We start from the raw sequence: 56,688 nt of genomic DNA, 5'->3' as shown, positions 1-56,688 counted from the left end.
ACCAAATGCGGTTGCTCGAGGGCGAGCGACGGCTGCATCCAGCAGTCCGTAGTCCCCGACCTCGACGATGTGCCCGACTGCTGCCGCACCTGCGGTGAGCACGTCCTCGCGGTCGAGGAACTCGGTCACGCAAGCCGCCGATTCAGCTCCGTCGATCGCTGCGCAGTGATCTTCGCTGCTTCGAGGACGCGCTGTTTTCGGTCGTTGGTCGCATCGATGATCGCTGTATGCGCAAAGGCTTTCAGAGACAGATCCGCCGACGCCGCGGCCACGCGCAGCGCGGCCATTTCCTCGTCGGTGAAGGTGAGATTCAATGCGGGCATACACAAGGGTACCGCAATCGGTACCCGAAACGGTACCTGGGAGCACCCCTGCAATGCGATGCAACCCTGTCGGCGCCGGATGTATCGGAGTGTGCTGAGTAGCACCACGTGTGGTGACAGCCACCACCCAACGCGACTCGAGGAACACACCATGAAGGCAGCCAGGTTCTACGGTCGAAACGACATCAGGATCGACGACATCCCTGAACCGGCCACCCGACCGGGGACTGTCAAAGTCGAGGTGGAGTGGTGTGGCATCTGCGGCACCGACCTCCACGAATATCTCGACGGACCGATCTTCGCTCCACCGGCAGACGCTCCGCATCCGCTGACGGGTGAGACGGTTCCGATCACACTCGGCCACGAATTCGCAGGTGTTGTTGCCGAGGTCGGCGACGGTGTCGACGACGTACGAATCGGAGACCGAGTCGTGGTCGAGCCGTACATCATCTGCGGACGCTGCGATGCCTGTAGGAACGGTCGCTACAACGTCTGCCAGTCGCTCGGCTTCGTGGGGCTGTCCGGCTACGGTGGCGGCTTCTCTCAGTTCGTCGTCGCTGAACGACGCTGGATTCACCCGCTCGGCGAATTGGCGACCGACGTCGGCGCGCTCATCGAACCGCTCGCTGTCGCGTACCACGCGGTGCGACTGTCGGGCGCGAAGCCGTCGCACAGTGCCGTCGTATTCGGTGCGGGCCCTATCGGTTTGGTGACCACCGCGTCGCTGCGAGCGGCCGGCGTGGAGCAGGTGATCGTCGTCGAGCCTGCCACTGTGCGGAAGGCCAAGGCCGAAATCGCGGGCGCCGCAAACGTTATCGACCCAACTGTCGGTGACGTGGTCGAGCAGATCCTCGATCTCACGGACGGCAGGGGAGCGGACGTCTCGTTCGAGTGCGCAGGGATCGACGCCGTACTCTCGTCCGCGATTCGTTCCACCAGGGCGGGCGGCACCTGCGTGAACGTTGCGATCTGGGGTCACGAAGCGCGAGTTGCGATGAACGACTTGGTGTTCCGTGAGATAGACGTGCTCGGCAGCCTTGCCTACGCGAACGATCCCCCGGCGACGATCGAGATGGTCGCGAGCGGTCGGGTCGATCCGTACCAATTCATCACCGGCAGAATCGCTCTCGACGACATCGTTAAGAGTGGTTTCGAGGAGCTGATCTCGAACAAGGAGGAGAACGTCAAAATCCTTGTGAAGCCGTGATCTCGGCTTCTACACGACAGCGATCACGACCTTGGCCCGCGCGTGTTCGCTCTCCAGGTATTCGATCGCCGCAGGCGTGTCGGCAAGCGGATACGTCCGGTCGATGATCGGTGTGACCTGGCCGGACTCGATGAGTTTGCGCAGTTCGATCAAAGTTTCGCTGCTCGGTTTGGCGGTAGGTGCCCGAATGGACTGCTTGGAGAACAGGCCGCGGATCTGGCCGCCGACGATAAGTGAGACCGGACCGAGGAAGCTGCCACCTTCGTAAGTTCCACCGCCGGACAGTATGAGGGTTCCCGTCGGTTCGAGCAGGCCCCGCAGGTCTTTCAGGCGCCGGTTTCCGACGAGGTCGAGCACGGTATCGAAGCGGCCGACCACGTCGTCGCGGGTGTAGTCGACGACGTGCTTTGCGCCGATCGAGCGAACAAGTTCCACATTTCTCGTGCTGCACACCGCGGTTACCTCGGCACCCATTGCGGCTGCGATCTGCACGGCAAATGTGCCTACGCCGCCCGAAGCGCCGTTGATCAGCACCCGGTCGCCTGCGGTTACGTGACGCAAGAGCGTTATCGCCGTGACTGCGGCGAGCGGTACGGCCGCCGCTTGCTCGAAAGTCAGATTCTCGGGCTTTCGGTCGAGGTTGGCCCGTGGCGCGCACACGTAGTCCGCGAAGGCGCCTGCGGCCGCTTCGCCGTAGACAGCCTCACCTGGCAGCAGATCGCGGACACCCGAACCGACCGCCTCGACCGTTCCGGCGAAGTCGACGCCGTGGATCGGTTGCTTGGGACCTCGCCGCCCGAAGATCTTTGTATCCATCCAGCGTGCGATGCGCGGGTCTCCGCGCATTACGTGCCAGTCGCGCGCATTGATCGACGCTGCATGCACTCGCACCAACACCTCGTTCGCGCCGGCCACCGGTCGATCGACCTCCTGCATCGTCAGCGAATCCGTTGAGCCGTAATGCGTTTGAACGATCGCTCTCATAACTGAGGACAGTAGGCGGCCGCGCCGCTCGATCACATCAGGGACAACCCTGAAATTTCGGACAAATCGTCAGCCGACGGACTCGACCGCACGAACGTTGGATTCGAAGGATGCCGTGCGTTCGGTGACCAGCGCTGGGCGTTCGACAAGGGAGACCTCGACACGTGCGCCCGGCGCCAGGACAGCGGCGTCGTGGCCTGGAACGTCCGCCTGAAGTTCCACACCATTCAAATCGACGTGCAGTCTCGCTGTCGCGCCGCGGAACGACGACCTTGTCACCAGCCCGGCACCGCCGTCAGTTGCTCGAAGTCGTATCGCTTCGGGTCGAACGAGGACGTCGACGTCGGAATGCGCGGGAATGTCCCCGTCGATGGGTAGGTACTGGCCGAGGACGGCGACGCGGTTGCCGTCGATCACACCCGGAATATGGTTCATCGAGCCGATGAACTCTGCGACGAACGCCGTCGCAGGGTGTTCGTAGATTCGGTCCGGGGTGCCGACCTGTTCGAGCCTGCCGCCGCGTAGGACGGCGACGCGGTCTGCCATCGACAGAGCCTCTTCCTGATCGTGCGTGACGAACAGGGTTGTGACGCCGAGGTCGATCTGGAGTCGGCGGATCTCTTCGCGAAGGCTGACACGTACTTTCGCGTCGAGCGCTGACAGCGGTTCGTCGAGCAGGAGCACACTTGGTTCCATTGCGAGCGCGCGTGCAAGTGCGACACGTTGTTGCTGTCCACCGGAAAGTTGGTGTGGGTAGCGGTCGCCGACGCTGGGGAGTCCGACCAGCTCGAGTAGTTCTTCCGCGCGCGAATGTCGCTTGGCCGCAGCGACTTTCCGGATCCGCATGCCGAAGCCGACGTTGTCGCGAGCCGTCAGGTGGGGGAACAGGCTGTAGGACTGAAAGACCATCGCGGCGTCGCGCCGGTTGGCCGGCACTTTGGTGATGTCCTTGTCGTTGACAAGGATCGCGCCGCTGTCCGGTCGTTCGAAACCGGCGACGCAGCTCAGCGCGGTGGTCTTGCCGCATCCGGACGGGCCGAGCAGGGCGACCAGCTCGCCTGATTCGATCGTGAGATCGAGATCGTCGAGCGCGACAGTCGAGCCGAAGGTGCGACGGAGGTTTCGTAGCTCCACCCGTGAGGTCATTTTCGTTTCCTTCCAACGCCGGATACGACGAGTAGCAGCGCCCAGGTGACGATCAGGCTGAGCAACGAGACAGCGACGGAGAGTTGGGCATTCGCGCCGGAGATCGTCACGATCCACACCGCGAAGGGTTGGAATCCGAGCAGGACCGCGATCGTGTATTCGCCGAGAACCAGTGCAAGCGTGAGGAATGCAGCGCTCGCGATCGAGGTGCGCAGGTTGGGCAGAATGGTCCGGAACATAACCGTGAGCCAACCCGCGCCGAGATTGCGCGAGGCTTCGACAAGGGTGCGAACGTCGATGGCGCGCAGACCCGCGTCGAGTGAGCGGTAGACATAGGGCGTTGCCAGCACGACGTAGGCGAGCACGAGCACGATGGGGAAGTTGGGCTTCTGGATTGCGATCAGCGTTTGCCAGAACGGGGTATTCGCCAGATGTTCCGGGCCCCAACGTAATACGGTGCTGATCCCAGCCACGAACGTGATCGGTGGCACCACGAGCGGTAGCGTGCAGACCACTTCGAGCACCTGGCCGAGCTTGGGTGCTCCGAGTCGAACGGCGAGCATCGCGGGCAACATCAGGGCGAGCACGACGACGATGGTTGCGACGCCCAATCCCAATGACGTAAATAGAGATTTGGTGAAGCCTTCGGCCGAGAGAATGTTGCCGTAGGTGGCGAACGAGAATCCACCGGCCTCGCTGTGGATGGTGAACCAGAACGACGCAGCAAGGGGGAGTATGAAATACAACCCGGCAATCGCGAGCACTGCAGCCCGGCCGAGGCGTGGCCGCTCGATCGTGGTCAGTCCAGCCATCGCGAGCTCCTTTTCCGCAGCGGCAGATAGACCGCCATGACCAGGGCGGCGACGATGACCATGTCGAGACTCAACGCGAGTGCCAGATTCTCTTTTCCGACAAGCACATTTCCTGACAGCGCGTCGGCGATCTGCAGGGTGACGAGGGGAACGGTCGCACCGACCATCGCCGCGGCAGTTGCGTACGCGGCGAAGGCGCCACCGAACAGCAGCACCATGCCGCCGATCAGCGACGGTAGAAGCACCGGCACGCCGACATGTCGCCAGTACTGCCACGTCGTCGCACCGTTGTTGAGAGCGGCTTCGCGCCAGTGCGGACGGAGTCCGTCGAGGGCGGGGGTGATCACCAGCACCATCAGTGGGATCGAGAAGTACAGGTAGACGATCGCAAGGCCGGAGAACGTGTACAGAGACCAGCCCTTGTCACCCAGACCGAACATGGTGGTGAGAAGTCCGGCGTTGCCGAGGGTCGCGATCCAGGCGAAGGCGAGCGGGACACCACCGAAGTTGGCCAAGACGCCGGACGCGGTGAGGACGGCCTCGCGCAGGAAGGTTCCGCGCGAGGTCACGACAGCCTGGGCAAGGATGGTGCCGAGTATTGCGCCGACGACCGCAACCAACGCGGCCAGTTTCACACTGGACCAGAGCGCGGTGCGGTACGCGCCCTGCAGGCTTTCGGTCATGTTGTCGAGGCCGAGGTGTGACGTACCCGATGTGGGGTCCTCGACGGTGAACGCCGAAACCAGCACCGCTATCGCGGGGATGCCGAATGCCAACGCAAGAAAGGTCAGCAGTGGCAATGCGGCAAGCCACGAGCGGGATGTCTGTGCCGATTTCTTGCGCGCCGGTCCGGAGGTGGATACCGGACCGGGCGCAAGCGTTGGTATAGCGGTCGTCATGGGTTGAATCAGCCGGCCATGGCGGTGGCCCAGCCGTTGGCAAGGGCCTCCTTGGCTTTGGCGGCCTGCGCCTCGTCGGGGAACGTCGGAGTGCCGTCGACCTTGGGCAGCTTGGCGACGGCGGCACCGTCGACGCTGCCACTCTCGGCAATTGCGGTCAGCGTCACCGGTCGCGCGTAGCCCTTCAGCCACAGGTTCTGGCCCTCGGCGCTGAAGAGGAACTCCTGCCACAGTCGCGCCGCGGCCGGGTGCGGGGCGTCCTTGTTGATGGCCTGGGAGTAGAACTGCGCGAAGATTCCGTCGGTCGGGACAGCGACCTTCCAGTCGACGCCCTTGCCTGCGTACTTGTCGGCGTAACCGACATTGAGGTAGTCCCAGTCGATGCTGATCGGGGTCTCACCCTTTTCGATCGTCGCGGGAGTCGATTCGACCGGGTTGAAATTGCCTGCGGCCTTGAGCTTTCCGAAGAATTCGATGCCCGGTGCAATGTCGTCGAACGACCCGCCGTTGGCGAGTGCTGCCGCGAACACTCCGGCATAGGCAGAACCGGACTTGGTCGGGTTGCCGTTCAGCGCGACCTTGCCCTTGTATTCGGGCTTGAGCAGATCAGCGAAGGTCTGGGGGCACACCGCAATCTTCGCGGCGTCACAACCGATCGAGACGTAGCCGCCGTAGTCGTTGACCCACTTGCCTTCCGGGTCTTTCTGTCCTGCGGGAATGCTGTCCCAGGTCGCAACCTTGTACGGCGCGAACAGACCCTCTTGGGCGCCGCTGTTGGCGAAGGACTGCCCGAGGTCGAGAACATCCGGTGCGCGATCCTGCCCCTTGCGGGTCTTCACAGCGTTGATCTCGTCGGAACTGGAGCCGTCGGGGTTCTCGTTCTCGATCTTGATCCCGTACTTCGTTTCGAACGTCTTCATGATCTCGCCGTAGTTCGCCCAGTCCGGCGGCAGCGTGATCGTGTGGAGCGTGCCTTCCTTCTTGGCGGCCTCCACAAGCTTGTCCATCCCACCGAAGTCGGCGACCGAGGTTGCAGTGCGAGCGTCGGTGCCGTCTGCAGAAGAACTGGAGGTGTCGGGCGCGGATCCGCACGCGGTGAGAACGGCGCACGCGACCGCGACCGTTGTTGTGAGTGTTGCGAAGCGAGTTCGAGATACGAACACGACGTCTCCTCGTCGTTCGGTGGCGTCCAACTTGGCTGGACAAGTCGCCAGCTAGTAAGCCCCTCGTAGGTGTACGGGAGGCTAACTGCAGGTAATCATTGTGCGCGAAAAGTCGAAACAGTGGCGACCTTTTCGCTCTTGTTCGTTCACGCTGGGCGATGTTCACGAAAAGTTAACTTGGCTAGCCAAGTTGACTTATGGTGCTGTTCTTGGCATGCGGCCCCGCGTTGATAGCCTTGTCCGGTGAGCCAGCCAACCGATGCGTCTGCACGATATCGGCAGATCGCTGCAGATCTGTTGAAACAGATTGCCGCACAGGAGTACAAGGACGGAGCGTCGCTACCGTCGGAGAGCGAGTTGGCCAGCCGGTACGACGTTTCGAGAGGCACGATCCGTCAGGCCTTCGCCAAGTTGCGCGGGGACGGTGTCATCGCGTCGCGACAGGGCGCTCGCCGCGTGGTCGTCGCGTCTCCACGCGTGCAGAGTTTCGACGAGTTGTACAGCTTCTCTCGCTGGGCGCGTGCGACCGGTGATCTTCCCGCCAGCCGCACCGTCGCGTTGGAGTTGCGTACGGCAACGACTGAGGAGTGCAAGCAGCTCGACCTCGAGGAGGGCAGCAGGGTCTACCACCTCACCCGGGTCCGGTTGCTCGGGGGAGAGCCGGTGATGATCGAGCGGACCGCCTATGTCGAGAAGGTCGGCGCGGTGCTGCCCGGAATCGCCCTGGATTCGGAATCCATCACGGATCGGTTGGACGAACTCGGTGTCGTCTTGCACTCGGCTGATCACACCATCGACGCGTTGGCGGCGACCGCGGCCGACGCCCGACTGCTGGGCGTGCGGCCGCGGACCCCGTTGTTGCGCGAGCGACGGCGCACTGCGGATCCTGCCGGTATGCCGATCGAATGGTCGGACGACCGCTGGCGGTCGGACGCCATCGCGTTCAGTGTTCGGAACACGCGCGACGTGAGCAGCCTTCTCAAACGCGGATCGCCACAGCCCTGATCGCAGGCATGAACTCGTCGAACGTCAGCGTCGGCGCATCCGCGTTCTTGCCGGCATCTTCCCAGCGGCGCAACGTTATTGCATCGCGGTGGTACGGGTTGTTTTCGAACTCCGCTACTTCTGCTGCACTCATCGGACCGCCTTGGAGGCCGAGTGTGTAGACCGAAGCGTCGGACAATGCGTCGAAGTAGGACGGTTCTACGGCACACAGATACCGTTTCGCGGCAACGTGCAGGCGCACGGGTTCGGTGATCTCGGGACCGAACCACGTTGCAAGCCAGTCGGCTCCAGCGTCGTCGTGGTGATTCTCTTTGCCCGACATCAGATCTCGCCCGGATACCACTCCGGTGAAGTGCCCGATATCGTGGACGAGTGCCGCGACGACCAGATAGTCCGGGGCGCCTGCCGTCCGTGCGTGTACGGCCGCCTGCAGCATGTGTTGCGCCATGCTGACATCCTCGCCGAGGTAGTCGCGCAGGCCTTCGCCTTCGAACATTTCTCTTAGTCGGTCGACTATGTCGCGCATGGCTATCCTCGGCCTCTCCGCAGTATCGCCAACGTGCTTTCGAGTCCGTCCAGATCGGCGTAGCAGCCTTGCAGATGACGCTCGCCGGCTTCACCTTCGAAACCGGTTCGCGCGTGCAGAAGCCGGACGTTGTCGAAGATGACGCAGTCGCCGGGTTGCATACGCAGAACGATCTGCAGCTCGGGCCGATTTACTACCTCGGCGAATGCTCGGTACGCGTCGTAGAAGCGCACGGCGTCCGTGGACCGAAGGCGGACAGGCTGCATCGAGCGGTTGTTGAAACGAACCTCCCGAATCCGACCGTAGGGATCGAGTCCGATCATCGGCCGGGTCGCGCTGAGTTCCGCGTCGTCGGACGCGAACGTGAAGGTCACCTCGGTACGACTCAACATGTCGAACGCCGCGGGATTCTCCGCACGCAACACCGCAGCTGCCTTGAACGCATCGACGAACCCCGAATCGCCGCCCGCGGTTGCATTGCGTAGGCAGTGCAAGATCTGCAGGGTCGGCACCGGATCGCGATATGGGTTGTCTGTATGCGGTGTGATCGGGAGGCCGGTGAACGCCAGGTTCACCGGATTTGCCTCGATCCTGACGTCGAACAACTCGCCGTAGTTCGTGTCTCGAACGAAACCGAAGCTGGTGGCAACGTCCAGCACACGGCGCTCGGTGGTTTCGACGCCACGAAGCACCACGAAGCCCTTACGGACCACCGCATCGAGCGCTGCGGCTTTCGCCCCGGCGTCACGTTGGTAGGAAGCCCAGTCGGCCTCGGGTATCGGACCGAGATCGTTTGCGTCCCAGAGGATTTTGGCGTCTTCGGAGCGTACGTCGGCAGGGGGTTCGTTCGCGTCCGGCAGCTAGGAGTTGAGCCAGTCGCTGTCGAACACCGACGCGTGCCCATCGGGCCCGAACCGGATGTGTACAACCCCGTCGTCCTCGTGGACGTGGTCGACGCTGACGTCCTCGGCGAGGTCGCCGATGTTGAAGAGTTTCTGCCCGTTGCCCGGGTGTCTGCACTCGGGGCACGAGCAATTGTCACGTAACCAGATCGCGGGCGCGTCCAGCGTCATCGCTACCTCCACTTGTATAGCCAAGATGTAACTTAGCTGTACATGTTAACGGTGAGGTGACCTGTAGGTGAAATCCCGAAGCTGCTGCGGACGGTGCAACGGCCCCGAATTTATCGCTCGTTCGGGCCCTGACCTGGCGTAATCTGAACCTGGCTCAGCATTCTGCGATGGAGACGCTATGTCGGCGAAGACGCGCGACGGGGTGATTTCCGTGCGCGTGTTCGGCGATCTTGCGCTCCAGGTCGGCGATGTCCCCGTTGCGCTTCCGGACAGCTTGCGATCACGTGCCCTACTCGGTTGGCTGGCAATCAACCCCGGTCCGCATCCGCGTCGAGAGGTGGCGGCTGCGCTGTGGCCCGAGGTTCCCGATGCCAGTGCCCGGCAGAGTGTTCGGAGTGCGCTCTGGTCGTTGCGACGTGCACTCGGCGTGCACGCCGACACTGTTCTGGACACCTCACGTGATCGAATCGAGCTACGCAACGTCGACGTCGATCTGTGGCGGTTCGACGAGTTCGTCGATCGAGACCGACCGGACGAGGCTCTCGCCGTCGGTGCCGGCGAAGTACTGGTCGGACTGGACGAAGAGTGGACTCTCGTTGCGCGAGATACGTACAGGGACAGAGTTATTCAGCTGTTGACCGCGCGCTCGGAGCAGGCCGCGGCGGACGGCGACACGGTCACCGCACTCGAGCGAGCAAGACAGGCGGCTGCGCTGAACCCGTTGTCGGAATCGTGCGCGCGTGTACTTATGTGCCGCTACGAGGAATCGGGCGACCGGCCCGTGGCCCTCGCGGTCTACTCGAAACTCGTCGATCGGCTCAGGCGTGAATTGCGGATCGCGCCGTCGGAGGAGACCTGGCGGCTCGCGGAGAGAATCAGAAACATTCGTCCGGCACCGCAGGAACCCTCGGCACCGAAACGGCAGCTTCGTCCGATGTCGCAGGGCCCGATGGTCGGCCGTGCGGGCGAGCGGCAACAACTGCTCGCGGCATGGCATTCGGCGAAGGCAGGTCGAGGCGGACTTGCTGTAGTGCACGGCGAGGCAGGCATCGGAAAGACTCGACTGATAACCGATCTAGCCGAGACCGCCGCCAGCGAGGGTGCACTGACGGCAGTCGGTACAGCAACGAATCTCGGTGCGCCGTTCTCGCCGTGGGCCGATCTTGCCCGAGCGATAGTGCACGGCATCGGTGGTGTGCCGAAAGGGGAGCTGTTCACGACGGCGCTTGCTCCGCTGCTGCCGACGATGATCGCGCCGACCGCTCCGGGACCGCCGGACCTGGAGTCGGCGCGACTGACCGAGGGACTGCTGGCTCTCGTCGAGTACGCCGCGTCACGCGGACCCCTGCTTGCTGTCCTGGAGGACATGCACGACTGTGACGATTCGAGCGCTGCCGTCCTCGCCCGTGCCGGTCGTAGGTTGTGCGGAATGCCGGTGCTGATCGTCTGGACGCGACGTGATCGACCCATCAGGCCTGCACTTGCCGATGCGGAGCACCAGAACCGTCACCTGCAGATTCCGATGACCGAGGTGCCCCTCGGCCGGCTCGATCCGCGATCGATTGCCGAACTTGCCGCCGCGATCGGGGGACTGTCCGACGACGATCTCGACTGTGTCGTGTCGGCGAGCGACGGTAACGCGCTGCTCGCGGTGGAGTCGACGCGGACGGTTCTGATCGGCGGCCGATCCCTGCCGGAGGGACTGCGCGGCACGATTCGGGCCCGGACCGCGAATCTGCCTGGGAATGCCCGAGATCTGTGCGCGACGCTCGCGGTGGCGGGAAGATTTCTGACTGTCGAAGAAGTGCGGCGCAGGTTGCCCGAGTTGGCGCCCGATGCCCGATTGGACGATGCAGTCCGGCTTGCCGAAGACGCGGGTCTGGTCAGCGTGACCGGCGGGCGTCTCGACTTCTGCCACGCACTGCTTCGCGATGCGTTCTACGCCGAACTGCCCGAACTGGAGCGAGCCCGGATTCATGCGACGGCTGCGCTCGATCTCGCCGAGACCGGTGGTCTCGAGCGCGCAGGCGAGGCGGCGCTACACAGCAAGCGTGCGGGTGATCGCTCCGGCGCCGGCCGCTTGCTGATCCAGGCCGCTGGACACGCGCGATCACTCGGCGCCTTCGAACGCGCTCACGAATTGCTCGTCGAAGCAGCGGACCTAATCCCGAACGACGCCGACATACCGATGGCGTTGGCCGAGGTGTCCGCTTACCGCGGGCGACGCCACGAGTTCGACCGGCATTTCGAGCTGGCGGTGCGAATGACCGAATCCGGCGGTGACCGGGTTGCGGTGGCCAGCGCGCATATCCGGTGCGCAGAATGGAACACCGGTCCGCTGTGTCGGCCCCGCTTGGCCTTGCGATCGTTGCGGACAGCGCTCGAGGTACTCGATCGAGCAGCGGAGCCACCGCGCGACATGCGTGTTCATCTGTTGGCGTCACTCGCGTGGTGCGAAGCCGTGGCCGGCGATGCCGATGCTTGCGACGAACTGATCGCCGAGGCTGCAGCGGGACAGGTTGGCATACCGGAAGATCCATTATTGGCTGTCAGGATCGGCAACGCCCGATCGTTGGTTCTGTTGCGGCGCGGACGATTTACCGAAGCAGCCGAACCAGCCCGGTACGGCGCAGCGATTGCCCGCTCGATCGGGCGAACCGATCTGGTGTACCTCGCGCTTCTCAACGCTGCCGCTGGACTCGCGGCAGGGGGCTATCACGATGCCGCGCTCGACGTGCTCGACGAGGCGCTCGAGGCAGAAGAACAGCAATCCTCGACAGCTCTGGCCGCCGAGATGCTGATGTCGCGTGCATGGGTGCTGTCCAGGCTGGCGCGACACGACGATGCGCTTCGCGACACCTTGGCGGCGCGGGGCCTGGCCGACAACCTGGGCACCATCGAATTGTGCGCGAGAGCCGATGCGGAGATAGGACGAGCCTTGCTGCGCGCCGGCTCCTACGAGGACGCGGAGGCGCGGCTGCTGCGGGCCCTGGACGTCAGTTCTGCCTCGATCTGTCGACCACTGGCGCGCTTGCAACGCGCAGAAGCCCTTGCACGGTTGGGGCGCCACGACGAGTCGGAAGCCGAGTTGCGAGCGACCGTGCTCGAACCGGTGCATGCGGGGGACTGGCCGGACATGTTGGTTGCCCGCATGTCGTCGGTACGCGGGTTGATCGCGGCCGCACGCGGCGAGGTCGACAGAGCGCGAACCGAATACGGACGTGCTGAAAATGGTTGGCGTAGAAGGACAGCTGCGATCGACCTAGGCGACCGTCTGGTCGCCACGATCGCCGATTTCGGCCGACCGGTGATCGGATTGGTCTCTCCCGCAGAGGAACTGCGATCGGTCCGCGCCGATCTCGCTGCTCTCGATCACGACCCCCAGCAAGGAGCGAACAATGCCGACCTTCGATGACTCGACAGAATGTGCGGCCTCTCCGGAGGACGTCTGGCTGACCCTCTACGACCCGCTGCGATTTCCCGAATGGTGGACCGGAATCGAGTCCGCAGTATCGGGCGACGAACTGGGAGGGGACGCGGACATCACCATCTACCCCGATGGCTATCCGGACTTCCCGATGCCGCAACTCGTACAGTCGCGCACCGACGACCTCCGCGTCACGGTGACCTGCACGGTGTCGGAACTTGCCTTCGACTGGCGACTCGAGCCAGTGGACACAGGGACCCGCATCTCGGTCCACGTCGAAATACCCGAGTCGGAAGCACACCGTTTGGCGACTCAGCAGAGTGTGATCTCGTCCTCGCTACGGCGCCTCGCTGAGGTCGCCTCGCACGGATAGTGTTGTCCGAACTACGGTTTGGCTTCGAGAACCATGTTGAACGGTGTCTCGGCTGCGCGTCGAAATTGAGTGAAACCGGCTTGCCTCGCGACCTCTTCGAGCCGCTGCTCTCCTGCTTGCGCGCCAAGACATGCGCCGACGTCCTGCGCGCGTGAGGCGGGCGTGCAGATGAACGTCGACGCCGAATAGAACACTCGTCCAACAGGATTCAGGTTCTCTGCCAACGAATTTCCTGCCATCGGTTCGACCAACAACAGTGTGCCGTCGGAATTCAGCGACTCCCGGACGTGGCGAGCAGCGCCGACCGGATCGCCCATATCGTGCAGGCAGTCGAACATCGTGACAAGGTCGAAATCGGTTCCAGGGTAGTCCGCGGCTCCTGCGACCTCGAAGCGCACCCTGTCGGATACGCCGGCAACGTCAGCGGCAATTCGTGCTTGGACGACGGACGCCTCGTGGTAGTCGAAGCCGACGAACGTCGACCGCGGAAAACCCTGCGCCATGATGATCGTCGATGCACCGTGCCCGCATCCCACATCGGCAACGTTCGCGCCGCTGAGCAGTTTTGCCTCCACACCGCGCAGCGCCGGAATCCAATTGTCGACGAGGTTGGCGGCGTAACCCGGACGGAAGAATCGTTCCGTACCGGCGAACAGTTCGTGATGGTGCTCGTGCCAGCCGACGCCACGACCGGTTCGAAAGGCCTCGATGATCGTGTCGGCGTCCTTGTATACCGACGCCGCAATTTCGAACGCGCCCGGTAGAAAAGTTGGGCTGTGCGAGTCTGCGAGACACACGATCTGAGCGGGTGTCAGCGAGAAGTTGCTTTCGCCGTCGAAGTCTACGTAGCCGCCGGCTGCCTGGCCCGACAACCATTCCCGAACGTAGCGGGGGTCGGTGTCGGTTCGCTCCGCGAGTTCCTCGGCAGTGGCGGACCCGAGCTCGGCGAGAGCCCGATAGAGCCCGAGGCGGTCGCCGAGAATGACCCCGGCGGACGCCAGCGCTGCGCCGAAGTCGACGACGAATCGGCCGAGGAATGCCTCGACGTCAGCTTGGGAAGCCTGTGGTGCGGTGGTAGTCATGGGACGCTCCTGTCCGGATACTTCGGGATCTGTATCGGACCAGAGTGCGACGTCGGGCGTGCCGCCACCGTCAAGCGAGCGTCAATGTTGATCGCCGGAAAGTGCGCGATTGCTCTCGGTATCCGAGAGCATCGCCACACTGTTCCGCTAACCGACTGCTACCCCGACAATGCGGCGTTGAACGTTTCGCTCGGCCGCATCACCTTGACGGTCTTGTCGTCGTCGGGAAGGTAGTACCCGCCGATGTCGACCGGGTTGCCCTGCACCTCGGCGAGTTCGTCGATGATCTTCTGCTCGTTTTCGCTCAGAGTCTTGGCGAGCGTCGCGAACTTCTCGGCCAACTCAGGGTCGTCGGTCTGCGCGGCGAGTTCTTCGGCCCAATACAGCGCGAGATAGAACTGGCTTCCGCGGTTGTCGATCTCGCCTGTCTTGCGCGACGGGTTCTTGTTGTTTTCCAGCAGCTTGCCGGTCGCAGCGTCCAGCGTCGTCGCCAAGATGGTCGCGCGCTTGTTGTCGGTCTTGCGGCCGAGGTCTTCGAGACTTACCGCGAGAGCGAGGAATTCGCCGAGTGAATCCCAGCGCAGATGGTCTTCTTCGACCAACTGCGTGACGTGTTTCGGCGCCGAACCGCCTGCTCCCGTTTCGTACAATCCGCCACCGGCCATCAACGGCACGACCGAGAGCATCTTGGCGCTCGTGCCGAGCTCCAGGATCGGGAACAGGTCGGTCAGGTAGTCGCGGAGGATATTGCCGGTCGCGGCGATGGTGTCGAGACCTCGCATAGCCCGCTCCAGCGTGTATCGCATGGACCGCACCTGCGACATGATCTGGATGTCGAGGCCCTCGGTGTCGTGATCTTTCAGGTAGAGGCGCACCTTCTTGATCAGCTCGTTCTCGTGCGGACGATACGGGTCCAACCAGAACAGCACGGGAGTGCCGGAGTCGCGAGCGCGCGTGACGGCCAGTTTGACCCAGTCGCGGATCGGCGCGTCCTTGACGGTGCACATACGCCAGATGTCGCCTGCTTCGACGTGTTGGGTCAGCAGTACTTCACCGGTGTCGAGGTCGACGATGTTGGCGTCGCCGTCTGCGGGAATTTCGAAGGTCTTGTCGTGGCTGCCGTACTCCTCGGCTTTCTGTGCCATGAGGCCGACGTTCGGCACCGTGCCCATCGTCGCCGGGTCGAAGGCGCCGTTGGTCTTACAGAAGTTGATGATCTCCTGGTAGATACGTGCGAACGTGGACTCCGGCATCACTGCCTTCGTGTCCTTGGTACGTCCGTCGGCGCCGTACATCTTTCCGCCGGAACGGATCATCGCGGGCATCGAGGCGTCGACGATCACATCGCTCGGCGAATGGAAGTTCGTGATGCCGCGTGCCGAATCGACCATCGCCAACTCGGGGCGGTGCTCGTGGCAGTCGTGCAGATCTTTGCTGATCTCGTCTCGTTGCGAGCTGGGCAGGGACTCGATCTTGTCGTACAGATCGCCGAGCCCGTTGTTGACGTTGATGCCCAACTCGTCGAACAGAGCCTGATGCTTTGCAAACGCGTCCTTGTAGAAGACGCGGACAGCGTGGCCGAAGACGATGGGGTGCGAGACCTTCATCATCGTCGCCTTCACGTGGAGCGAGAACATCACGCCGCTCTTGCGTGCGTCCTCCATCTGCTCCTCGTAGAACTCGAGAAGAGCTTTGCGGCTCATGAACATGCTGTCGATGACGTCGCCCTCGCCCATCGGAACTTCGGGCTTGAGCACGATCGTTTCGCCGGCGTCGGTGTTCAGTTCCATCTTCAGATTGCGCGCGCGGTCCAGTGTCATCGACTTCTCGCCGTGGTAGAAGTCGCCGTGCTTCATGTGCGCGACATGGGTGCGCGAGGCCATCGACCATTCGCCCATGCTGTGCGGGTGCTTACGGACGTACTCCTTGACCGCCTTCGGTGCGCGCCGGTCGGAGTTGCCTTCGCGGAGAACCGGATTGACGGCACTACCGAGGAGCTTCCCGTAGCGAGTGCGAAGTTCTCTTTCTTCGTCGGTCTTCGGATTCTGCGGGTAGTCGGGCAGCGCGTAGCCCTTGTCCTGCAACTCTTTGATCGCGTTCACCAGCTGGGGCACCGAGGCGCTGATGTTCGGCAGCTTGATGATGTTGGTCTCGGGGAACTGCGTCAATTCGCCGAGCGCCGCGAGGTTGTCCGGAACCCGCTGCTCCTCGGTCAGGAAATCAGGGAACTCGGCAAGGATGCGGGCAGCGACAGAGATGTCGCTGGTCTCGATCTCGATGCCTGCCGGGTCGGTGAATGCGCGAATGATCGGCAGGAAGGCGTAGGTCGCGAGTCGCGGCGCCTCGTCGGTAAGCGTGTAGATGATGGTCGGCTGCTTGGCAGTCATTTTTTTCGTTCTCCCGACGTCAGAAGTTTCATTGGGTCTAGAGCGGTTCGAATGCCGCCGGGGCTCGTAGCCCTCGCCATCCGCGAACATATCCGATCAGCGCCCGGTGGCGCATCGGGATCACCTATCCGGCGGTGCTCGAGCGCGTGGACGTCGCCTGTGTGGCAGTTCACGACGGCACGACCGGAATCGCCACACCGCGGCCTCGGCCAGGCGTCGTACCCGTCCAGCGGCGATACGCGCGTGTGAATCCCGCAGCGTCGTGATAGCCGAGGCGGCTCGCGACGTCTCCAACCGTGAGTCCGGCGGTGCCGAGCAATTCGTCTGCGATCGTCTCGCGGACTTCGTCGATCAGCTCCCGAAACGATGTCCCGTCGGCGTGCAGTTGCCTCCGCAAGGTTCGCGGGTCGACGTGCAATTCACCTGCAATCTGTTCCATGCTCGGCGACTGGTCGAGGCGGGCGAGTATCAACGAACGGACGTGGCTCGCGACTCCACGGCGGTTGCGTCGTGCCTGCAGTAGGTCGGCGCATTGTCGCTCCAAGATTTGCGCGGTGATCGGATCAGCCTGGGGGAGCGGGGCATCGAGCAGTGCGCGATCGAAGGCCAGGATGTGCCGTTCGCGGCCGGTGAGCAACGTGATGTGAGGCAGGCGGTCACGCATCGCTGCGGCCTCCGCTCCGTCGAGACTCGTCTCGTATCGCACAGCACCGTGGCGTGCGCCTAGGGCGATCGGCATCATGTTCGCGAGTTTGGTCATTTCGCGTTCGACGAAGAATGTCCGCACATCGTCGGGAATCTCGTTGTCGGCGAGGACGACTCGACCCTCGTTGCGGTCCTCCTCGAAGACCGGTCTAATGAAGGCGAAGGAAAGTCCGGTGTATCGGACACCGATCCGGACGAGCTCGCGCAGCGTCGGGCTCGACAGCATCGCGTATGCCCAGGTGCCGAAATGGCCTATCGTGTAACGCATTCCAGCGTCGATCCCGAGGCCGGATGGTTGTCCGAGTGCGCGCGACAAGTTGCGAGCGATAGCGAGTTCCTGGCCCGCTTCGACCTCGAACGTCGGATCCGCGAGCTCGGCAGGCGCCAGCCCGGTACCTGCGAGCAGGTCCGATCGACCGACGCCACGATCGACGCCGAGTTCGAGGAGGATTCGGGCAGCCGCCGTCCCGCGAGGGTGGTCCCACGCGGGTGCGTCGATGCTTGTTGCCGTCGTCATCATGTCCGAAAATGACAATACTCTGCCCGGCGCGGACATGGGCAGGTAAGCGGGCCGGCCGTACCTTACGAACCATGCCTGACAAGACACCCTCTGTGGCCATCATCGGTTGCGGGTTCGGCGGCCTCGGCGCCGCGATCGAACTCGAGCGCAACGGAATCGACAACTACACCGTTTTCGACCGGGGTAGCGGTGTCGGCGGCGTCTGGCGTGACAACACCTACCCAGGCGCGGCATGCGACGTGCCGTCGCCGACGTACTCCTACTCCTACGAGCTGGAAACCGAATGGTCCGCGAGGTTCGGGTCGCAGTCGGAGATCAAGGCGTACCTCGAGCGCTGTGCCGAGAAGTACGGCGTCCTCCAGAAAGCTCGGTTCGATACCGAGATCGTCGCTGCTCGCTTCGATGAGTCGTCCGGACGGTGGGAGCTCGAAATCGAAGGTGGCGAGACGCAGTGGTTCGATGCGTTGATCTGCGCGACCGGTCAGCTGTCGCGGCCGAAGATTCCTGACCTGGACGGCTTGGCTGCATTTGCAGGTGACCATTTTCATTCTGCGCGTTGGGATCACAGTGTCGACCTGACCGGCAAGAAGGTCGCCGTCGTCGGGAGCGGTGCCAGCGCCGTCCAATTGGTGCCGGCGATCGTCGACCAGGTGTCGGAGTTGCACGTGATCCAGCGGTCGCCGAACTGGGTCGGCAACAAGTGGAATCACCGCTCGAACCGTCAGGTCAAGTGGTTGATGCGCAACGTTCCCGGTTTGTCCCGGCTGCAGCACAACGTGGAATGGGCCTGGTACGAAGCGCGGGTGCCGATCATCTTCGATCAGTTCGACCCGCTGCGCGGCGGACTGCACGAGTGGCTGAAGTACAAGATTCGTCGCGAGATCAAGGATCCTGAACTGCGCAAGGCAGTGACCCCGGACTACAAGGTCGGCTGCAACAGGGTGCTGTTGTCGAACGAGTGGTATCCGGCGCTCGATCGCGACCAAACCACCTTGCATGCCAACGCCGTAACTCGGGTGACGCCTGCTGGGCTAGTTCTCGACGACGGCACCGAAGTCGATGCGGACGTGATCATCTGGTGCACCGGATTCACCGCCACCGAGTACCTCGCGCCGATCGACATCACCGGCCGCGACGGCCGAAAACTGCACACCGAGTGGAAGAACGGTCCGGAGGCCTACCTCGGGATCACGGTCTCCGGCTACCCGAATCTGTTTATGATCTACGGCCCGAACACGGGTTCGCTGACGAACACGATCATCTTCCTGTTGGAGAAGCAGGCGCGCTACGCCCGTGAGGCGATTCAGCGGATCGCCAAGGACGGCGGCTGGATCGACGTACGTCAGGACGTCCAGGACGCGTTCAACGAAGAGATCCAACGCAAGTTGTCCGGCACGGTCTTCACGAGCGGATGCCCTGGCTGGTATCACACCGAGGACGGCAAAGTCGTCGCAGTGTGGCCTGGTTCGCACGTTGCGTACGCACGTGCGACAGGCAAGGTCGATTTCGACGCCTACGAGATCGGGACGGTCTCCGCAAATGCGTAAAACATTGGCAGGCAAACGGATTGCGATCACCGGCGGTGCGCGTGGGATCGGCCGCTCGACCGCCGAAGCGTTCGCGGCTGCAGGTGCGTCCGTTGTGATCGGCGATATCGATGCAGCACAGGTCGAGAAGACGGCAGCGGCGATCGCCGAGACATCGGGCGCGCAGGTACTCGGCTTGGCACTCGACGTCACCGACGTCTCCTCGTTCGAGGCCTTCTTGGACACGGCCCTGAAGGAGTTCGGCGAACTCGATGCACTCGTCAACAACGCGGGCATCATGCCGACGGGGAACTTTCTCGACGAGTCGATCGAGCTGGCAGACAGGCAGTTCGCCATCAACACCCGTGGCGTGATCATCGGGTCCAAGCTCGCCGGACGACGTTTCGCCGAACGCGGTAGCGGACACATTGTCAACGTCGCGTCGATCCTCGGGCTGCTCAGTCCACCGGGAGCAGCGACGTATTGCGCGACCAAGCACGCCGTCGTCGGGCTCGGCGAGGCACTGCATCAGGAACTCGAACCGCTAGGCGTCGCGGTGTCGACGATCTGCCCGTCCTTCGTCAATACCGAACTGATCGACGGACTTTCACCGAACTGGCTTGCTCGACGCATCGGCTTCATCGAGCCAGGCGATGTTGCCGACTCGATCCTCGACGCTGTCGCCAGCGGCCGAGGTGGGCAGCGCATAGTGCCGGCCACCACAGGACTCGCAGCCAAATTGCTGTTTCCCCTTCCGGAGGATCTACGAAACAAGATCTCGCGACTTCTGGGTGGGCACGACACCGTCGCCAACGCTGACATCGCGAAGCGGCGTGCATACATCGAAAGCGTGGAGTTGCAGCGTCGTTGAGGGCACGCCTGCCGAGCAGGCCGATGCTGGGGTATCGGCCGAGTGGCCCGGGCAATAACCGCCTGCTCGACGGCGCAATCGCGCAAGAGGTGGAGTAGGACTCCGCGATTCATCGCACCATGACACGGAATGTCGCGAGGGGCACGCGTGCGGATCTGCTTAGGCTCAGTCCGTGGTGGTGAACCGGACTCGCAAGGCACGCATCGCTCGCAGGCGTAAACGTCGTATGGGCTTGGTCGAGCATGATTTGAGCGACGCGCAATGGGCGGCGCTCAAAGAAGCGTGGGGTGGCTGCGCCTACTGCGGAGCGGTCGACAAGCCGCTGCAGCGTGATTGCGTGCAAGCGATTTCGCGCGGCGGTCGGTACACGCTCGACAACATCGCACCCGCGTGTGGTTCCTGCAACGCGAGCAAATGCAACGACGAAGTGACGGCATGGCTACGTCGCAAGCGGCTCGATGAGCGCGCTTTTCTGTTGCGCCACATCGAGATCAAGGCCGCACTGGCCGAGAAGTTCGCGCCGATGTTGGGGGAGGGTCACTCCACTTTTGGTGGAGCGGATGTGCATTCGTCCCGCATAGAGGTACGACTGTGACATTGGCTCCGGGGTTTTGGCGGGCACGTCGCGGCGTGTGGGTCACATTGACGTCGCTGGATGGAGTGAGGGGCACATTCACTCCACATAGAGCACGCGAAACGGGACCGGCCCGCACAAAGCGTGCAGGTCGATCCCGTTGATAGCGCCGAGAACTAGACGAGTGCAGGAGCGAAGGTCGACCTCGCGAACCTGCCTGCCGGTGCGAAGCGAGCCAGCAGTTCCGCCGGATCCTCGCCGGTGACCTGCTGGATGTAAGCACCTGCTGCCTCGGGCGAATCGATGCCGAGGAACGGCTGCGGACGATGCAGCAGAGCGACCAACGCGGACGCGAACCGCGGATCGACCGCTGCGGTGGCGAAGAACTGACCGCCGATGTCAGCGAATTCCGGATCGCTGAGGAACAGGCGCGTGACCTTGTTCGCAGCGTCGGAACGCGCTGCCAGGAAGTCCGCATACTGACCTGCCAGCCACGCTTCGTCGAATGCCCCGTCGTGAATGGTCGCGGCGGCAACGAGGCGCTGCGCCTGGATCAGTCCACCCTGCGCACCCTGTCCGGCGATGGGGTCGTACGCGACGGCGGTGTCACCGAGCGCGGCAACGACATGGCCACTGGCGGTGCGTCCGACGCCCTCGCGGACGACCGGCGTAACCGCACCCTTCAACCAGGAATGCGGATCCTCGATGATGTTCTCGGTCGCGAGCACCTCCGGCAGATCCCAGTCGATGTAGTCGCGGTAGAGGTTCTTGACGATTGCCAACGCAGACTTCGCGGAATCGGCAGCGGCGAAACGGTTGTCCCAGTCGCTGCCGGGGCGTGCCCAGCCGAGGAAGGCCCAGCTCGGGCCGGCGTCCTTGTGCAGGTACGGACCCCACCAGCCCTCGCCCTGTTCGGCGAAGATCGAGAAGCCGCTGTGCCCGCCGCCCGCCGGGCTGCGATGCGCGAAGACGCCCTCGTCGAAGCCGAGCCCAGTGACTGTGACGGTGAGCAAGTGGCGTTGCGGCGCATCGTAAACGGAGCGAACCGGATCGACGGCGAAAAGATTGGACAGGCCGGCGCCGCCGGTTGCTACGAGCGTGAGGTCGTTCGCGCCTGCGATTCCGTCGAGCGTCTCGGGTGTGACCGGCTCGACTACGAAGCGGCCGCCACGCTCCTGGAACGTGGTGAGGCGCTCGTCGGCTTTGAGTCGGGTGTCGACAGCGACGCCGACGTAGCCGTCGAAGTTGCCGTCGAATGCGATCAGTTCGGCGTTCTGTTCGCCGGCGATACGCACACTCAAGCCGGAATGCCTTGGGGCACGGGATGTGTACGGGTCGAGTCCGAGCGCGATCTCGGCCTGCTGGGTCTCACCGAACTCGAGCGCGGTGCCTGCGGCAGGTACGTCGTTGCGCAACGAGCGTTGGTCGCGGTCGCTGTAGAGGGTGACGGCGAAGCCGGCGTCGAGCAAACCGAGTGCGGCGGTAACTCCTGTCTGGCCTGCGCCGATCACGGCGGCCTTACGGGCGGAGGAGGAATTGGGGTTTTGGTTGGTCATGCTCGAATTGTTCCGTCGCGGAGCGTACTTCGGCACAGTTGCGATCACGGCGAATGGATAGAGTGCACAGCATGTGCGACTGACTATCATTACGCAATGTCTTTCACCGTTGCCGAACTTGTCGGAGACAGCGCCGAACAATACGTGCAGTTGACCGCGCAGGCAGAGGCGCTGACAGCGGGGGAGAGCGACCGAATAGCCAACGCGGCGAATGTGTCCGCCTTGCTGTTTTACGCCTTGCCGGACGTGAACTGGGTGGGCTTCTACCTGTTCGACGGCTGCGAGTTGGTGGTCGGCCCGTTTCAGGGCAAGCCCGCGTGCATCCGAATCCCGTTGGGTACCGGGGTGTGTGGGACGGCAGCGGCGACCCGGCAGACCCAGGTGGTCCCGGATGTGCACGCCTTCGCCGGGCACATCGCCTGTGACGCAGACACTCGGTCCGAAATCGTGGTTCCGTTGGTGCGGGCAGGCGAACTCATCGGTGTGCTTGACCTGGACAGCCCGCTGCCCAACCGTTTCGGCGATGCCGATCGGGTCGGGCTCGAAGCGATCGCCGAGGTTTTCTTGGAATCCCTCGGCGATCGCACGACCTAAACGGTCAACGCAGTCGCGCGAACCTCCGAGTCCGGCAGTGCGGTCGAACCGGGCGCCCCGATGCGGTAGTTCGCGCCGCGGTGATTGTCGGGCACTCGGTCACCAGCGCCGAGCAACTTGTTGCGCAGCGTGCCCGCCTCGTACTCGGATGCATAGACACCACGTTCGGTCAGGACCGGAACGACATGGGTGACAATGTCTTCGAACGATCCCGGCGTGATCGCGTACGCCAGGTTGAAACCGTCGAGATCGGTTTCGTCGACCCATTCCTGCAACTCGTCCGCAACGGTCTCACCGGATCCGACGAACACCGGACCCATGCCGCCGATACCAGCCCAGCGTCCGATGTCGCGCACCGTCCACTCGCGACCGTCGTCGTCGAATTCCTGGAACGCAGCGACCGCCGACTGGATCGCGTTGCTCTCGACCTGTCCGATCGGATCGTCGAGATCGTAGGTGGACAAGTCGATTCCCATCCAACCCGACATGAACACGAGCCCGCCTTCGACGCTCGCGTAGGACAGGTACTCCTCGTGTTTGCGTTGTGCCGCGTCGTCGGTGGCGTCGGTGACGATGGTTGCCAGCGCGTAGATTCTGGCCGCGTAACGGTCGCGGCCCGCCGCTTCGAGTGCATCCCGGATTCGCGAGACGGTCTGCGCCAGCACACGCTTGGACGGCCCAGCGACGAAGATCGCCTCCGCATTCTCTGCGGCGAATCGCACGCCACGAGGTGATGCGCCGGCTTGATAGATCACCGGCGTGCGTTGTGGTGAGGGCTCCGACAGATGGACGCCGGGAACCGTGAAATGCGTTCCCTTGTGGCCGATGTGGTGGACCTTGGCGGGATCGACGAAGACGCCGCTCACCGGATCGCGAACAACCGCGTCGTCTTCCCACGAACCTTCCCACAGCTTGTAGAGCACCTCGAGGTACTCGTCCGCGTGGTCGTAGCGCGCATCGTGATCGAGTTGATCGTCGGCGCCGAAATTTCTTGCAGCCGAAGGCAAGTAGCCGGTGACCACGTTCCAGCCGAGCCGGCCCTTGGTGAGGTGGTCCAACGTCGAGAGCCGGCGCGCGAACGGATATGGATGCTCGAATCCGGTCCCGGTCGTGATTCCGAAACCGAGATTGCGGGTTGCCGCGGCCATCGCCGAAACGAGCAGCAACGGATCGGAGACGGGAATCTGCGCACCCTGTCGGATCGCTTCGGTGTCGTCACCCCCGTAGACGTCGTAGGTGCCGAGTACGTCGGCGATGAAGATACCGTCGAATCGGCCCTGCTCCAACAGCTTTGCCAAATCGATCCAGTAATCGAGATCCTTGTAACGATGCGACTGATCATCGGGGTGACGCCAGAGGCCCGGTGACTGGTGGGCAACGCAGTTCATGTCGAACGCGTTGAACCTGATTCTGCGGCTCATCGGGTGGCTTCCTGTGGTGTCTTACGCTCGCCCGCACTCCACGCAAAAGGCAGGTCGGTACCGTTGAGCAGGTGGTCGCCGATCGATCGCGCCTTGAAGATCGCAGGGTTGTGCACCGAGATGGTGCGAGCGTTACGCCAATGCCGGTCGAACCGCAGGCGTTCCGAGACGATCGACGCACCACCAAGTTCGAATATTTGGCTGGTGGCGGTGAGGACCGTGTCGATCACGCCGAGCTGAGCTTGGCCTGCCGCGAGTTCTGCTGCGACAAGACTCTTTTCGTCGGTCGCGCCACTGTCGAGGACGCCGTCCAACACGTCGGCGACCGCGAGGACGCTGGCACGCGCGGCGAACGATGCCGCGGACAACCGACCGATGACCTGCTGCACGAGGGGATCTTCGCGTGGCAGATCAGCGGAAGCGTGGGTGAACGTACGGGTCCGAGCCGAAACCCACTCGCGCACATCGCGTTCGGCTCGCTGCGCAATGCCGGCGAGCACGGCGAGCTGGAACAGTTGCAGGTACGACGTCGCATAGGTCGGTCCGGCGCCGCCGTAGCCGGGTCCGAGGATCCGGTCATCGGCGACTGCGACATCGGTGAATTCGGTTGTGCCGCTCGCCGTAAGTCGTTGACCGAAGCCGTCCCAGTCGTCGTGCTGACGGACACCCTCGGCGTTTGCATCGACCAGCACGCCGAGACGTTCACCGTCGCGGTCGGCGGCGACCAGAATGTGGTCGGCGTACAACGAGCCGGTGCTGTACGACTTCACGCCGTTGAGCACCCACGCGTCGCCCACGGGGGTAAGGGTGGTCCGGTAGCGGTCGACCGCGCCGACGCCGGGTTCGGTAATCGCATTGCCCACGAGTGTGCCGGTGCTGACGGCGCGCAACCAGCCATCACGCGCGGATCCCTGCTCGGCGAGCAACTGATCCTCGACGAAGACGAAATGGACGCGCAGCGCCTGCGGCAGATTGGATTCGGCTGCAGCAAGGTCTATGAGAAGGCGGAACAACTGCCGAACAGTGACGCCGTAGCCGCCGTGCTCGACCGGCACGCGCAATGCACCGAACTTGGCTTCTTTCAGCCAGCCGACCTCGTCGTAGGGCAGCTGGCGGTCGACCTCGCGCGCCACTGCGCCGACGGCGATCCGGTCGAAAATCGGTGCGAAGATCGCGTCCAACTCGGAATCGGCAGTTCTGCTCGCGGCAGTCTTCGGAGCAATAGATGTCATAGACGAGATCGTCGTCCAGAAGTCGGTTTCGCCAACGAGTTGCGCGCAGCGGGAATGAAAAGGTTGCCCCTCGACGGGTCGGGGTGGCGGCGGCGTTCGACGTATCTGTTACGGATGTAAACGGCAATGCATAGACTCACCGACATTCGTCGCCGACCGAACCCGGTCGGTGAGGACGCGCATCGTGGCGCGCACCCAACTGTCAGGAGTCGAAGTTGACCGAGCATTTCGATCACATCATCGTCGGAGCGGGACTCTCTGGGATCGGCGCGGCAGTCCATCTCGGTAGGCGGCTTCCCGAGCGGTCGTATGTTGTGCTCGAATCTCGTCACACGCTCGGGGGGACCTGGGACCTGTTCCGCTACCCGGGGGTCCGATCCGATTCGGACATGTACACCCTCGGCTACCGGTTCAAGCCGTGGACCGGACGGAAGGCCATCGCTGACGGCGCGGACATCCGTGCCTACATAGAGGAAGCGGCAACTGAGAACGGGGTCCTCGACCACATCCGCTACAACAGCAAGGTTGTGCGCGCGGAGTGGTCGAGCGCCGACGAACGGTGGACGGTCAGCATCGAGCACACCGATACCGGCGAGACGTCGCAGCTCACGTGCGACTTCCTGATGTCGACATCGGGCTACTACCGCTACGACGAGGGTTTCACGCCGGACTTTGCCGGGCTGAGCGACTTCGAGGGACAGATCGTTCACCCGCAGCACTGGCCGCAAGATCTCGACTTCGCGGGCAAACGAGTGGTCGTCATCGGTTCGGGTGCGACCGCGGTGACGCTCATTCCGAACCTCGCGAAGGTAGCTGCGCACGTGACAATGTTGCAGCGGTCGCCGACCTACATCATCAGCCAGCCGACGACGGACCCCATCGCCGAGCAGCTGATCAAGCGACTCCCGTCGCGGTACGCGTCCAAGGCGGTGCGTGGCCGCTATCTGGCCATCAGTATCGGGTTCTACGAATTCTGCCGACGTCGCCCGAACGAGGCACGGCTGCTGCTGCGCAAGTTGCTCGAACGCCAACTTCCCGACGACGTCGATTTCGACACCCATTTCAAGCCGAAGTACGACCCGTGGGACCAGCGGCTCTGTTTGGTTCCCAGCGGTGATCTGTTCAAAGCGCTCCGCAAGCACACGGTCGACATCGTGACCGACCACATCGACACCTTTACCGAGACCGGTATCCGGCTGCAGTCGGGCAAGGAGATCGATGCGGACATCGTTGTCACGGCAACGGGTCTCAACCTGCACGTGTTCGGTGGGGTGCAACTCGCTGTGGACGGCGAGGATGTCGATCTCCCATCGACGATGGCATACAAGGGCATGATGCTCAGCGGCATCCCGAACTTCGTCTTCGTCATCGGATACACCAACGCGTCGTGGACACTGAAGGCTGATCTGGTGTGTGAGTACACCGTCCGATTGTTGAAGCACATGAAGAAGAGCGGAAAGACGGTTATGGTGCCGCGTCGCAATCCGGATGTCGGCGAAGAACCGTTTCTGGACTTCGCGGCGAATTACGTTCTGCGGACCGTCGACAAGTTCCCGAAGCAAGGTTCCGAGGCGCCGTGGAAGCTGAAGATGAATTTCTTCGTCGACCGAGTCAACTTGCGCAGCGGCAGTATTCACGACGATGTCTTGGAGTTCTCCGGACCGGTCTCTTGATCGGCCGTCCAAATTCGCGCACTTAAAATCGCCATGATTCCAAAGGTTTACGCGTCCAGGGTTGCTTTGTTCTGCCAGGTATCGATGTAGTCGACCGTTTTACGGGCGCCGATCGAGCTACCGAAACGCCGACGCGATTCGCAGTCCAGCGGTAACGTCGCCGTCCGATGTACCGGAAATCGGTGCACCACGAACAAAGTGGCCCGCGGGAGGACGTTTCGTGAGTATCTGGAATTACCTCGACGGACGGGGGGAGTTTCTTGCGTTTCTGACGTATCAGCATGCGTCGCTTGCTTTTCAGACCGTCCTCGTCGGAACACTCGTCGCGATCGTCATCGCAATAGCGGTGTATCGATTCCCATTGTTCTCCGCGTTGACCCTCACGAGCAGCCGCGTGGCGTTGACCATTCCGTCGCTGGCCTTGCTGGCATTGCTGATCGTTCCGTTCGGTCTCGGCGTAGTTCCGTCGTTCATCATGCTGGCGTTTTTTGCGGCGATGCCGGTGATCGGAAACGCGATCGTCGGCTTGCGATCGGTGCCGGATTCCGTCATCGAATCCGCCAAGGGAATCGGGCTTTCGCGTCGCCGCATCTTGTTCTCGGTGTCGCTGCCCATGGCGTGGCCGGTCATCCTCACCGGAATTCGGGTCTCGACGCAGATGGTCGTCGGCGTCGCCGCGATCGTCGCCTACGTCCTCGGGCCCGGTCTCGGCTCACTGATTTTCAACGGCCTGTCCCGACTTGGCGGTACCAACTCCGTCGAGATGGCCGTCACCGGAACTGTTCTCATCGTCGTCATCGCTTTGGTGTTCGACGCCCTGCTCGTCCTCCTCGGGCGCCTCACCATCGCGAAGGGATTGTCATGACCGACGAAACGAGCGGAGCCGCGTCCGAGACTGCTTCGAAGGCAGAGCGCACGGTCACCGGTGCCGCCATTCGGCTCGATGGAGTGGTCAAGCAGCACCGCGGACAGAAGAAGCCTGCCGTGCAGAAGATCGACCTCGAGATCGAAGCAGGTGACATCGTCGCCTTCGTCGGACCGTCCGGTTGCGGTAAGACGACGACGCTCAAGATGATCAATCGGTTGATCGAGCCGAGCGAAGGCCGCATCTTCATCGGCGACCGCGACGTCACCGGCGAAGACCCGGACAAACTGCGGCAGTCGATCGGCTACGTCATCCAGTCCGGTGGCTTGTTCCCACACTGGTCGGTCGCCAAGAACATCGGAGCCATTCCGCGGGTCCTCGGGTGGGACGCCAAGCGCATCGCCGATCGCACCGAGTACCTGCTCGATCTCGTCGGCCTCGACGCGAACGACTTCAGGGACCGGCTCCCCAAGGACATGTCTGGCGGACAGCAGCAGCGAGTCGGCGTTGCTCGCGCACTCGCCGCTGACCCACCGGTGCTTCTGATGGACGAGCCGTTCGGTGCTGTCGACCCGATCACCCGAGTTCGTCTGCAGGACAAGCTGATCGCGATTCAGCACGAGCTCGGCAAGACGATCGTGATCGTCACACACGATTTCGAAGAGGCGACAAAGCTCGGCGACAAGGTGCTGATCCTGTCCGAGGGCGGCCATATCGAGCAGTACGCCAGCCCAGAAGAGATCCTGGCGAAACCGGCCACTCCATTCGTCGAAGAGTTCATCGGGTCGGGCGCGACGCTCGCGCACCTGACCCTGTCGCGGGTCAAAGACGTCGAGCACGATTCGGTGGTGACCGCGCGAGTGGGGGACTCGTCGCAGGAAGTCATCGCTCGGGCGCGATCCAAAGGCGCGACGTGGATCGTCGTCGTCGACGAGCACGGTCGGGCACGCTCGTGGCCGTCGCTCGAAGAAGTCGCCACAAAGGATCGAATCACCGACTACGTCGACAGTCGGCTGCCCACCGTGGCACCGTCGTCGACACTCAACGACGCACTCGACTCCATGCTCGCCGCAAGTCAGGGCGGGGTCCTCGTCACCGACGGCAGGGGAGCGGTGACCGGCGCGCTGACGATCGCGACGATCATGTCGGTGATCCGCGGCCAGCTGTCCGACGCGCGTGCAGGCGACGACCAGGTGTCCTATGCCGCCTACGCCGAGGACCAGACGGCATGAATCGACTTCGTCGCACGCCGATCGATGTGTGGTTCGAGCCGCTGATCATTCTTGTGCTCGGTATCGGCTACGTGATCTGGTACCGGTCGACCACGCTGACGTCGACCGAGGCCGCGTCGCTTGGCTGGGACAACCTCAGCACGACGATCGTCGAGCACATCAAACTGACGCTGACCTCGACGGCGATCGTGGTGCTGATCGCCATTCCTCTCGGCATCCTGCTCACGCGTGAGAAGGCGAAGTCCTTCAAGCCGGTGGTGATCAACGTCGCCAACGTCGGCCAGGCCGCACCTGCCGTCGGATTGATCGTGCTGCTGACCATGTGGCTCGGTACCGGATTCCGCACCGCCGTCGTGGGTCTCGTCGTGTACGCGATTCTGCCGATTCTGCAGAACACCATCGTCGGTATCGATCAGGTCGACAAACGGACCATCGAGGCGTCGCGGGGGATCGGCTACTCGGGCGTCCGCACGCTCGTGCAGGTCGAGTTGCCGCTCGCGGTCCCGGTCATCCTCAACGGCGTCCGGACCGCACTGGTGATCTTGGTCGGCACCGCAACGCTCAGCACGTTCATCGGTGCGACCAGCCTCGGCACTCTCATCACAACGGGCGTGACGCTGTTCCTGCCGAAACTGCTCATCTCCGGTGCCATTCTGGTCGGCCTGCTCGCGTTGACCATCGATTGGCTCCGCCGGTTGGTTGAGTTGGTCGCTACCCCACGAGGAGTGGCATGATCCGCCGGTTGCGTTTGGCTGCAGCGACTCTCGCCGTCGTTGCGGCAGCAGGGTGTGGGCTGGTCAGCTCGTCGGGCACCTTCCACGACGCGTCGCTGCCCGGCGGAGAAAGCCGTTGGACGGTGCGCCGATCGTCGTCACCTCGAAGAGCTTCACCGAAGGTGTGTTGCTCGGAAAGATCACCGCGACGTATCTGGCCGCGGCCGGCGCAAAGGTCACCGACCTGACGGGTGCACCTGGGTCCGCGTCGTCGCGGCAGGCCCAACTCAACGGCGATGCCGACATCCTGTGGGAGTACACGGGCACCGGCTGGGTGAACTATCACGGCGAGACCGAAGTGATCACCGACCCCGACGAACTGTGGAAGCGCGTCTACGAGGTCGAGAAGCGGGACCACAATCTGGAGTGGTTGCCGCCGGCGAACTTCAACGACACGTACGCGTTCGCCGCATCGGCAGGGACGGCCGAACGGCTCGGTGTGAAGACACTGTCTGACGTAGCCAAGTTGCCTGAGTCCGACCGTACCTTCTGCGTCGACGACGAATGCTTCAGCCGTGCAGACGGATTCGTACCGATGCTCGAGACGTACGGTATCGCGCTCAACGCGCCGGGCGGTGTGCCGTCGAACAACGTCACCCGAATGGATGCGGGTGTCGTGTACACCTCGACCGCCCGAAGCGCGCCGTGCAACTTCGGCATGGTGTACACCACCGACGGCCGCGTGAAGAATCTGAACCTCACCGTCCTCGAGGACGATCGCAAGTTCTTCCTGCCCTACAGCGGTTCTGCCGTGGTGCGCGATGCGGTCCTCGAGGAATACCCGGAGATCGCGGATCTGATCGCCAAGGTTTCCGAGCGACTCACCGACGACCTGATGCAGGAACTGAACGGCAAGGTCGACATCGACGGCGAAGACCCAGCTGACGTCGCCTACGACTGGCTGAAGAAGGAGTCGCTGATCCAGTAGGCGGCTCCGCCGCTCGTGAGTCCTTTTGGAGGTTCCGCCCTCCGAAAGGACTCACGACTGGGTCGGTGAAGTCGGCAGACTTTCGTATTATGCGTTGCACCGCATCAGGATTCGGTCTCACGGCAATCGGCGAGGGATTTCCGTGCCGGCTTGGCCAAGGAGAAGGCCGCCCACGCGCTATGGACAATGGTCGGGGCGGGGTACACGGCTGAAGTCGAGTCTGGCGCACCCACCAATTCCGCGGATAGCGACGTCGCGTGATCACGATGGCTACGGCGCTGGAACACGTTCACCTCGCTACCGAGTTACCGACGTCGCTACCCGGATCGGGCTTGCGAGGTCGGTAACTCGGTAGCGAAGTCGAGCGCAGCCGGCGTCGAGATGCGATCGCGCAGACCACCCCAGACGACGTCGAAGACGTAACCCCCCGCCTGTTCGGCGGTGATGTCGGGCTTGTTCTCCCGCCAGCGGGCGACCTGGTCACAGGCCCCGATGATGACGAATGCGAAGGCTTCGGATTCGTGCTTGTCACGTGGTTGGCCGTAGGCCTGCATCATCGTGGCTGTGAAGTCCGCCTGTTGCCGACGTACCGCATCGACTTCGTCGGCGGCGACACCGCCGGCGAGCGTCGACTCGTGGTTCATCAGCGACCAGGCGCCGCGACGAAGGTCGGTGTATTCGAAGAACGCGACCAAAGATCGGCGCAGCGCGTCCTCGGGTCCGGTCGACGCCGCCACAGCTGTTTGCGTCGCTTCGAGCAGTCCGATTCGTGCCTTTGCGAGCACTGCGGACAGCACGCCGTCTTTCGATCCGAAGTACTCGTAGATCACCGGTTTGGTGACACCGACGCGGGCACAGAGTTCGTCCATCGTCGCGTTGTGGAAACCCTGCTCGGCGAACAGCGTCTCTGCGAGGTCGAGAATCTGCGCTTCGCGATCGGTTCTCGACATGCGAGGTCTCGTCATGTGACCAACCTTACCGAAGTAAACCTACTATCGGTAACTTACTGTTGGTAACCTATGTCTCACCCCAACAGGCCTGGTGGAACAACAACGTGTCCAGGACTGACCGATCGATAGCGAGGCATGATGAACATCGTCGACGACTTGGTCGCCGCAACCCCGCTCGGTGTCCGTGTTCGTGTGCCGCTACGTCTCGGTGGGGTGACTACCCGTGGTGTCGAAACGCCGGCGGCCGATCTCGACCTGTCGGCCAGTGCGGTGAACCGTGCCTGGACCGCCGTCGAGACCCTCTATCGAACGGGACTGCACCCGGGAATGAGTCTCGTTGTCCGCCATCGTGGTCAGGTGATTCTGGACCGTGCTATCGGGCACCGCCGCCTGGATTCCGACGACCTGATGACCACGGACACGCCGGCCTGTCTCTTCTCGTGCTCGAAAGTGATCACCGCGCTGATCATTCATCGACTTGTCGAGCAGGATCTCCTTCAGCTCGACGACACTGTTGCGCACTATATTCCGGAGTTCGCTCGAAACGGCAAGCAGGACGTCACGATCCGGTCGTTGCTGACGCACCGTGCAGGCATTGCCAAACTGCCGCCTCACATCGCGGACGCGGACAGTTTGTTCGACAGTGATGCAGTGCTTCAGGCCCTGTACGACGCGCCGCTTTCGAATGCGAACCGGCAGGGATACCACGCGACGACGGCGGGATACGTCCTTGGGGAGGTGGCACATCGTGCCTCCGGGCGCGATCTTCACGATCTACTGCGGACCGAACTCACCGACCCGCTCGGTACGCCGAACGTCACGTACGGCGTCCCACTCGACCGTCGAGACCAGGTCGCGTTGAGCTACTCCACAGGACCGAAACGCCTGCCTCTGATCAGCCCGCTGCTGACTCGATTGCTCGGCGGATCGCCGGAAGATATTGCACCAGCGATGAATACGCCTCGAGGTATGTCGGCGGTAGTGCCCGCAGCAGGTGCCTACGCGAGCGCGCACGATGCGGCGAGCATCTTCGCGATGCTGGCCAACGGTGGCACGTGGAACGGCCGCAAGATCTTGGATCGCGACACCATCGACAGGGCCACGACCGCCGCCGGACCACTCGTCATCGACGATTCTTTCCCTGCGCCAATCCGCTTCTCGCCCGGGTTCATGCTCGGCGAGCGTTACGCCAGCCTGTTCGGACTCGGCACGCCCGACGCGTTCGGACATCTCGGCTTCACGAACATCGTGTGCTGGGCCGACCCGTCACGAGAGTTGTCGGCGGCATTCGTCAACACAGGCAAGGCGGCGTCGCCGGAATCCTTCGTCGGCATGGCCGCCGTCACGGCTGCCATCAGCGCAGCGGTACCGGTGCGCTGACCTAACACGTCGATCCCTACTCGGACCGCAGCACCACGATGCCCGGCGTCGATCGGACATAGTCGGCAAAGGGCGAGTCGACGACCTTGTCGACACCCGGGATGGACGACGCGTTGCGGAACACCGGACCGCTCGGGGTCGCCACGAAGATGCCGACGTGGGTGACGTCGAGGCCTGGCAGATCGGCGTAGGCGCCGATGTAGTCGCCGGTCCGCAGTTGGCCGATGACATCGTCGTTCACGGAACCGCTCGGAATGTAGGTGATGGCGCGATCGACGACAGGAATTCCCGGAAGGTAGTTCCCGCCATCGCCTTTGGCGTTGAGTTGCTTGTCGACGGTGACGGCGGCGGCGGTCAGTGCCGCGGTGATATCGTCGGCCGCGATACGGGGAGAATGCGACCAGTCGGTGAAGAAGTGTTTGCGTTGGGTGAAGTCGACGCGGCTGTCGACGTAGCGTGTGGCAATCAGGTTGGCCACGAACTGATCCCGGTCGGCCGACCTGCTGAGGGCTTCGACGTAGTCGAGGTAGGTGAAGCAATCGAGGCGGTTGAAGTCGACAACCAGCTGTTCGGGTTGCGTCGCCGAACCGACCAGCACATCGGCGACGTAGGGCGTACCGAGAAACTGTCGTGACAGCAGCTCGGTGAGCTCACCTTTGGACACGGCGCCTGCACCGTTTCGGACTGCCAGCAGTTCGTTGATCCTGCTGTAGGTGGCGTCGTCGATCGTCGCAGCCGACGGCGCGGCGGAGGCGAGGGGCAGCATCGGCATCGTGCCGCACGCAACGGCGAGTACGAGTAGCAGGATGCGTGCAACGGTGCGCAAGTGTGCCTCCGGGAGCGGTGAATCGGTCGGTCCGTGTCAACGCTAGTCCCCGGGACGCAAGCACCGCCTAGGTTCGCAGGCGGACGTGCTCGGGACCGACGTCATCGATGCTGGTCACACCGAGGAGCTGCAGCGTCCGAGTCGTCTCGGTATGCAGGATGTCGAGCGCGCGGGCGACGCCGCGCTCGCCGCCTGCCATCAGGCCGTACAGATACGCGCGGCCGACCATGCCTGCGGTTGCACCGAGACCGACCGCAGCAACCAAGTCACCGCCGTGCATGATGCCGGTGTCGACGAACACCTCCGCGCGACCGCCGACCGCCTCGACGACGCTCGGTAGCAGTTCGAGAGGCGTTGGCGCGCGATCGAGTTGGCGTCCGCCGTGATTGGAGACGACGATCGCGTCGGCGCCATGGTCGACGACGGCCTTCGCGTCATCGGTGCTCTGAATTCCCTTGACCACCAATCTGTGTGGCCACGCCGCGCGGATGGACGCCAGATCGTCCAGCGTTGCAGACGGATCGAACATCTTGGCAATCAACTCGGCGACGGTTCCGTCGAAGGAGTTGAACGACGCGAACTCCAGCGGTCCGGTGGTGAGCAGGTTGAACCACCACGACGGATGCCGAGACATGTCTGCCAACGTCGAGAACGTCAGTTGCGGAGGGATGGTCAGACCATTGCGGACGTCGCGCAGACGCGCGCCGGCGACAGGGGTGTCGACTGTGACAAGCAACGTGTCGTAGCCGCTGTCGAGTGCCCGGTCGACGAGTTCCATACTCGCTGCGCGGTCTTTCCAGAGGTACAGCTGAAACCACCGTCGGCCGTTCGGCACCACGGCGGCGAGTTCCTCGATGCCGGTGGTGCCCATCGTCGAGAGTGCATAGGGGACATCGGCATCGGCGGCCGCTCGAAACACGGCGGGTTCGGCTTCGTGTTGCATCATCTTGGTGAATCCGGTCGGCGCGAGAATCAGCGGGAGCGCAGCACGCTTACCCAGGATGGTCCGCGACGTATCGACCCTCGTCACGTCCCGCAGCACTCTCGGACTGAACTCGATGCGGCGATACGCGTCCCGAGCCCGACCGATCCCGACCTCGCTTTCCGCCGCGCCGTCGACGTAGTCGAAAACCGAACGGGGCGAACGACGACGGGCAATGTCGCGGAGATCCGCTATCGTGTGCGCCCGGGCAAGTCGCCTGTCGACGGGATTGCGTATCGGTTTGCGCGCACCGAGCAGTGGTTGCAGTTCGGACCAACGGGGGAGGTGGCGTGGTGTGCGATCAGGCATAGGTCCTGTCTACTACCAGCCGGTCGGAGTCAGGACCCGAACGAGCTTCCTGTCCCGGGCAGTGCAGGCTCACGGGCCAACTCTGTCATGACCTTGCGCGCCGCCGTCGAGACCGCTTGATCGTCGTGCCCGTTGGACAGAACGGTGATGGCCCATTTCGTGCTTGGAACCAGGAACGTGGCGCTGCTGAAGCCGGACGACCCACCGTTCTTGTATGCGTAGGGCACGGGGAAATCGATAGCATTCGGATACAGCTGCCATGCCATGCCCATGCCGTCCTTGTTGTCCTCACCCTTCGCGAGCGGTAGGAGTTCGGTCGGCAGCAGAAAAGCCAAGGGGTCGAGTCCGATTCCGAGCGTTGCGCGGCACCAGTCGGCCATATCGGTTGCGTTGCTTAGCAGTCCGCCACCGCCCGCCAGAGCGGCCGTGTTGTTCCAGTACGGTGCCGGGCCGTTTTCGTTGTAGCCGACGGCCCGATCCGGTGTCGGAATCTCCAACAGTGTCGAGTCCAAACCGAGTGGAGCGGTGAGGTTTTCGGTAACGACCGGTCCGAACGGTGGTTGCGGCTGGTTCGGCATGAATAAGTTCGCAAGCACGGTGCCGAGCAGACCGAAACCCCAGTCCGAGTAGAGCCACGTGGAACCCGGCTTCGACAGCAGCTGGGCGTTGTCCAGTCCCTCCCATAGCTTTTCGACGGTGTAGTCGGCCTTGTTGCCGAGGTTCGGTGGGTCGTCGGCCAGCCCGGAGCGGTGTGTTGCCAAGTCGCGAAGAGTGATCACGGCACCGTCCAAGCTCGGAACGGTATGGGGCGCCGGCACCCATTTGCTCACCGGGTCGTCGAGTTGTACAAGTCCTGCCGCAAGGGCCTGTGCCAGTAGTGCTCCCGTGTAGGTCTTTGTCTCGGAGGCAATTTCGAACTGAGTGGCAGGTCCGACGAGGCGGTTTGCAGCGACGTCGGCCGCACCGAAGTAGTAGGTCGTCGTGACAGCGAAATCGGGTCCCATGCCCGGCTTCACGATCGCGATGGCGACGCCTTTCGCGGTCGAGGCAAGTATCTCCTCCGCTGCGGTCGTCACGAGATCTTGTTCGCGGGCGCTACCGGGTTCGGATCCGGGATTGAGCGTCGGCGGAGCGGCGTTGGCGGGGCCGACGCTTCCGGGCAGTAGAGCAAGTGCGGTGACGACGGCTACGACAAGGGCGCGCATACGGCGAAGGTTAGCTGGTCAGAAGCATATTTCGATGGAGGCGCGAACGAGTTTCGGGACGTGCTGACGTGGCGATAGTCAGCTCGCCGAAAACCAATCGGCAATATCGGCCTGCGGTGACTTGTGGGCGAGCAACGCCGCCAACAGGATTCGGGACTGACTCGCTCGCAGGTTCGTCGATACCAGTGCGCCGGCGGCAACGAGATCGACACCGCCGCCGCCACCTCCGTAGGTCGCTGCGACCGGTCCTTCGTGTACACGTGAGGTCACAACGACGGTCACTCCCGCGGCGACGCTCCGCCGTACAGCGTCGACGACCGTCGGGTTCGCGTTGCCGCTGCCCATTGCCTCCAGGACCAAGCCGGAAGCACCTGCAGCGACGTAGGCGTCGATTGCTGTCGCGTCGACACCCGGGTACAGCGTGACGATGTCGACGCGGGTGCCGGCAATCGCGCACCTGCCCAGCACCTTTCGGGCAGCCGCGGTGCCGTCGAAGCCGCGGAGGTCGGTTGTGTGCACCTTGCGGGCGCCGCGCGCGGGTACGACCTCGTCGCCGAAGCTGATCAGCACGCCGCGTCCGCGGGATTCGACATCGGCCGCCAGTGCTATTGCCGCGGTGAGATTGCCAGGACCGTCGGGTTCGCTGTGATCGGCCGGGCGTTGCGCGCCGGTGAAGACGACAGGACGTGCGTCGTCGTGCTGCAGGTCGACGAGCATCGCCGTTTCCTGCATCGTGTCGGTGCCGTGCAGGATGACCACACCGTCGACAGACTCGTCCGCCATCGCTGTTGCAACGGCTGCAGCAATCGAATCCATCTCGACGAACGACATCCGAGCGCTGTCGGTGGACATCAGGTCGTGCAGTCGCAGATCGACGTCGGCGGGGGCCTTGGCGTTGGCGATGAATGCGCTGCCGTCCACGGTCGGGTGGATGGCCCCGTCCGGGCTGGCCGTGCCGGCGATGGTGCCGCCGGTCGTGACCACCACGATGGTTTTGGTCGCTACGTCGCGCATGTCGAAACCCTATGTGGCTTTCGGAGGCAGGTGCGAAGAGGTGTCGAGATTCGCGAGGTGTTCGGGCTGCAGTATCCGATCGAGTTCGGCGGGATCGAGTAGGCCCTTCTCCAGCACGAGCTCTGCGACGTTGCGTCCGGTCAGCAGTGCTTCCTGGGCGATCAGCGTCGCGGCCGGGTAGCCGATGTAGGGGTTGAGGGCGGTGACCAAGCCGATCGAGTTGGAGACCGACTCACGGAGGTGGTCGGCGTTTGCGGTGATCCCGACGACGCAGCGTTCGGCCAACGTACGGCAGGCGGCACCGAGGTGAGTCATGCTGTCCGTCAACGACGTGACGATGATCGGCTCGAACGCGTTGAGCTGCAACTGCCCGGCTTCCGCTGCCATGGTGATGGTGACATCGTTGCCGATCACCTCGTAGGCGACCTGATTGACGACCTCGGGGATGACGGGGTTCACCTTGCCGGGCATGATCGACGAACCGGCCTGCACTGCAGGAAGATTGATTTCTCCGAAGCCTGCGCGGGGGCCGGACGAGAGCAGCCGAAGATCGTTGCAGATCTTCGAAAGCTTGACGGCGACGCGCTTGAGCACCCCGGAGAGATGGACGAACTGGCCGACGTCCTGTGTTGCCTCGACCAAATCCGTTGCGGTGACGAGTGGTAGTCCCGTGATCTCCCGCAGGTAGCGACAGGCAAGGGCCGAGTAGCGCGGATCGGCGTTGAGGCCCGTGCCGATTGCTGTTGCGCCCAAATTGATTTCGTGGACCAGGTGGGACGCTTCTTCGAGCCGTGCGCTGTCTTCGGTCATCGTGACGGCGTAGGTTCCGAATTCCTGCCCGAGCGTCATCGGGACCGCATCTTGCAGTTGGGTGCGGCCCATCTTCACGACGGTCCGGAACTCTGTTGCCTTGGCGACGAAGGCTTCGCGAAGCACCCGCATCGCGTCGAGCAGCTCGCGAATCGCGAACACCGTCGATACGTTGACGGCTGTCGGATAGACGTCGTTCGTCGACTGGCTGAGGTTGACGTGCTCGTTCGGATGGAGATAGTTGTAGTCGCCGCGTGGCCGGCCGAGCAGTTCGAGCGCGCGATTGGCGATGACCTCGTTGGCGTTCATGTTCGTCGAGGTACCGGCGCCGCCCTGGATGACGTCGACGATGAACTGGTCGTGCCATTCGCCGTCGAGTATTTCCCTGCAGGCCTGACGGATGGCGTCGCCGCGGGTGGAGTCGAGTAGTCCGAGTTCGCAGTTCGCTGCTGCCGCAGCCCATTTGACCGCCGCGAGCCCGGCGATGAGGTGCGAGTTCGAACCGATCGTTCGTCCGGTGATCGGGAAGTTCTCCGTCGCGCGCAGCGTATGGATGCCCCAGTACACATCGGCCGGGACCTCGCGGTCGCCGAGGAGGTCGTGTTCGATGCGGAACTGGGGGACAGCCGTCATTGACTGGGGTGCAGCTGTCCGGCTGTCTGACAGGTTCATGCCTCAAGTGTGGTCGCACTCACGTCGAGTGTCAACCGGCTCGCGTCAGAGCAGGGCGCGGATCGCATTCTCGAAGCCGACGACATGCTCGATCGTCAGTTCGGCGGCTCTGTCCGCGTCGCCGTCGATGATGGCGTGCAGCAGCGGAATATGTTCGCGAACATGGCTTGCCACGTCGGGTAGGCGGTCGAGGAAGAGGCACCAGATTCGCGTCGCGTGTGCGTCCTGGCAGACGAGCACATCCTCCAGGTAGGGATTGCCCGAAGCGCGGTAGATCTCCCGGTGCACGCGCACGTCGATCTGCAGTAGTGCGCGATTGTCGTGGTCGGCAGGGGAGATCTGGGAAATCTCCTCGGCGAGGTCGGTCAGGCGAAGCTTTGTCGCCGTGCCCGCACTGCTCGCTGCCCGCGCCGCGGCGAGCGGCTCCAGTTGCTTGCGGATCTCCGAGATGTGCGCGAGGTCGGTTATATCGACCGTGGTCGCGAATGTTCCGCGCCGCGGGAAGGCGACGACAAGGCGATCGCGCTCGAGTCGCTTCAGTGCCTCGCGAACCGGCGTGCGGCCGAACCCGAGCGACCGCGCGACGACATCGTCGTTGATCGGCTCGTTCGGGCGGATATCGAGCAGAACGAGTCGCTCGCGGATGAGTTCGTAGGCGCGATCCGCATCGGTCGGCGCGCTCTCTGTGAGCAGTGGCGCAAGGCTCACGGGTGCCTCCTGCGAGTGATTCGACGAATATTTTCAACGACCTGTGGACGACCTGTTGACCACGACCTACACGCACTCTACTCTAACGACACACACTGATATATTAGTTCGCGAAGACTGTTCGACGGGAGACGGTTGGATGTACCGAACCGACCAGATGGGTCCTGGCGACGAACAGCCGGAGCACCCCGACTTTCTGTGGCGCAACCCCGAACCGCGGCGGACCTACGACGTCGTGATCATCGGCGGCGGCGGGCACGGACTTGCAACGGCCCACTACCTTGCACAGAACCACGGCATCACCAATGTCGCTGTGCTGGAGAAGGGTTGGCTCGCGGGCGGCAACATGGCCCGCAACACGACGGTTATTCGATCGAACTATCTGTGGGACGAGAGTTCGGCGATCTACGAACACTCGCTCAAACTGTGGGAGGGGCTCGAAGAAGATCTCGGGTATCCGATCCTGTTCAGTCAGCGTGGCGTGCTGAACCTCGCGCACAGCCTGCAGGACGTGCGCGACAGCGTGCGACGCGTAGAAGCCAACAGGCTCAACGGCATCGACGCAGAGTGGGTCGGGCCCGACGGCGTCAAGGAGCTGTGTCCGATCGTCAACATCTCCGACGACATCCGCTATCCGGTGCTTGGCGCGACGTACCAACCGCGCGCAGGTATCGCGAAACACGATTACGTCGCATGGGGTTTCGCACGCCGAGCCGACGCCGCCGGCATCGACATCATCCAGGGTTGCGAGGTCGTCGGGTTCGAGACCGACGGAAACCGCGTGACGGGTGTCCGGACGAATCGCGGCACGATCGGCGCGGGCAAAGTCGCCCTGTGTGCGGCCGGGCACACGTCGGTGCTGACCGACATGCTCGGCATAGCCGTTCCCGTGCAAAGCCATCCACTGCAGGCATTGGTCTCCGAGCTACTCGAGCCCGTGCACCCGACCGTCGTCATGTCGAATGCCGTGCACGTCTACGTCTCCCAGGCGCACAAGGGAGAGCTGGTGATGGGGGCAGGTATCGACTCCTACAACGGCTACGGTCAGCGCGGCGCCTTCCACATCATCGAGCGGCAGATGGCAGCGGCCGTCGAGCTGTTTCCGATCTTCGCTCGCGCGCACCTGCTGCGAAGTTGGGGCGGCATCGTGGACGTGTGCCCGGACGCATCGCCGATCGTCGGCCGCACGCCATACGACAACGTGTTCCTCAACTGTGGCTGGGGGACAGGTGGTTTCAAGGCAACGCCAGGTCTCGGCTGGTGCCTCGCTCAGACCCTCGCCTACGACGAACCGCATCCGTACATCGCACCCTTCAGCCTCGATCGATTCGTCACGGGCGCGCTGGTCGACGAACACGGCGCTGCAGCCGTGGCGCACTAGAAAGGCACGAAATGCAACTCATCGAATGCCCCTGGTGTGGCTCGCGTGAAGAAACCGAGTATCACTACGGCGGCCAAGCGCACGTCGCATACCCGAGTGACCCTGCTGCGCTGACCGACGAGCAGTGGGCACACTACGTGTTCTTTCGTTCGAATCCGAAGGGCGCCTTCGCCGAGCGGTGGTACCACGCAGCTGGATGCCGCCGCTGGTTCAACGCGGTACGCGACACCGCGACGTATCGCTTCCAGGCGGTATACCGTCCCTCCGATCCGAAACCGACCGAGCAGAAGCCGACCGAAGAGACGACGCTGTCATGACCGAGTCCTATCGCACTACCGGCGGACGAATCGACCGGAACACCCTGTACAGCTTCACCTTCGACGGCCAGCCGCTGACCGGCTACCGCGGTGACACCCTTGCTTCTGCGTTGCTTGCACACGGCATCGGAAAGATCACCACCAGCATCAAATTCGGGCGCCCGCGCGGAATCACCGCGGCGTGGGCAGAAGACACCGGCGGCCTCGTGCAGATCGAGGCACCCTTTCCCGAGGCGATGTTGCTGGCCAGCACCGTCGAGCTCTACGACGGATTGGTTGCCAAAGGTGTTCCCGGTCGCGGCAGGTTGGCCGACGTGGGCGATGAAAGTCGTTACGATGCACGACATCTGCATACCGATGTACTTGTGGTCGGGGCTGGACCCGCCGGCTTGATCGCCGCGCTGACGGCTGCCCGAAGTGGCGCCCGGGTTGTCCTGATCGACGAGCAATCCGAAGCAGGTGGGTCGCTGCTCGGTAGCGCCGACGCCATCGACGGTGCACCTGCCACGGACTGGGTGCGCGACGTGGTCGCGGAGTTGGCGACCTTCCCGGAGGTGCGGCACCTACAGCGCACAACAGCTTTCGGCAACTATGACGACGGCTTCGTCCTCGCACTCGAACGCCGCACCGACCATCTCGGCTTCGACGCACCGAAAAACATCTCGCGCCAACGAGTATGGCGAATTCGGGCGCGCCACACCGTGATCGCATCCGGCGCGCACGAGCGTCCGATCGTGTTCGGAGACAACGACCGCCCCGGCATCATGCTCGCCAACGGTGCCCGCACGTTCCTGCATCGCTACGGAGTTCGTGCGGGGAGTGAGGCTGTCGTCTTCACGACCAACGACAGCGCGTACGTCGCCGCGTTCGACCTCGCCGACGCCGGCGTCACGATCAACGCCGTTGTCGACGCCCGCACCGACGGACCCGTTGCGCTGCAACAGGAATGTGCTCGGCGCGGTATTGCCGTGCATGCCGGGGCTGTGGTCAGTGGAACGTCCGGGACCGACCGAATCAGTCACGCACTGGTCGGAGGCGAGTCGATCCCGTGCGACCTCCTGCTGGTCAGCGGCGGCTGGAATCCCGCTGTGCACCTGTTCAGCCAGGTTCGCGGGAAGCTGCGCTACGACGACGGACTCGGCGCGTTCGTTCCTGGTGAGAGTCTCGACGGCGTTCAGGTAGCGGGGTCCGCGAACGGTGTGCTCGACCTCGCAGGCTGCCTGCGCGACGGTAAGCGTGCGGCGACGGAGGCTGGAATGGGCGATGACACATCGCTCCCCGAAGCATCCGGCGCGCAGGCCGAGGCCGAACCGCTGGTCCTGTGGCACGTCGCTGATACTGCCGCGGGCAGCACGGGTGCCACCTCTTTCGTCGATCTGCAACGTGATGCCACCGTCGCGGACCTGCGCAGAGCAGTCGGTGCCGGGATGCGATCGATGGAACACATCAAGCGCTACACCACAATCGGCACCGCGCACGATCAAGGCAAGACGTCGGGTGTCATCGCGTCGGGTATCACGGCCGACCTGCTCGGTGTGCCGATCGCGGACCTCGGCACCACCACCTTCCGCCCGCCGTACACACCGGTTGCCTTCGCAGCACTCGCGGGGCGCAGTCGAGGCTCGCTCTTCGATCCGGAACGCACTACCGCGCTGCATGATTGGCACGTAGTGCACGGCGCGGTTTTCGAGGACGTCGGGCAGTGGAAGCGGCCTCGGCACTACCCGCGGCCGAACGAAGACATGGACGCCGCGGTATTGCGCGAATGTGCCGCCGTCAGAACGTCCGTCGGAATTCTGGATGGCTCGACGCTCGGCAAGATCGACGTGCAGGGCGACGACGCGGGCGAACTACTCGACCGGATCTACACCAACATGATGAGCAACCTGAAGGTCGGCAGCGTCCGCTACGGCGTGATGTGTGGTGTCGACGGGATGGTCATCGACGACGGCACTGTCATGCGCTTGGAGGCGAACCGCTTCATCGTGTTCACCACAACCGGTGGTGCCGCAAAGATTTTGGAATGGATGGAGGAGTGGGTCCAGACCGAATGGCCCGACCTTCGGGTTCGGTTGGCCTCGGTCACCGAACACTGGTCGACCTTCCCTGTCGTCGGTCCGCGCTCGCGCGACGTCGTCGCCGCAGTGTTCCCTGACCTCGACGTCGCGAACGAATCGTTCCCGTTTATGACGTGGCGCGACACGAGCATCGGTGAGGTACCCGTCCGGGTGGCACGCATCAGCTTCTCCGGCGAGCTCGCCTACGAGGTCAACGTCAATTCCTGGTACGCACAACCGTTGTGGGAACGCCTGATCGAGGCGGGGGAGCCGTACGGAATCACCCCGTACGGCACCGAGACCATGCACGTTCTCCGCGCCGAGAAGGGTTACCCGATCGTCGGTCAGGACACGGACGGGACGGTCACGCCGCAGGATCTCGGGATGGGTTGGGCCGTGTCGAAGAAGAAACTCGATTTCATCGGCAAGCGATCGTTCGCACGCGCCGAGAATCAGAATCCGTTGCGCCGCCAGCTGGTCGGGCTGCTGCCGACCGACCGCGAGGTCGTACTTCCCGAAGGGTCGCAGATCATCGAGTTCCGCAACGACGAGACTCTGCCCCCGCCACCGGTTCCCATGGTCGGGTACGTCACGTCGAGCTACCGCTCGGCCGAGCTAGGCCGGTCGTTCGCCCTGGCTCTCGTCCAGGCAGGCCGGTCCCGAATCGGTGAGACTCTGCACGTGCCGATCGGCTCGACCTTGGTTCGTGTCGAAGTCACCGGCTCCGTACTCGTAGACCCGGAATGGGCCCGTCGCGATGGCTGAAACCTTGGTGCGTACAAGTCCGTTGGCGAGCTGGGCACCGCGGTTCGCTGTGTTGCCCGCGACGCTGCAGGTGACCGAGGAACCGTGTGTGACGATGATCGATCTGCGTACGGACGCCGCGGGAGCCGATGCGGTGGCCGCTCGAATCGGGTTCCAATTGCCCACTGCGGCATCCACATACACGGTCGATGGTGACATCGCGGCGATCTGGCTCGGTCCCGACGAATGGCTGATCACCAGCGCGGTCGACGCCGGCGTCACCTTCGAAACCGAACTGCGCGAGTTGGTCGGCCCGTTCGGCGGAACCGCGACAGACGTGTCGGCGCAACGGACCTCGCTGTCACTTCGAGGCATCCATGCCCGCGACGTTCTCGAACAGGGTTGCTCGCTCGACCTGCATCCACGAGTGTTCGTTCCCGGTACCGCGGCGCAGACCATGGTCGGTCAGGCGGGCGTCGTGCTGATGGCAGTGGACGGCACAGGCGCCAACTACCGAATCCTGGTCCGGTCCTCGTTCGCCCACTACTTCGCCGCCTGGATCCTCGACTCCGCAACAGAATTCATCGAAATCGAAGGACAACGATGACAACCAATTTCACGCTGACACTGACCTGCAAGGAACGTCCGGGGATCGTAGGTTCGATCAGTTCGTTCCTCTTCCAGCACGGTTGCGACATCGTCGAGCATCAGCAGTTCGACGACGTCCGGCGCGGATCGTTCTTCATGCGAACGGCATTCGTGTCGGCAGAGGAATCGAACACCGAAACCCTTGCCGCCCAATTCGACGAGATTGCGAACGAACTCGGTACCTCCTTCGAGATCGCCGACGACCGACCGCAGCGGATTCTCGTGATGGTGTCCAAGCTCGGACACTGCCTCAACGACCTCATCTTCCGTTGGCGTTCAGGCACATTGGGCGCGGAGATCGTCGCCGTCGTGTCCAATCACGAGGACCTGCGGGCGATGGCAGAAGCGGTCGGGCTGCCGTACATCCATGTACCGGTGACACCGGACACGAAAGACGAAGCCCAAGTTCGGCTGTTGGAACTCGTCTCGGAGTACGAGGTCGACCTGGTCGTCCTTGCGCGCTACATGCAGGTGCTGTCCGACGACCTGTGCCGCGCGCTGCACGGACGCGCGATCAACATTCACCATTCCTTCCTGCCGGGGTTCAAAGGTGCGAAGCCGTATCACCAGGCATTCGACCGTGGGGTCAAATATGTCGGTGCCACAGCGCATTACGTGACGCCCGACCTGGACGAGGGGCCGATCATCGAGCAGGAGGTGATTCGGATCGATCACACCTTCGATCCTGGGCGCCTGGCAACGGTCGGCAGTGACGCGGAAGCGATCGCGCTGTCGCGGGCCGTGCGCTGGCACTGCCAGCATCGAGTACTGCTGAACGACACCAGCACCGTCGTATTTCGTTGAGAACCGGATCGATCGAAGAGAGGCACGGCCCATGTCTGTAGAGCACGACTGGTTGACGATTGCTACCAGCAGGAACTTCTTCGAATCGCCGGTAAGGGTCAGCCTGTCGCCGGATGCCGCAAAGTCGGTCGGTGCTGTGACGGCACTCGAGTTGCCAACGGTCGGGACGTTCGTCGAAGCGGGAATGCAGTGTGGCGCTGCGACGTCCGCTGCGAATACAACGGGGCTGTTCTCACCCGTCAGCGGGCGAGTCACGATTGTCAACGACGAGGTCGGCCGGCATCCCGAGTTGACGACCTCGGATCCGGGTGGTGCGGGCTGGTTGTTCGCGGTGCTGCCGTCACACGCGTGAGCGAGCCCGTTCGATCTGCTTGCGGTAGCGAGTGAACAGGCGAGGGTTGTCGAGTGCGAACACAGCGACAACCTCGCCCGAGCGTTCGTAGACGACCGTGAACGACGCGGCATCGGCGTCACCGTCGACAAACCTCGGTTCGTCGTCGTGTCGGCGGCGCCCAGCGAATTGCAGACGTGCGCCGTACTGGTCGGACCAGAAATAGGGCGCGGTCGCTGTTGCTTCGGAACTTCCCATGATCGTGCGAGCGACGGTGCGCGCCTGTGCGGTCGCGTTCGTCCAGTGCTCGCTTCGGTGATGGGTACCGAGTTCGTCGACGTAGGAGCGCGCGCAATCGCCGATCGCGTAGATGCCGGAAATCGAAGTCCTGCATTGGGAATCGGTCAGGAAGCCGTTGTCGACGTCGATGTCCGACATCGCTGCCCACTCGACGTTGGGCACAGCCCCGATGCCGACGACGAGCGCTTCGCACCGCAGTACGGAGCCGTCGCTCAGCTCGACGCCGGAGATGCGCGTGTCTCCGAGCAGGCGCGCGACTGTGACGCCCGTCCGCAGCCGGACTCCATTGGCGCTGTGCTTGGCGACGCACAAAGCACCGAGTTCTGCGCCGAGAATGCCGGCAAGGGGAGTCGGTGAGGCTTCGACGATCGTCACGTCGAGCCCGAGTGCAGCGGCCGACGACGCGACCTCGGCACCGATGAACCCGGCGCCGATCACGACGAGCCGCAGCGACGATGCGAGCGAATCCCGTAGCGCCCTGGCATCGTCGAGCGTGCGTAGGGTGTGGACCCCATCGAGTTCGGCCAGGTCCGGAAGGGTCCGGGCACGCGCGCCCGTTGCGATGACAACCTGATCGGCAGCTACGACCGAACCGTCTGCGAGGAGAAGTTCGTGGCGGGAGTCCGGCCGCGCTGTGAGGCCGATCGCCCTTCGGCCGAGCAGCCAGGTGACGTCGAGTTGGTCCGCGTCGTCGCTGCCGGCTTCCACAAGGGGCACGTTGTGATCGTTGCCGTGCAGAAACTCCTTGGACAGGGGCGGTCGGTCGTAGGGGAGGTGTGCTTCGTCGCCGACAACGGTGATCGACCCTCGGTAACGTTCGGCGCGCAACGCGCGGACAGCGGACAGAGCGGCGAGCGATGCGCCTACTACCGCGATGGAATCCGGCGAATTCATGGCGTGGTCGGCAATTCCAGGTACACGTCGCCGTCGCTCACAGCGACGGCGTAGGTCTGCACCGCAATCTTCGCGGGCGGACCCGAAACGAGGCCGGTGCGCAAATCGAAACATGATTCGTGCAAAGGACATTCGACGGTGCAATCTTCTACCCAGCCGTCGGCGATCGACGCGTCCTGATGTGTGCACGTGTCGTCGATCGCAAACAGGCCCTCGGCCGTGTGGAAGATCGAGATCGCTGCACGGCCGGGAATCTTGGCTGTATGGACCTCTCCGACCGGTAGTTCGTCGAGGCGGCAGACACGGACGGTCGAGGCGGTGACGGAAGTCGCTGTACCAGTCATCTGAATCCTTAGCGAGTTGCTTATAGCACAACAGACGCGCTATATGCAACAAGGTGCCTTGTTTCGCCCCGCCCGTCAAGGCGAGAATCGGACATCGAACGCCTGTCGGACTAACGTTGGCCGCATGAGCGATCGCGAACAGATCGACGGCAACGACGCGGACCGGCGTTCCGGCGCTGCCGTGCAGTCGGTCGATCGTGCGTTGCTCGTCCTGGAAATTCTTGCCGCGCAAGGTTCGGCAGGCATCACCGAAATCGCCGATGAGCTGGGTGTACACAAGTCCACGGTCTCGCGTCTCGTCGGTGTCCTCGAAAAGCGCGGGTTCGTTGAGCAGCTGAGCGATCGGGGCAAGTACCGCCTCGGGTTCACGGTCGTCCGACTCGCGGGCGCCACGGTTGCGGGTCAGGATCTATCGAAGGCGTCTCAGGCGCGCTGCGACGCACTTGCCGAAGAGGTGGGCGAGACCGTCAATCTCGCGATCCTCGAAGGCGATCGGGCGATCAACATCGTCGAGGCCGCGGGTGCGGCGGGCGTCTCGCTGCGAACCTGGGTCGGTCAGGCGAGTCCGGCGCACGCGACGTCGAGCGGCAAGATGTTGATCAGTGAACTCACGTCGCAGGAGTTGCGCGAACGCTTGGGTGCGAGGCTCGAAAAATATACGGATAACACGATTACGACATATTCGGCACTCGAACGTAATTTGGCTCAGGCGCGCGAGCAAGGCTGGATTGTCGCAGTGGCAGAGCTGGAGACCGGGCTGCACGCGCTCGCGGCTCCGGTGCGCGATCACACCTCGAAAATCGTTGGAGCGTTGACAATTTCGGGGCCAGCCTATCGGATGCCCGCAGACCGATTCGACGATCTCGCGGCACGGGCGGTTGACGTCGGAGCCGAAATCAGCGCGCGCCTCGGGTACCTGCCCCGACTGTCTCGTCGCTGAAATTCAGCCGCCCGAGTAACCAATCTGTGTCGGGCTAATTTCGTCTGCTCACACTGGTTGACAAGGCGCTTTTCGAGGTTCACGCTTTGTTGCGTACTGCACACCATGTTGCGTGCTGCGCAACAACTGGAGGCTCTTGTGGCTCAGCCGAAAGTCGTCATCATCGGGGCCGGGATCGTCGGCACGTCGTTGGCCGACGAAATCACCGCTCGCGGTTGGACGGACGTGACCGTCCTGGATCGCGGCCCGTTGTTCGCGACCGGCGGGTCGACCTCACACGCGCCAGGATTGGTTTTTCAGACCAATCCGTCGAAGACGATGAGTGAGTTCGCGCGCTACACCGCGACCAAGTTCGGGTCCCTCGAGCATCCCGGCGGGTGGTGCTTCAACCCGGTCGGTGGACTCGAGGTCGCGACGACTCCGCAGCGGCTGACCGAGTTGCACCGTAAGTCGGGTTGGGCGCAATCCTGGGGAATCGACGGTCGCCTGCTCGACGCCGCCGAATGCGCGACACTGCACCCGCTTCTCGATGCCGACCGGATTCTCGGCGGATTCCATACCCCCGCAGACGGTCTGGCCAAGTCGCTGCGTGCAGCGGAGGCCCAAGCCAACCGGGCGATCGCACGGGGAGCGCAGTTTCGCCCACATCAGGATGTGCTCGAAGTGCTGAATGCCGGTGGCCGAGTGACAGGTGTCCGGACAGCCGACGGCGTCGTCGACGCCGACGTAGTCGTGTGTGCCGCCGGTTTCTGGGGCGCACAGCTCGGCAAGACCGTCGGACTGACGATTCCGCTCGTCCCGATGGCGCATCAATACGTCAAGACGGGGCAGGTGGCGGAACTGGTCGGCCGCAACAGCGATATCGCCGAAGCCGGTCTGCCGATCCTTCGTCATCAGGATCAGGATCTGTATTACCGCGAGCACGGCGATCGCATCGGCATCGGGTACTACGGACACAAACCGATGCCAGTCGACATGGCGACGCTGCTGACCGATACCGCCAGCGAGCAGATGCCATCGATGCTGCCGTTCACCGACGACGATTTCGCGCCTGCCTGGCGGGAAAGCCTGCATTTGCTGCCCACACTGGGTGATTCGAAGATCGAGGAGGGTTTCAACGGGATCTTCTCCTTCACCCCCGACGGTATGTCGATCATGGGGGAGCACCGCGATCTGTCCGGCTTCTGGGTGGCCGAGGCGGTCTGGGTCACCCATTCGGCCGGCGTCGCAAAAGCTATGGCGGAGTGGATCATCGAAGGTGCACCGCGCACAGATGTTCACGAATGCGATCTGTACAGGTTCGAAAAGCCGGCGCTCAGTGCAGATTTCATTCTCGAAACCAGTTCGCAGGCCTTCGTAGAGGTCTACGACATCGTCCACCCCCATCAGTTCCGGGAGAAGTTGCGCGGGCTGCGGACGAGCCCGTTCTACACCCGTGAGCAGGAACTCGGCGCCTTCTTCTTCGAGGGCGGGTGTTGGGAGCGACCGGCCTGGTACGAATCCAATGCACCGTTGCTGCAGCAGCTTCGAGATCGAGGTACCCATATCCCGGAACGCGACCCATGGTCGGCGAAGTTCTACTCGCCTATCTCGATCGCGGAATCGGTGTGGACCCGCGAGCACGTCGCGATGTACGACATGACACCGCTGACCCGCTACGAGGTCGCGGGACCAGGGGCACTCGACTTGCTGCAACGACTGACGACGAACAATCTCGACAAGTCGGTGGGGTCGGTGACCTACACGCTGATGCTCGACGAGACCGGCGGGATCCGCAGCGATCTGACCGTTGCACGGCTGAGCCCGACGAGCTTTCAAGTAGGAGCGAACGGGCCACTCGATTTCGACTGGATCACTCGGCAGCTTCCCGACGACGGCTCGGTGACACTGCGCGATATCACCGGCGGCACGTGTTGTGTCGGCGTCTGGGGTCCGGAAGCACGTGAACTGGTGCAGCCTCTATGCGCCGACGATATTTCCCATCAGGGCTTGAAGTACTTCCGTTCCTTGCAGACCTACCTCGGAGCGATTCCGGTCACGATGATGCGCGTCTCCTACGTCGGCGAACTCGGTTGGGAGATCTACACGACCGCCGAACACGGTGCCGCACTGTGGGATCTGCTGTGGCAGGCCGGCCGCGATCATGGCGTCATCGCAGCAGGCCGGATCGCGTTCAACAGTCTGCGAATCGAAAAGGGCTATCGCTCGTGGGGCGCCGACATGACCGCCGAGCACACACCGAAAGCAGCCGGTGTCGATTTTGCGGTGCGCCCGGCGAAAGGTGAGTTCATCGGAAAGGCGGCGCTGGAGTCGGCCGACGAACCTCGGACGATGTTGCGCAGCATCGTCTTCGACGATCCATCCGCGATCGTCCTCGGTAAGGAGCCGGTCCTGATCGATGGTGCGAGGGTCGGCTACGTCACGAGCGCCGCATACTCGGCGACAATCGGGCGCTGCATCGCCTATGCCTGGCTGCCTGCCGACATCGAACCCGGCGACGGGGTGAACGTCGAGTACCTGGGAACCACACGGACTGCAGTCGTTCACACCGAACCCGTCGTCGATCCCGACATGACCAGGATTCGGAGGTAGCCGACAATGACGACAACCGACCTTCCCGACACTGTCGACCCCGCCCCTGACCAGCCCTGATTCGGACGTTGGGCGGCGAAAGCTACACCAGCCCCGCTATCTTCGAAGCGGAACAGGAGCACGTCCTCGAGGCGATGTGGTTCTGCGCGGTCCGCTCCGGGGACCTGGCACATCCCGGTGCCTTCCGAAAGATTCAGGTCGGCCGCGAGAGCGTGCTCGTCGTCCGCGGTCGCGACCACGAACTGCGCGCCTTCCTCAACGTCTGTCGACATCGCGGCGCGATGCTGTGCACCGAGGACGAAGGGCAGGTGCGTCGAAATCTGAGGTGTCCGTATCACGCCTGGACGTACGGACTCGACGGCAAACTCGTTGCAGCACCGAACATGGCGTCCCTCAAGGACGCATCCGGGCGCGACATCGACCGCGTCGAATTCGGCCTCGTTCCTGTCGCGCTGCGCGAATGGCTCGGCTACGCCTGGGTGTGTCTCGCCGACGACCCGCCGTCGTTCGAGGCCGAGGTGATGGGTGCGATCACCGAGCGGCTCGGCGACCCGACAGCGATCGACAACTATCGGATCGACCAGCTCGAGGTCGGTCGGCGGGTTGTCTACGACGTCGCTGCGAACTGGAAGCTCATCGTCGAGAACTTCATGGAGTGTTATCACTGCGCCACCATCCACCCCGAACTGACCGAGGTGCTGCCGGAATTCAAGGACGGGCTCGCCGCGCAGTACTTCGTCGGCCATGGTGCCGAGTTCGGCAGCGACGTATCCGGTTTCACGATCGACGGCTCGGCGGGCTTCGAGACGCTGCCCGGCGTCGCACCGGAACAGGATCGTAAGTACTACGCGATCACGGTAAGGCCGACGGTGTTCGTGAACCTCGTGCCCGACCACATCATCTTTCACCGCATGTATCCCATGGCGCACGATCGCACGATCGTCGAATGCGACTGGTTGTACACCGAGGATGTGATTGCCGAAGGACGCGACGTCTCGCGGTCCGTCGAGCTTTTTCACCGCGTCAACGAACAAGATTTCGACGCATGTGAGCGAACTCAACCGGCAATGTCGTCACGGGCATACCGTCATGGGGGTGTGCTCGTCCCTGCCGAGCATCACATCGCCGAGTTCCACAACTGGATAGTCGGCAAGCTGGGCAATTCGGGCAACGAAGGTGGCGAATGAGCGTGAGCGGTGACCTCCCGGATCTGTACATCGGCGGTGCCTGGGTGCACTCGTCGGACGGCGGTAAGCGCGAGTTGATCAATCCGGCCGACGGCAGCGTCGTCGCCGTTGTCGACGAGGCGACGTCCGACGATGCAGCCCGCGCGGTCGCAGCTGCTCGAGCCACGTTCGACGAGGGATCGTGGCCCGCAACACCTGTGTCGGAGCGTGCCGCGCTACTGACCCGCATCGCCGATCTACTCGTGCGTGACAAAGAGTTACTGGCGCGGATCGAAACCGACGACACCGGCAAGACGTTGGTGGAGAGCCGAGTCGACATCGACGACGTCGTCTCGGTGTTCAGGTACTACGCCGAGCTGATTGCGGTGTCGTCGGACCGGCTCGTCGACGTCGGCGACCCCACAGTGATCAGCAGGGTGGTTCGCGAGCCGATCGGCGTGTGCGTTCTCATCGCCCCGTGGAACTATCCGCTGCTGCAGATCTCCTGGAAGATCGCACCGGCGTTGGCAGCGGGTTGCACGATGGTGGCGAAGCCGAGCGAGGTCACGCCGCTTTCCACGATCGCATTCGTCCGCCTCGCCGAAGAAGCAGGCGTGCCTCCGGGTGTGCTGAACCTCGTGCAGGGCAGTGGCGCGGTTCTCGGTGCAGCACTTACCGATACCGACGACGTCGACCTGATCTCGTTCACCGGAGGCCTCGCTACGGGACGTCGGATCGCCGAAATAGCAGCCCGACGCGTGACCAAGGCTGCCGTCGAACTCGGTGGAAAGAATCCGCACATCGTGTTCGCCGACGCCGAGTGGGAAAGTTCGGTCGATCAGGTCTTGACGGGAGTGTTCCTGCATTCGGGTCAGGTGTGCTCGTCGGGAACCAGGTTGATCGTCGAAGAATCCATCGCCGACGACTTCGTTGCCGAACTGGCGAAGCGTGCCGCGAAGATCAAGTTCGGCAACGGCCTAGACCCCGCGAGCGAGACCGGACCACTCGTGTCCGAGCAACACCGCGAGAAGGTCGAAGCCTATGTGGCTCTTGGTATTTCCGAGGGAGCGAAGCTGGTGGTCGGTGGCGAACGCCCGGCCGATCCGACCTTAGCGACCGGGAGTTTCTATCCACCGACGATCTTCGATCGATGCGACCGCACCATGCGCATCGTCACCGAAGAGACGTTCGGACCCATTCTCACCGTCGAGCGGTTCACGACGGAAGACGAGGCGATCATGCTCGGCAACGACACCGAATACGGTCTTGCAGCAGGTGTTCGGACATCGGACGCCGCGCGTGGTGAGCGGGTAGTCCGTGCGCTGCGGCACGGCACGGTCTGGTTGAACGACTTCGGCTACTACACAGCGGCCGCAGAGTGGGGCGGGTTCAAGAAGTCGGGCAACGGGCGCGAGCTCGGACCGGCGGGACTCGCGGAATACCAAGAGATGAAACATATCTGGCACAACACCACACCGAAGCCAGCGGGCTGGTTCAAGGGCGACTGACCCTTTCCCGGCGCACCACGAGCGCTCCACGAATGTTCCAGAAGGATCGGAAAACATCTTCTCGGTCGGAACCGTTCAGTCCCGGCCTCGCACGCCGCAAGAGAGGCAGACCATGGCAATCAACACCGACAATGTGCCGGGCGACAACGGGATGGAGGATTTCGGCTACAAGGAATCCCTCGACCGAAGTATCGGCAAGTTCGCCAGTTTCGCGGCGGGCGTCAGCTATATCTCGATTCTGACCGGGACGTTCCAGCTGTTCTACTTCGGGTTCGGCACCGCAGGCCCCGCGTATCTGTGGTCGTGGCCTGCAGTGTTCATCGGTCAGATGGCCGTCGCACTGTGCTTCATGGAGTTGGCCGCGAAGTATCCGATTGCGGGCGCCGTCTACAACTGGTCGAAGATCCTCGGTAGCAAGATCGTCGGCTGGGTATCGGGCTGGCTGATGCTCACGGCGTCGATCGTGACGCTGGCGGCGGTCGTGCTGGCGCTGCAGCTCAACCTGCCGCGGCTGTGGAGCGGATTCCAGTTGATCGGTGACGGCACCGGCTCGAAGGACTTCGCTGCCAACGCGGTGTTGCTCGGCACGATCATGATCGTGTTCACCACGACCATCAATGCCCTCGGCGTTCGCCTTATGGCAATGATCAACAGCGCAGGCGTTTTCATCGAGCTCATTGCCGCGGTTATGATCGCTATCCTGCTGGCAGCCAACATTACTCGTGGACCCGACGTCTTCTTCTCCACACACGGCTACGGTGCTGGCGAGACCGGCGGCTATCTCAGTGCATTCCTCGTGGCCTCGCTTGCCTCCGGTTACGTGATGTACGGCTTCGACACAGCCAGTTCGCTCGGTGAGGAAACTGTCGAGCCGCGACGCACGGCGCCGAAGGCGATCCTGCGCGCGATCCTCGCGTCGTTCGTCATCGGTGGCGCGATTCTCGTCTTCGCCGTGATGGCTGCGCCGGACCTCGAAGACCCGAAGCTCGGTAGCCCGGACGGAAGTCTGCAATACATCGTCGAAGCAGTCATGTGGGGCCCGCTCGGCACGATCTTCCTGTGCTGCATCGTCGTTGCCGTCACAGTCTGCTCGCTGGCGGTCCATACGGCGGCGATCCGGCTCACGTTCGCCATGGCACGCGACAACGCGCTGCCGTTCGGCGAGAAGCTGGCCCGCGTGCATCCCAAAACCCAGACTCCTGTTGTTCCGGCCATCGTGATCGGCGTTATCGCAATTTTGATCCTCGTCGTGAACATCGGTCAGCCGCAGATCTTTACGGTTCTCACCTCGATCGCGATCATCATGATCTACCTCGCCTACCTGATGGTCACAGGTCCGCTGCTCAAGAAGCGCTTGCAGGGCACCTGGCCCCCGAAGGACCTGAAAGCGGGCGGTTACTTCACCATGGGCCGCTGGGGCCTTCCGGTGAACATCCTTGCCGTGGTGTGGGGCGCCGGTATGGCGATCAACCTCGCGTGGCCGCGCACCGCCGTCTACGGCACGCCTTGGTACAACCAGTGGGGTGCGTTCGTCTACATCGGCGGGATCCTCGGGCTCGGCCTGCTCTGGTACGGACTGAAGGGCCGCAACCACATCGGCACCCTGGCGTCGCACGCAGCGCCTGCCAAGGTAGCCCCGGAGAGCAAAGACGTGGTCGATGTCTGACGTCACTTCCGAAGACACCTTCGACTATGTGATCGCAGGCGGCGGTACCGCAGGGTGTGCGCTTGCTGCACGGCTGAGCGAGGACCCGTCGGTGACGGTGTGTCTCATCGAGGCCGGACCATCCGACGTCGGCGACGACAACATTCTGGTGCTGTCGGAATGGATGCATCTGCTGGATTCGGGCTACGACTGGGACTACCCGATCGAACCGCAGGAGAAGGGCAACAGCTTCATGCGGCACGCCAGGGCCAAGGTTCTCGGCGGATGTTCGTCGCACAATTCGTGCATCGCGTTCTGGCCGCCTGCTGAGGGCCTCGACGAGTGGGAGGCAATGGGCGCCACCGGCTGGGGTGCGCGCGACGTGCTGAAGTACGTCACACGGCTCGAAAACAACGATGCACCTGGCGATCTGCATGGTCACAGTGGTCCGGTTCGGCTCAGAGACATCCCGCCGAACGATCCCTGCGGTCAGGCTGTCATCGATGCCGCGGCGAAGGTGGGGCTTCCGACTGTTCAGTTCAACCGTGGCACAACCGTTCTCAACGGTGCGGGCTGGTTTCAGATCAACGCGGGTGAAGACGGCTTACGTATGTCGACGTCGCACGCCTACCTGCACCCGATCATCGGTCAGCGTCCGAATCTCGAAGTGCGTACCGGTTGTTGGGTCAGCGAGATTCTGATCGACGAGTCGCTTGCGGCGACGGGAGTTCGGTATCAACGTCCCGACCTCACCGGCTACGACACGGTGAGCGCGCGTCGGGAGGTCGTCGTGACCGCCGGTGCGATCGACACCCCGAAGTTGCTGATGCTGTCGGGAATCGGCCCAGCCGCGCACCTGCGTGAGCACGGCATCACGGTTCGAGTCGATTCGCCTGGCGTCGGTGAGAATCTCGACGACCACGTGGAAGGGCTTGTGTTCTACGAGGCGTCACGGCCGATGGTGACGACGTCGACGCAGTGGTGGGAGATCGGTCTTTTCGCGACAACCGTCGAAGGTCTCGACCAACCCGATCTGATGATGCACTACGGCAGTGTGCCGTTCGACATGAACACGCTGCGTTGGGGCTATCCGACCACCGACAACGGATTCTGCTTGACGCCCAACGTGACTCAGGGCCGATCGCGTGGGACGGTTCGGCTGCGCTCCCGCGACTTCCGTGATCGGGCAAAGGTCGATCCGCGCTACTTCACCGACCCGGACGGTCACGACGAAGCCGTGATGCTGGCGGGGATCCGGTTGGCACGCAGGATCGCCGAGCAGGA

At 63.3% G+C, this 56,688-nt stretch carries 50 protein-coding genes and 1 pseudogene (2 of these 51 running past the window's edge); 26 read left to right on the top strand and 25 right to left on the bottom strand.

Features of this window, described 5'->3' with window-relative positions; all coding sequences use genetic code 11:
• A protein-coding gene (locus ACHIRB_RS06950) for a type II toxin-antitoxin system death-on-curing family toxin (RefSeq protein WP_395123690.1) crosses the window boundary here: on the bottom strand, positions 1-129 show its start. 252 nt of this gene lie to the left of the window's left edge; only the first 129 of its 381 coding nucleotides appear in the window; it begins with the start codon at positions 127-129; the stop codon falls past the left edge of the window.
• Entirely contained in the window at positions 126-323 is a 198-nt protein-coding gene (locus tag ACHIRB_RS06945) for an antitoxin Phd (protein ID WP_395123691.1), read from the bottom strand. Before ACHIRB_RS06945 ends, ACHIRB_RS06950 begins: the two co-directional genes overlap by 4 nt.
• A gap of 151 nt (positions 324-474) precedes the next feature.
• Between ACHIRB_RS06945 and ACHIRB_RS06940 the strand changes: the two genes are divergently transcribed.
• Positions 475-1,530 (top strand): 2,3-butanediol dehydrogenase, encoded by a 1,056-nt coding sequence (locus ACHIRB_RS06940; protein ID WP_395123692.1) that lies wholly within the window; start codon positions 475-477, stop codon positions 1,528-1,530.
• 9 nt (positions 1,531-1,539) lie between these two features.
• Here the strand turns inward: ACHIRB_RS06940 and ACHIRB_RS06935 are convergent, their stop codons facing one another.
• From ACHIRB_RS06935 to ACHIRB_RS06915, 5 genes are all read right to left on the bottom strand, one after another.
• Positions 1,540-2,514 carry an NAD(P)-dependent alcohol dehydrogenase gene (locus ACHIRB_RS06935; protein WP_395113678.1) on the bottom strand — a complete coding sequence of 325 codons (975 nt, stop codon included), beginning with the start codon at positions 2,512-2,514 and terminating at the stop codon, positions 1,540-1,542.
• 69 nt (positions 2,515-2,583) lie between these two features.
• Entirely contained in the window at positions 2,584-3,660 is a 1,077-nt protein-coding gene (locus tag ACHIRB_RS06930) for an ABC transporter ATP-binding protein (RefSeq protein ID WP_395123693.1), read from the bottom strand.
• Positions 3,657-4,472, bottom strand: a complete 816-nt coding sequence (locus ACHIRB_RS06925; protein ID WP_395123694.1) for an ABC transporter permease — start codon at positions 4,470-4,472, stop codon at positions 3,657-3,659. The genes ACHIRB_RS06930 and ACHIRB_RS06925 overlap by 4 nt, the downstream gene beginning before the upstream one ends.
• Positions 4,460-5,371 (bottom strand): ABC transporter permease, encoded by a 912-nt coding sequence (locus ACHIRB_RS06920; RefSeq protein ID WP_395113685.1) that lies wholly within the window; start codon positions 5,369-5,371, stop codon positions 4,460-4,462. Before ACHIRB_RS06920 ends, ACHIRB_RS06925 begins: the two co-directional genes overlap by 13 nt.
• 8 nt (positions 5,372-5,379) lie before the next feature.
• Positions 5,380-6,534 (bottom strand): ABC transporter substrate-binding protein, encoded by a 1,155-nt coding sequence (locus ACHIRB_RS06915; RefSeq protein WP_395123695.1) that lies wholly within the window; start codon positions 6,532-6,534, stop codon positions 5,380-5,382.
• Between the two features lie 243 nt (positions 6,535-6,777).
• On the opposite strand from ACHIRB_RS06915, the gene ACHIRB_RS06910 reads away from it, so the two are divergent.
• Positions 6,778-7,539: a GntR family transcriptional regulator gene (locus ACHIRB_RS06910; protein ID WP_395123696.1), complete on the top strand. Its 762-nt coding sequence runs from the start codon at positions 6,778-6,780 to the stop codon at positions 7,537-7,539.
• Here ACHIRB_RS06910 and ACHIRB_RS06905 read toward each other — a convergent pair.
• The 3 genes from ACHIRB_RS06905 to ACHIRB_RS06895 form a co-directional block, all read right to left on the bottom strand.
• A complete protein-coding gene (locus ACHIRB_RS06905; RefSeq protein ID WP_395123697.1) occupies positions 7,514-8,065 on the bottom strand; it encodes an HD domain-containing protein in 552 nt (183 codons plus the stop codon). The two genes, ACHIRB_RS06910 and ACHIRB_RS06905, sit on opposite strands and share 26 nt — an antisense overlap.
• A gap of 2 nt (positions 8,066-8,067) precedes the next feature.
• Positions 8,068-8,844 (bottom strand): TauD/TfdA family dioxygenase, encoded by a 777-nt coding sequence (locus tag ACHIRB_RS06900; protein WP_395127652.1) that lies wholly within the window; start codon positions 8,842-8,844, stop codon positions 8,068-8,070.
• Positions 8,845-8,925: 81 nt separating this feature from the next.
• Positions 8,926-9,150: a gamma-butyrobetaine hydroxylase-like domain-containing protein gene (locus ACHIRB_RS06895; protein ID WP_395123746.1), complete on the bottom strand. Its 225-nt coding sequence runs from the start codon at positions 9,148-9,150 to the stop codon at positions 8,926-8,928.
• A 166-nt stretch (positions 9,151-9,316) separates the two neighbouring features.
• On the opposite strand from ACHIRB_RS06895, the gene ACHIRB_RS06890 reads away from it, so the two are divergent.
• Together ACHIRB_RS06890 and ACHIRB_RS06885 are read left to right on the top strand one after the other, a co-directional pair.
• Positions 9,317-12,553, top strand: coding sequence for an ATP-binding protein (locus ACHIRB_RS06890; protein WP_395123698.1), 3,237 nt, complete (start codon positions 9,317-9,319; stop codon positions 12,551-12,553).
• Positions 12,537-12,938, top strand: coding sequence for an SRPBCC family protein (locus ACHIRB_RS06885; protein WP_395113691.1), 402 nt, complete (start codon positions 12,537-12,539; stop codon positions 12,936-12,938). Before ACHIRB_RS06890 ends, ACHIRB_RS06885 begins: the two co-directional genes overlap by 17 nt.
• An 11-nt stretch (positions 12,939-12,949) precedes the next feature.
• Here ACHIRB_RS06885 and ACHIRB_RS06880 read toward each other — a convergent pair whose 3' ends face one another.
• From ACHIRB_RS06880 to ACHIRB_RS06870, 3 genes are all read right to left on the bottom strand, one after another.
• A complete protein-coding gene (locus tag ACHIRB_RS06880; RefSeq protein ID WP_395123699.1) occupies positions 12,950-14,020 on the bottom strand; it encodes a class I SAM-dependent methyltransferase in 1,071 nt (356 codons plus the stop codon).
• 158 nt (positions 14,021-14,178) lie between these two features.
• Positions 14,179-16,407: an NADP-dependent isocitrate dehydrogenase gene (locus tag ACHIRB_RS06875; protein ID WP_395123700.1), complete on the bottom strand. Its 2,229-nt coding sequence runs from the start codon at positions 16,405-16,407 to the stop codon at positions 14,179-14,181.
• Between the two features lie 169 nt (positions 16,408-16,576).
• The gene (locus ACHIRB_RS06870) at positions 16,577-17,632 is read right to left on the bottom strand and encodes an AraC family transcriptional regulator (RefSeq protein WP_395127649.1); all 1,056 of its coding nucleotides are present in this window, start codon (positions 17,630-17,632) and stop codon (positions 16,577-16,579) included.
• A 71-nt stretch (positions 17,633-17,703) separates the two neighbouring features.
• Between ACHIRB_RS06870 and ACHIRB_RS06865 the strand changes: the two genes are divergently transcribed.
• From ACHIRB_RS06865 to ACHIRB_RS06855, 3 genes are all read left to right on the top strand, one after another.
• Positions 17,704-19,179, top strand: a complete 1,476-nt coding sequence (locus tag ACHIRB_RS06865) for a flavin-containing monooxygenase (RefSeq protein WP_395113698.1) — start codon at positions 17,704-17,706, stop codon at positions 19,177-19,179.
• Entirely contained in the window at positions 19,172-20,029 is an 858-nt protein-coding gene (locus tag ACHIRB_RS06860) for an SDR family NAD(P)-dependent oxidoreductase (protein ID WP_395113700.1), read from the top strand. Before ACHIRB_RS06865 ends, ACHIRB_RS06860 begins: the two co-directional genes overlap by 8 nt.
• A 226-nt stretch (positions 20,030-20,255) precedes the next feature.
• On the top strand, positions 20,256-20,624 hold the full coding sequence (locus ACHIRB_RS06855) for an HNH endonuclease (RefSeq protein ID WP_395123747.1): 369 nt from the start codon (positions 20,256-20,258) through the stop codon (positions 20,622-20,624).
• A gap of 155 nt (positions 20,625-20,779) precedes the next feature.
• Here the strand turns inward: ACHIRB_RS06855 and ACHIRB_RS06850 are convergent, their stop codons facing one another.
• Positions 20,780-22,159: a styrene monooxygenase/indole monooxygenase family protein gene (locus ACHIRB_RS06850; RefSeq protein WP_395123702.1), complete on the bottom strand. Its 1,380-nt coding sequence runs from the start codon at positions 22,157-22,159 to the stop codon at positions 20,780-20,782.
• 96 nt (positions 22,160-22,255) lie between these two features.
• Here ACHIRB_RS06850 and ACHIRB_RS06845 point away from each other — a divergent pair, with 96 nt between their 5' ends.
• Positions 22,256-22,753, top strand: a complete 498-nt coding sequence (locus tag ACHIRB_RS06845; RefSeq protein ID WP_395123703.1) for a GAF domain-containing protein — start codon at positions 22,256-22,258, stop codon at positions 22,751-22,753.
• Here ACHIRB_RS06845 and ACHIRB_RS06840 read toward each other — a convergent pair.
• Both ACHIRB_RS06840 and ACHIRB_RS06835 read right to left on the bottom strand, forming a co-directional pair.
• Positions 22,750-24,174, bottom strand: coding sequence for an LLM class flavin-dependent oxidoreductase (locus ACHIRB_RS06840; protein ID WP_395123704.1), 1,425 nt, complete (start codon positions 24,172-24,174; stop codon positions 22,750-22,752). The genes ACHIRB_RS06845 and ACHIRB_RS06840 overlap by 4 nt on opposite strands.
• Positions 24,171-25,406 (bottom strand): acyl-CoA dehydrogenase family protein, encoded by a 1,236-nt coding sequence (locus tag ACHIRB_RS06835; RefSeq protein ID WP_395123705.1) that lies wholly within the window; start codon positions 25,404-25,406, stop codon positions 24,171-24,173. The genes ACHIRB_RS06840 and ACHIRB_RS06835 overlap by 4 nt, the downstream gene beginning before the upstream one ends.
• Positions 25,407-25,621: 215 nt before the next feature.
• On the opposite strand from ACHIRB_RS06835, the gene ACHIRB_RS06830 reads away from it, so the two are divergent.
• From ACHIRB_RS06830 to ACHIRB_RS06810, 5 genes and pseudogenes are all read left to right on the top strand, one after another.
• Positions 25,622-27,079 (top strand): flavin-containing monooxygenase, encoded by a 1,458-nt coding sequence (locus tag ACHIRB_RS06830; protein WP_395123706.1) that lies wholly within the window; start codon positions 25,622-25,624, stop codon positions 27,077-27,079.
• A 220-nt stretch (positions 27,080-27,299) separates the two neighbouring features.
• Positions 27,300-27,944: an ABC transporter permease gene (locus ACHIRB_RS06825; RefSeq protein ID WP_395123707.1), complete on the top strand. Its 645-nt coding sequence runs from the start codon at positions 27,300-27,302 to the stop codon at positions 27,942-27,944.
• Positions 27,941-29,176: an ATP-binding cassette domain-containing protein gene (locus tag ACHIRB_RS06820; RefSeq protein ID WP_395123708.1), complete on the top strand. Its 1,236-nt coding sequence runs from the start codon at positions 27,941-27,943 to the stop codon at positions 29,174-29,176. Before ACHIRB_RS06825 ends, ACHIRB_RS06820 begins: the two co-directional genes overlap by 4 nt.
• The gene (locus ACHIRB_RS06815; RefSeq protein WP_395123709.1) at positions 29,173-29,910 is read left to right on the top strand and encodes an ABC transporter permease; all 738 of its coding nucleotides are present in this window, start codon (positions 29,173-29,175) and stop codon (positions 29,908-29,910) included. Before ACHIRB_RS06820 ends, ACHIRB_RS06815 begins: the two co-directional genes overlap by 4 nt.
• A pseudogene (locus ACHIRB_RS06810) lies at positions 29,907-30,877 on the top strand (glycine betaine ABC transporter substrate-binding protein). The gene ACHIRB_RS06815 and the pseudogene ACHIRB_RS06810 overlap by 4 nt, the downstream one beginning before the upstream one ends.
• Before the next feature lie 317 nt (positions 30,878-31,194).
• Here the strand turns inward: ACHIRB_RS06810 and ACHIRB_RS06805 are convergent.
• Positions 31,195-31,842, bottom strand: a complete 648-nt coding sequence (locus ACHIRB_RS06805; RefSeq protein ID WP_395123710.1) for a TetR/AcrR family transcriptional regulator — start codon at positions 31,840-31,842, stop codon at positions 31,195-31,197.
• 120 nt (positions 31,843-31,962) lie between these two features.
• On the opposite strand from ACHIRB_RS06805, the gene ACHIRB_RS06800 reads away from it, so the two are divergent.
• Positions 31,963-33,207 (top strand): serine hydrolase domain-containing protein, encoded by a 1,245-nt coding sequence (locus tag ACHIRB_RS06800; RefSeq protein WP_395127648.1) that lies wholly within the window; start codon positions 31,963-31,965, stop codon positions 33,205-33,207.
• Positions 33,208-33,223: 16 nt separating this feature from the next.
• Here the strand turns inward: ACHIRB_RS06800 and ACHIRB_RS06795 are convergent, their stop codons facing one another.
• The 6 genes from ACHIRB_RS06795 to ACHIRB_RS06770 all read right to left on the bottom strand — a co-directional run bounded on the left by ACHIRB_RS06795 (position 33,224) and on the right by ACHIRB_RS06770 (position 39,733).
• Positions 33,224-33,979, bottom strand: a complete 756-nt coding sequence (locus tag ACHIRB_RS06795) for a DUF1460 domain-containing protein (protein WP_465254669.1) — start codon at positions 33,977-33,979, stop codon at positions 33,224-33,226.
• Positions 33,980-34,100: 121 nt separating this feature from the next.
• Positions 34,101-35,324: an alpha-hydroxy acid oxidase gene (locus tag ACHIRB_RS06790; RefSeq protein ID WP_395123711.1), complete on the bottom strand. Its 1,224-nt coding sequence runs from the start codon at positions 35,322-35,324 to the stop codon at positions 34,101-34,103.
• 29 nt (positions 35,325-35,353) lie between these two features.
• Positions 35,354-36,529, bottom strand: coding sequence for a serine hydrolase domain-containing protein (locus tag ACHIRB_RS06785; protein WP_395123712.1), 1,176 nt, complete (start codon positions 36,527-36,529; stop codon positions 35,354-35,356).
• Between the two features lie 78 nt (positions 36,530-36,607).
• A complete protein-coding gene (locus ACHIRB_RS06780; protein WP_395123713.1) occupies positions 36,608-37,543 on the bottom strand; it encodes an asparaginase in 936 nt (311 codons plus the stop codon).
• 9 nt (positions 37,544-37,552) lie between these two features.
• A complete protein-coding gene (gene aspA, locus ACHIRB_RS06775) occupies positions 37,553-38,986 on the bottom strand; it encodes an aspartate ammonia-lyase (RefSeq protein WP_395113849.1) in 1,434 nt (477 codons plus the stop codon).
• An 84-nt stretch (positions 38,987-39,070) separates the two neighbouring features.
• The gene (locus tag ACHIRB_RS06770) at positions 39,071-39,733 is read right to left on the bottom strand and encodes a GntR family transcriptional regulator (RefSeq protein WP_395113723.1); all 663 of its coding nucleotides are present in this window, start codon (positions 39,731-39,733) and stop codon (positions 39,071-39,073) included.
• A 139-nt stretch (positions 39,734-39,872) separates the two neighbouring features.
• Here ACHIRB_RS06770 and ACHIRB_RS06765 point away from each other — a divergent pair, with 139 nt between their 5' ends.
• From ACHIRB_RS06765 to ACHIRB_RS06740, 6 genes are read left to right on the top strand one after another with little or no spacing between them, the layout of a single operon-like run.
• The gene (locus ACHIRB_RS06765) at positions 39,873-41,114 is read left to right on the top strand and encodes a sarcosine oxidase subunit beta family protein (RefSeq protein ID WP_395123714.1); all 1,242 of its coding nucleotides are present in this window, start codon (positions 39,873-39,875) and stop codon (positions 41,112-41,114) included.
• A gap of 11 nt (positions 41,115-41,125) precedes the next feature.
• Positions 41,126-41,431, top strand: a complete 306-nt coding sequence (locus tag ACHIRB_RS06760) for a sarcosine oxidase subunit delta (RefSeq protein ID WP_395113725.1) — start codon at positions 41,126-41,128, stop codon at positions 41,429-41,431.
• Positions 41,428-44,253 (top strand): glycine cleavage T C-terminal barrel domain-containing protein, encoded by a 2,826-nt coding sequence (locus ACHIRB_RS06755; protein ID WP_395123715.1) that lies wholly within the window; start codon positions 41,428-41,430, stop codon positions 44,251-44,253. The genes ACHIRB_RS06760 and ACHIRB_RS06755 overlap by 4 nt, the downstream gene beginning before the upstream one ends.
• Entirely contained in the window at positions 44,246-44,839 is a 594-nt protein-coding gene (locus tag ACHIRB_RS06750; RefSeq protein ID WP_395123716.1) for a sarcosine oxidase subunit gamma, read from the top strand. Before ACHIRB_RS06755 ends, ACHIRB_RS06750 begins: the two co-directional genes overlap by 8 nt.
• Positions 44,836-45,684 carry a formyltetrahydrofolate deformylase gene (purU, locus tag ACHIRB_RS06745; protein ID WP_395123717.1) on the top strand — a complete coding sequence of 283 codons (849 nt, stop codon included), beginning with the start codon at positions 44,836-44,838 and terminating at the stop codon, positions 45,682-45,684. Before ACHIRB_RS06750 ends, purU begins: the two co-directional genes overlap by 4 nt.
• 31 nt (positions 45,685-45,715) lie before the next feature.
• Complete coding sequence (locus ACHIRB_RS06740) at positions 45,716-46,036, top strand: glycine cleavage system H family protein (protein ID WP_199707035.1); 321 nt, start codon at positions 45,716-45,718, stop codon at positions 46,034-46,036.
• On the opposite strand, the gene ACHIRB_RS06735 is transcribed toward ACHIRB_RS06740, so the two are convergent.
• Positions 46,025-47,209 carry an NAD(P)/FAD-dependent oxidoreductase gene (locus ACHIRB_RS06735; RefSeq protein ID WP_395123718.1) on the bottom strand — a complete coding sequence of 395 codons (1,185 nt, stop codon included), beginning with the start codon at positions 47,207-47,209 and terminating at the stop codon, positions 46,025-46,027. The genes ACHIRB_RS06740 and ACHIRB_RS06735 overlap by 12 nt on opposite strands.
• Positions 47,206-47,553, bottom strand: a complete 348-nt coding sequence (locus ACHIRB_RS06730) for a bifunctional 3-phenylpropionate/cinnamic acid dioxygenase ferredoxin subunit (protein WP_395123719.1) — start codon at positions 47,551-47,553, stop codon at positions 47,206-47,208. The genes ACHIRB_RS06735 and ACHIRB_RS06730 overlap by 4 nt, the downstream gene beginning before the upstream one ends.
• Positions 47,554-47,677: 124 nt before the next feature.
• Here ACHIRB_RS06730 and ACHIRB_RS06725 point away from each other — a divergent pair, with 124 nt between their 5' ends.
• The 6 genes from ACHIRB_RS06725 to ACHIRB_RS06700 form a co-directional block, all read left to right on the top strand.
• A complete protein-coding gene (locus ACHIRB_RS06725) occupies positions 47,678-48,493 on the top strand; it encodes an IclR family transcriptional regulator (RefSeq protein ID WP_395123720.1) in 816 nt (271 codons plus the stop codon).
• 138 nt (positions 48,494-48,631) lie between these two features.
• On the top strand, positions 48,632-51,085 hold the full coding sequence (locus ACHIRB_RS06720) for a GcvT family protein (protein ID WP_395127647.1): 2,454 nt from the start codon (positions 48,632-48,634) through the stop codon (positions 51,083-51,085).
• Positions 51,086-51,153: 68 nt separating this feature from the next.
• Entirely contained in the window at positions 51,154-52,272 is a 1,119-nt protein-coding gene (locus ACHIRB_RS06715) for an aromatic ring-hydroxylating oxygenase subunit alpha (protein ID WP_395123722.1), read from the top strand.
• Entirely contained in the window at positions 52,269-53,759 is a 1,491-nt protein-coding gene (locus ACHIRB_RS06710; RefSeq protein ID WP_395113735.1) for an aldehyde dehydrogenase family protein, read from the top strand. Before ACHIRB_RS06715 ends, ACHIRB_RS06710 begins: the two co-directional genes overlap by 4 nt.
• Before the next feature lie 112 nt (positions 53,760-53,871).
• Complete coding sequence (locus ACHIRB_RS06705; RefSeq protein ID WP_395123723.1) at positions 53,872-55,425, top strand: APC family permease; 1,554 nt, start codon at positions 53,872-53,874, stop codon at positions 55,423-55,425.
• Positions 55,418-56,688 carry the 5' portion of a GMC family oxidoreductase gene (locus ACHIRB_RS06700; protein WP_395123724.1) on the top strand. The gene runs 298 nt beyond the window's last position, so the window shows 1,271 of its 1,569 coding nt (coding positions 1-1,271); the start codon lies at positions 55,418-55,420; the stop codon falls past the right edge of the window. The genes ACHIRB_RS06705 and ACHIRB_RS06700 overlap by 8 nt, the downstream gene beginning before the upstream one ends.

Source organism: Antrihabitans spumae, from assembly GCF_043944905.1.
Lineage (GTDB): Bacteria > Actinomycetota > Actinomycetes > Mycobacteriales > Mycobacteriaceae > Antrihabitans > Antrihabitans spumae.
This window is presented reverse-complemented; position numbering and strand designations above follow the sequence as displayed.

Excerpts from the sequence above, each read along its gene's own strand:
- ACHIRB_RS06945 (WP_395123691.1), bottom strand. The coding sequence starts at position 323 with ATGCCCGCATTGAATCTCACCTTCACCGACGAGGAAATGGCCGCGCTG.
- ACHIRB_RS06940 (WP_395123692.1), top strand. The coding sequence starts at position 475 with ATGAAGGCAGCCAGGTTCTACGGTCGAAACGACATCAGGATCGACGAC.
- ACHIRB_RS06935 (WP_395113678.1), bottom strand. The coding sequence starts at position 2,514 with ATGAGAGCGATCGTTCAAACGCATTACGGCTCAACGGATTCGCTGACG.
- ACHIRB_RS06930 (WP_395123693.1), bottom strand. The coding sequence starts at position 3,660 with ATGACCTCACGGGTGGAGCTACGAAACCTCCGTCGCACCTTCGGCTCG.
- ACHIRB_RS06925 (WP_395123694.1), bottom strand. The coding sequence starts at position 4,472 with ATGGCTGGACTGACCACGATCGAGCGGCCACGCCTCGGCCGGGCTGCA.
- ACHIRB_RS06920 (WP_395113685.1), bottom strand. The coding sequence starts at position 5,371 with ATGACGACCGCTATACCAACGCTTGCGCCCGGTCCGGTATCCACCTCC.
- ACHIRB_RS06905 (WP_395123697.1), bottom strand. The coding sequence starts at position 8,065 with ATGCGCGACATAGTCGACCGACTAAGAGAAATGTTCGAAGGCGAAGGC.
- ACHIRB_RS06890 (WP_395123698.1), top strand. The coding sequence starts at position 9,317 with ATGTCGGCGAAGACGCGCGACGGGGTGATTTCCGTGCGCGTGTTCGGC.
- ACHIRB_RS06885 (WP_395113691.1), top strand. The coding sequence starts at position 12,537 with ATGCCGACCTTCGATGACTCGACAGAATGTGCGGCCTCTCCGGAGGAC.
- ACHIRB_RS06880 (WP_395123699.1), bottom strand. The coding sequence starts at position 14,020 with ATGACTACCACCGCACCACAGGCTTCCCAAGCTGACGTCGAGGCATTC.
- ACHIRB_RS06875 (WP_395123700.1), bottom strand. The coding sequence starts at position 16,407 with ATGACTGCCAAGCAGCCGACCATCATCTACACGCTTACCGACGAGGCG.
- ACHIRB_RS06870 (WP_395127649.1), bottom strand. The coding sequence starts at position 17,632 with ATGATGACGACGGCAACAAGCATCGACGCACCCGCGTGGGACCACCCT.
- ACHIRB_RS06865 (WP_395113698.1), top strand. The coding sequence starts at position 17,704 with ATGCCTGACAAGACACCCTCTGTGGCCATCATCGGTTGCGGGTTCGGC.
- ACHIRB_RS06860 (WP_395113700.1), top strand. The coding sequence starts at position 19,172 with ATGCGTAAAACATTGGCAGGCAAACGGATTGCGATCACCGGCGGTGCG.
- ACHIRB_RS06855 (WP_395123747.1), top strand. The coding sequence starts at position 20,256 with ATGGGCTTGGTCGAGCATGATTTGAGCGACGCGCAATGGGCGGCGCTC.
- ACHIRB_RS06850 (WP_395123702.1), bottom strand. The coding sequence starts at position 22,159 with ATGACCAACCAAAACCCCAATTCCTCCTCCGCCCGTAAGGCCGCCGTG.
- ACHIRB_RS06845 (WP_395123703.1), top strand. The coding sequence starts at position 22,256 with ATGTCTTTCACCGTTGCCGAACTTGTCGGAGACAGCGCCGAACAATAC.
- ACHIRB_RS06840 (WP_395123704.1), bottom strand. The coding sequence starts at position 24,174 with ATGAGCCGCAGAATCAGGTTCAACGCGTTCGACATGAACTGCGTTGCC.
- ACHIRB_RS06835 (WP_395123705.1), bottom strand. The coding sequence starts at position 25,406 with ATGACATCTATTGCTCCGAAGACTGCCGCGAGCAGAACTGCCGATTCC.
- ACHIRB_RS06820 (WP_395123708.1), top strand. The coding sequence starts at position 27,941 with ATGACCGACGAAACGAGCGGAGCCGCGTCCGAGACTGCTTCGAAGGCA.
- ACHIRB_RS06815 (WP_395123709.1), top strand. The coding sequence starts at position 29,173 with ATGAATCGACTTCGTCGCACGCCGATCGATGTGTGGTTCGAGCCGCTG.
- ACHIRB_RS06805 (WP_395123710.1), bottom strand. The coding sequence starts at position 31,842 with ATGACGAGACCTCGCATGTCGAGAACCGATCGCGAAGCGCAGATTCTC.
- ACHIRB_RS06800 (WP_395127648.1), top strand. The coding sequence starts at position 31,963 with ATGATGAACATCGTCGACGACTTGGTCGCCGCAACCCCGCTCGGTGTC.
- ACHIRB_RS06795 (WP_465254669.1), bottom strand. The coding sequence starts at position 33,979 with ATGCCGATGCTGCCCCTCGCCTCCGCCGCGCCGTCGGCTGCGACGATC.
- ACHIRB_RS06790 (WP_395123711.1), bottom strand. The coding sequence starts at position 35,324 with ATGCCTGATCGCACACCACGCCACCTCCCCCGTTGGTCCGAACTGCAA.
- ACHIRB_RS06785 (WP_395123712.1), bottom strand. The coding sequence starts at position 36,529 with ATGCGCGCCCTTGTCGTAGCCGTCGTCACCGCACTTGCTCTACTGCCC.
- ACHIRB_RS06780 (WP_395123713.1), bottom strand. The coding sequence starts at position 37,543 with ATGCGCGACGTAGCGACCAAAACCATCGTGGTGGTCACGACCGGCGGC.
- aspA (WP_395113849.1), bottom strand. The coding sequence starts at position 38,986 with ATGACGGCTGTCCCCCAGTTCCGCATCGAACACGACCTCCTCGGCGAC.
- ACHIRB_RS06765 (WP_395123714.1), top strand. The coding sequence starts at position 39,873 with ATGTACCGAACCGACCAGATGGGTCCTGGCGACGAACAGCCGGAGCAC.
- ACHIRB_RS06760 (WP_395113725.1), top strand. The coding sequence starts at position 41,126 with ATGCAACTCATCGAATGCCCCTGGTGTGGCTCGCGTGAAGAAACCGAG.
- ACHIRB_RS06755 (WP_395123715.1), top strand. The coding sequence starts at position 41,428 with ATGACCGAGTCCTATCGCACTACCGGCGGACGAATCGACCGGAACACC.
- ACHIRB_RS06750 (WP_395123716.1), top strand. The coding sequence starts at position 44,246 with ATGGCTGAAACCTTGGTGCGTACAAGTCCGTTGGCGAGCTGGGCACCG.
- purU (WP_395123717.1), top strand. The coding sequence starts at position 44,836 with ATGACAACCAATTTCACGCTGACACTGACCTGCAAGGAACGTCCGGGG.
- ACHIRB_RS06740 (WP_199707035.1), top strand. The coding sequence starts at position 45,716 with ATGTCTGTAGAGCACGACTGGTTGACGATTGCTACCAGCAGGAACTTC.
- ACHIRB_RS06735 (WP_395123718.1), bottom strand. The coding sequence starts at position 47,209 with ATGAATTCGCCGGATTCCATCGCGGTAGTAGGCGCATCGCTCGCCGCT.
- ACHIRB_RS06730 (WP_395123719.1), bottom strand. The coding sequence starts at position 47,553 with ATGACTGGTACAGCGACTTCCGTCACCGCCTCGACCGTCCGTGTCTGC.
- ACHIRB_RS06725 (WP_395123720.1), top strand. The coding sequence starts at position 47,678 with ATGAGCGATCGCGAACAGATCGACGGCAACGACGCGGACCGGCGTTCC.
- ACHIRB_RS06710 (WP_395113735.1), top strand. The coding sequence starts at position 52,269 with ATGAGCGTGAGCGGTGACCTCCCGGATCTGTACATCGGCGGTGCCTGG.
- ACHIRB_RS06705 (WP_395123723.1), top strand. The coding sequence starts at position 53,872 with ATGGCAATCAACACCGACAATGTGCCGGGCGACAACGGGATGGAGGAT.